Raw genomic sequence first — 56,089 nt, forward strand, 5'->3', positions numbered from 1 at the left:
GGAGCGTTGGCGCGGAGCTGGTCGCTGGATCCTGCGGCCATGACCCGTCCGGCCTTGAGCACCACCAGGTTATCGCAGAGCCGGTCCACCAAATCCAGCTGATGGCTGGAGAACAGTACCGGCACGCCCTCGCTGGTGCGCTCACGCAGCAGCTCCACCATTGAATCCACGGCGGCCGGATCCAGTCCGGAGAACGGCTCGTCCAGGATCAGCACGCTGGGGCGGTGCAGCAGCGCGGCGGCAATCTGCACGCGCTGCTGGTTGCCCAGGGACAGGGATTCCAGCTTGTCCTTGGAACGGCCCGCCAGGGTGAAGCGTTCCAGCAGGTCCATGGCCTCACGGCGGGCATCGCCCTGGCTCATCCGGTGGAGCTGGCCCAAGTAGATGAGCTGGTCCAGGATGGGCTGCTTGGGATAGAGGCCGCGTTCCTCCGGCATGTAACCGAAGCGGGAGCGGTCCGCGGCGGTGACGGGTGAGCCGTTGAGGAGCACCTGTCCTTCCGTTGCGGTCAAAACGCCCATGATCATGCGCATGGTGGTGGTCTTGCCGGCACCGTTGCCGCCCACAAACCCGGTCATCTGCCCGGCCGGGACATCGAAGGTGACATTGTCCACCGCCGTCTTGTCCCCGAACTTTCGGGTCAGGTTGGAAACCTGCAGCATGCTGGCTGCTCCTTTCCCGGCAGGGCCGGGGTATCTGAGGCGGATCTTCTCCTCTAAACCCTATCCGCGGGGGGAAAGCGGCGGATCGGCCGTGCGGGTGAGCCCGTAACGCATCAGGGGCAGCTGCGGCCGCCGGAATCCGCCGGGTTCTCCCCCGGAAGGATGAGGCCGCTCTCGTAGGCGAACACCACGGCCTGCACCCGGTCGCGGACCTGGATCTTGGCCAGCAAATTGGAAATGTGCGTCTTCACGGTGGCTTCGGCCAGGAACAGTTCACGGGCAATCTCGGCGTTGCTCCGGCCGGCGGCGATGTGGCTGAGGACCTCGCGCTCGCGGGCGGTCAGCGTGCCGAGGAGGTTCTGCTGGGCCGGTGCCGGTGCAGGAACGCGCGCTGCGCCGGCTCCCTCCGCAGACTCGGCGTCCAGCGATTGTGCGAAGCGCTCGATAACACGGATGGTGACTTCCGGTGCCAGCAGGGCGTGGCCGGACGCGACCGCGTGCACGGCCGCAACGAGGTCATCGGGGTCGGCGTTTTTGAGCAGGAAGCCGCTGGCGCCGGCCCGGATGGCATCGAAGAGGTAGTCGTCGCGTTCAAAAGTGGTGACGATGATGACCTTGGCGGTCCCGGCCCGCACCACTTGGGCCGTTGCCCCAATCCCGTCCAGCACCGGCATTTGAACGTCCATCAGGATGACGTCCACGGGATGAGCGGCGGCGAACTCCACCGCTTCGGCGCCGTTGGCCGCCTGGCCGACCACTTCGATCTCTTCCTCGACGGAGAGCATCATGGCAAAGCCTGCCCGTACCAGGGACTGGTCATCGGCGAGCAGTACGCGAATTGGTTTCATTGCATCCTTCGTGTCGGCAGCCCGTTGCCGCCCCCGGCGTTGAGCTTATCGAAAACCGCTCGGCCCGCTCCAAGCCTCAGCGCTGCGTGAAGCGCACGCGCACCCGCCAGCCGTCTCCGGAACGGGGACCAATCTCCGCTGTTCCTCCGTGCAGGGCCGCCCGCTCCCGGATTCCCCGCAACCCGAATCCGGACCCGGGACGCCCGCCCGGGCGGGGAGCGCCGTCGTCCACTGTTTCCACCTCGACCCAGCGAACCCCGTCGGTGAGCCCGGTGCGCAGTGCGACGACGGCGGACGCGGCAGTGGAGTGCCGCCGCGTGTTGGCGAGGGATTCCTGAACGGTGCGGTAGATGGACAGGGCCAGGGGACCGGGGACGGTGCCAAGTGCACCCGGAACATCCTCAACCCGGGTAAAGGACACCCGCAAACCGTTTGCCTGATGTTCTGCCACCAGTTCGTCCAGCTCCGCCAAACCCGGTTCGGGCCTGCGCTGGTTTCCGGTCGGGGCCGCCTCGTCGCTTGCGCGCAGCACGCCGAGCAGTGACCGCATTTCCTCCACCGCCTCCCGGCTGGAGTCTTCTATGGTCTGCAGGGCTCCGGCCGCGGTTTCGGGTTTTTTCTCCATCACGCGCCGGGCGGCTCCCGCATGGACTCCGATCACGGCGATATGGTGCGCAACGACGTCGTGCAGTTCCCGGGCTATCCGCAGCCGCTCATTCACCACTGCCTGGTGGGCAAGGTCCTCGGACTGGCGGCGGAGTTTCTCGGCCTGGGCGGCGAGCTGCTCACGCTGATGCGCGCTGCGCCACGAGGTCAGGCCAAAAAGGATAGCGCCGCCAAAGTACGCGGCATTGATCAGAAAACTGTAGAAGGCGTAGGAAACCAGCGGAGGCAAAAGGCCGCGGTGCGTGTCATCTTCTTCCCGAAACACGTCAATGATGGAGTCGTAGGCGTTGGAAACGGTGAAGGAAAGAACCAGCCACAGCGCCATCGCTGCGATCACCGCCGCCAGCGCAAGGCGCAGCAGCCGGCGGTCACGTGCCCAGGCCACGCCCGTATAAATTGAGGCGAAATACGCGGCCTGAAAGGTGAGCTGACTGGCGAGAACCGGCATGTACATGGCCAGGCCAAGGAAAAGCGCGGAGGACACCAGCAGCACCGTGACGGGGAAACGCCGTCGGACGGCCAGCGGCGCAACCATGAGTGCCAGCACCAGATGCTGCAGCCACAGCGGCCTGTCCTCCCCGCCCATGACGCCGAAACCACGGCTGATTTCCAGCGTGAGCGCAGCGATAAGGAGCACGACGGCGGTGCCCAGTACGTCGCGCCGCAGCTGTTCGCGGGTAGGTGCGGGACGTTCCCAGTCGTCGTCGTTCTTTTTCCGCAGCCGGTCCCGGATCCAGCCGGTGCCCTGGACCGGGGCTGCCTCGGCCATGGTGGCGCTCTCACTCATGGAAGCCAGTCTAGGGGCGGCCCCGTTGTGCCTTCTCCGCGGCGTAATCGTAGTACGAACTGTGCAGGCCATAGCCGGGGTCCAGCCTTGAGCGGATCATCTGATGATCTGCGGGGTTTTCCGTGCAGGACCCGGTGATCAGCACTTCCACGGACCTGCTCCCGCCGAGTTCAGCGTGGTCGTAACGGGCGGTGAGCTCCAGCTCCCCGTGATGGTAGAGCATGACCTGGACGTCACCGTTGGTGTCCGGGGAATTGCGCCACTCGTTGTCGTGGATCCACTGCTGTGCTTCGAGGCGGCTTTTCCACGCGTCCATGGTTGCCTGGGCAGTCTCATGATCCGGAACGCTGCCCGTCATCCACGCCAGGGGGCGGGTTTCGGTGTTCCAGTTGTCATCCTCAATGGGGTCAAGGCAGGACTCTTCCCGAAACTCCCGGACCTCAAGCGGGGAATCCCCGCCTCCCAGGGCCAGGAGTTCGGGCAGGATCAGTTCCATCTCCGGCAGCAGTTCAGCGGCGGGGCTGGCATCAGTGCCGGGACCGGCAGCGGCGGGCCCCATTCCGGTGTTTGAGATCCAGGTGCAGCCTCCCATCCCGGCAACCAATAGTGCCGCCGCTGCGAGCGGCAGCAGCGCGGAAGCCTTTTTCTGCATTTATCGCTCCGTACTCTGCACTGGCACTGACGGCATTCTGCGGCCCGCGTATTCCTGCGGCGAAATCTGCAACGGACTGTACGACCACACGCCTCCCTCGTCTATGTAGGTTTCATCGGGAACGTACAGGTAGACATTTTTGCCCTGCACCACTGCTTTCATGTTGTGGACGGAGGTCGAATCGGGGGAAAAATACTGGTCATGGCCGGAGACCAGCGGACCGCCCCGGTCATGGTTGATGAATCCGGATTCAAGCCGGGTGACGCCCATTTGTTTCGGATCTCCGCCCTGCGAGATGCCGCCAAGGAACTGTGCAGCCAAGATGGGATCATCCCGGGCCTGGATCCAATACCGGTTCGCCTCCATGTTTTGGGTGTCCGCCACGCTGTTCACGCGGTGTCCCACACCGGAAGGAGCGAGATAAATGATGTTGGTGGAATTCAGTCCTTCACGTTCAGCGGTCCCCACCAGCGCTGCTCCGGCGCTGTACCCGATGTACGTACTCCTTGTTCCGGGCGGCAGCTCCAAGTCCAGGGCGGCATCGAAGCCCGCGAGCAGGGGCCCTCCCGTTTCGTTGTATCTGCTGGAAGCGTTGTCCTGGATTTTGTTGGGCAAATCAGTTCCCTGCCAATAAAAGGAGAGGTTGGCACTACTTTCCCCCGTAACCCTGTCCAGCCGGACAGAATACTCATCCACGGCCGACAGATTGCTGGTGGTCCCCGGAACCAGGACGGTGCTGGATTCGGTGCCGGCTGAAGGCGTCCCCTTCATGGTGACGATTCGGCCGTCCCCTTCCAGGCTCACCATCACCACCTGGCGTTCATTCTCAATCACGTTGTCCAACCCTGTTTTCTTGCTGTCCAGTTCGGCCCAGACAGTGTGCAGCGTTGTGTAGAGTGCTTGTTCGCCCGGGGCCGGCCCGAATCTGTCCGCACGGGGCTCTCCTCCCATGGCGGCAATTTGCCGGGTGACGAGCTCCCGCTGGCCGGCAACCGTGACGATGTTGGCCAGGGCGCGCTGGGCCATCGGGATGCCGTTCATGTTTCCGAATTCCGCCGGATACAGCAGAAGCAGCCGTTTTTGCTCGCGGGCGGTGAGGTTCAGCCAGGTCTTCCGGATCACTGCAATTCCTTCGGGAGCCAGCACCGCAGCCAGAGTGCCGCGCGGGCGCTGGTAACCGCCGCCGCTGATGTTGCCGAAGGTGCGTTCGGGGTCCCGGCCGTGGTGCGGCATCCTATTTTCCGCGAGCATCAGTGCAGCTTCCGGGTTGGCCGCCGCCCACTTCCGGAGTTCAGCGGGGCTGAGATCCATGATGGAGGCCACCACTGATTCGGGGTCCATGGCTCCGAAGCCATTCAGGGCACCGGTCGGATGCTGCCAGCTGACAGGGGAAGGCGCGGCGCCGCCCGCTGCAGCGGTTGCGGGCAGGCCCTCTCCGGTTCCGCCTGAAATGCGTGCCAGCTCTGCTGCGGTTTCGGCCACCAGGACAGTCCACCTGTCCCGCAGGACTCGGGCCCGCTCGTTGAAGAGGGAGATGGCCCGGTCCCATGAATACTGGTCCTCCGAAGGCGAGTCCTCCGCGGCAACGGCTTTCAGAAGCCCGGAGCGTTCCATTGCCAGCTCGTGTGCGTCCCGCTGCAGAGGCTTTCCCGACTCGGCGAAGTCCTGCAGCACAGTGCAGGCTGCGGACAGCGCCACTGCCCAATTCACCAGGGGATCCCGCAGGTCCTTCAGCGCGGCGTAAACCCTTCCCTGGGTGGAAGGTTCGCTGTAAACCTGCTGCAGCTCATCCCAAGCTGAGGACGCGGCGTCGAACATGCCCACTGCCGACGAGCCGCGAGCCTGCATATCTTCCACGGCGGCCGTCAGGTCCGCCCAGGGAACATCAATTACAGGGATGCCTTCGAGGGAGGCCATCGATCTATACCTTCACCTTGCTGCCGTTCATCAATCCACTTCTCAGGGGCATACCCTACGGCGGACTCTTCCTTCTGCGGCAGCGTATTTTCGCGGTTGTGGAAAACTTCCGCCTGCCAATTCGGCACTGTGTTGCCCTCCGGCGTCGTTCATGAGCGCTGCTTCGGCTGTGCTGGCGGGCAAGGGATGATTTACTGCCTAATAGCTCAGATGCCGAAAAGGCAATCCTGCAACGGCGCGGACGACGGGACCATAAGCATGTTTGTTGAAGAAGCAAAGGCAATCCTTCCGGAACTGGTGGCGCTCCGGCGCGACCTCCACCGGGATCCTGAAATCGGGCTCGACCTTCCCCGGACGCAGGAACGCATCCTCCACGCCCTTGAGGGGCTGGACCTGGAGATCACCCTGGGACTGAAGGCGTCATCGGTGGTGGCCGTGCTGAGGGGAGCCGAGCCCGGGCCGGCAGTGCTGCTGCGCGGGGACATGGATGCGCTTCCGGTGACGGAGTTGACGGACCTGGAGTACGCGTCAGTCAACGGAAACATGCATGCCTGCGGCCACGACCTGCATGTGGCCGGCCTGGTGGGCGCCGCAAAACTGCTCTGCGCGCAGCAGCAGGACCTGGCGGGCAGCGTCATTTTCATGTTCCAGCCGGGCGAGGAGGGACACAACGGAGCCAGCCTCATGATTGACGAGGGAGTGCTCGACGCCGTGGGGGAGCGTCCGGTGGCGGCCTACGGCATCCATGTCCGGCCCGGGCCGCTGGGAGTGTTCCGCACCAAGCCGGGCACGCTGATGGCCGGAGCCAACGAGCTGCGCATTACCGTCAAGGGCTCCGGGGGCCACAGCTCGCAGCCGCAGACCGCCGTCGACCCCGTCCCTGCCCTGACCGAGATTGCCTCTGCACTGCAGACCATGTCCACCCGCCGCTTTTCCGTTTTTGACCCGATTGTCCTGACTGTCACCCAGCTTGAGGCGGGCGAGGCGATCAACGTCATTCCCGACACGGCCAAGCTTGGGGCATCGGTACGCACCCTGTCGGAGGAGTCCCTGGACCGGGTCATCCTGGAATCGAAGGCGCTCGCAGAAGGTATTGCCGCGGCCCACGGCTGCAGCGCCGACGTCGAATTCACCGTCCGCTATCCCGTTACCCGCAATGACGCGGGCCGCACCGCAGAGGCCATGGCTGATCTGCGCGGCGTCTTTGGCGAGGATCGCGTGTTGGAATCACGGGACCCGCTGATGGGATCGGAGGATTTCTCCCTGGTCTTGGACGAGATCCCCGGGACCTTCCTGTTCCTGGGGGCCACGCCGCCGTCGGTGGACCCCGCCGCAGTGGCCTGGAACCACTCGGCACGCGTGCTTTTTGATGATTCGGTGCTCGGAGACCAGGCCGCAGCGCTTGCACAGCTGGCTTACAACCGGCTGACATAGGCTGGGGGCATGACTTCGGTTCCTGCATCCTTTGCCTCACGCCTCGCTGCTCTGGCCACCCGTCCTGCCCCGCCGTCCTCCAAGCCCCGGCGTATCGGCGCCGTTGCTCTGGGAGCGTTCCTCGCTTTTGCCGGAACCTCCCATCTGACCTTCGCCAGGTCGGAGTTTCAGGCCCAGGTCCCGGAGTGGGTTCCGGTGGGGGAGGACGCCGTCGTGCTGGCTTCCGGCGTTGTGGAAATCAGCCTTGGCGCCGCCCTGATTCTGCTCCGCAAGCGGAGGGTTCCGGTGGGACTTGTTGCTGCGGCGTTTTTCATTGGGATTTTCCCCGGCAATATTTCCCAGTACGTCACGCATACCGACGCTTTCGGGTTGGACTCGGACGGCAAGCGGTTGGGCAGGCTGTTCTTCCAGCCGCTGCTGGTGATTTGGGCCCTGTGGGCTACCGGAGCATGGAAGGCTCTGCGGGCCGGGGCGAAATAGCGGTAGCGGGCGTCATTCTCCGGCCGGTCTGGGAAATCCCGGCCACTTTGGGAAATCCCGGCCGGTTTAAAGCGGGCGGAATTTCCCATAACCTTCGATTTTTCCCAAAGCGGAGGGAAAACCTGCGGGTCCAGGCTCCCGGTCAGCCGCAGGATGTCGGATGCCGTGGTGCCATGCCTGCCGTTCCACTGCGCCGCCCAGACCGGGCGATCGCAAGCCTCGCAGTGTCATCAATTTAGTGGTCCGCATCACTGGCCGGTACGTTTTAGGTCCGCATTGAACCAAAGGCGGAAGTCTCAAACGGCTCGACAGAAAGTGGCTCCGGCGTGGCAGTTGACCAGCTCAAAACCGAACCCTCATTGAAAAAAGTGCTCGGCAGGATGGACGTCCTGGCCCTCGGATTCGGTGCCATGATCGGGTTCGGCTGGGTTGTCCTCACCGGAGGATGGCTGGAATCAGCGGGCACCATGGGGGCTGTTACCGCCATGATCGCAGGTGGGGTCATCATGTCCGTCGTCGGACTCACCTATGCCGAACTGTGCGCGGCAATGCCGAAGGCGGGCGGGGAGCATAACTACATCATGCGCGCCATGGGCCCCCGTACCTCGTTCATTGGTTCTTGGGCGATTATCGGAGGCTATGTCACGATCGTGGCTTTTGAGGCCGTGGCGCTGCCGCGAACGGCGGAGTACATTTTCCCGAAGCTGAGCCAGATCCCGCTTTGGGAAGTTGCCGGGTTCCAGGTCCACCTGACGTGGGCTTTGGTCGGTGCCGTTGCCGCCGTGCTGATTACGTGGATCAACATCCGCGGCGTGAAGGAAGCCGGAATCGTGCAGACCTTCGTGGTGCTCTTCCTGCTTGCCATCGGCGTGGTCATGATCGCCGGATCCTTCACCGGCGGAGCCGTCTCCAATATGGAACCGTGGTTCCACGGCGGAATGAACGGGTTCTTTGCCGTCTTGGTGGTGGTGCCGTTCCTGTTCATTGGTTTTGACGTGATTCCCCAGTCCGCCGAGGAAGTGAACATTCCCGCCAAGCAGATCGGCAAGCTGGTGGTGGTGTCCGTTGTCCTGGCCACTATTTGGTACGTGATGGTGGTCCTGACCACCTCCTCCGCCATGCCCGCCTCGGAACTTGCCGGAGCCGACATCGCCACTGCAGACGCCGTCGGCGCCATGTTCGGCTCGGATGTCATGGCCAAGATCCTGATTGCCGGCGGCATCGCGGGCATTCTCACGTCATGGAACTCGCTGCTGATGGGCGCCTCGCGGCTTATGTACTCCCTGGCTCGTTCGGGCATGCTGCCGGCGTGGTTCGGCAAGCTGCACCCCAAGTACCACACACCGCACAACGCACTGTTGTTCATTGGCGCACTGAGTTTCCTGGCGCCCTTCGGCGGCGCGGAAATGCTCGGCTGGCTGGTGGATTCAGGAGCTCCGAGCATCGTCCTGGCGTACACCCTTGTGGCTGTTTCCTTCCTGATCCTGCGCCGGCGGGAACCCGGAATGGACCGGCCGCTCCGAATTGGCGGCCGGGGCAGGGGCGGCATGGTGATCGGTGTTGCTGCTGCGATCTTGGGATTGGCCCTGTTCAGCCTCTACATGCCGGGGATGCCCGCAAAGCTGGGGATGGAACCGTGGCTCTTGTTCGGGCTGTGGTGGATTGTTGGCCTGTTCTTCTTCCTGCGCGTTCCGGCCGGCATCAAGGCCGGGCCCGATGCCGAGGAGCACCTCCTCGCGAAACTGGGCCGCCGGTAGGAGCCGGGCGGGACAACTAAGTTACTGAGCAGTAATATAGCGTCCATGCACCTTCTTCTCCGCACCCTCCTGGTCCTCTTCCGCTCGCGACGGCGCCCGAAACTGGACTTTTTTGACTCGTCAACATTGCCGATGCGGGTGCTGCCCACTGACATCGACATTGCCATGCATGTGAACAACGGGATGTACTTTTCGCTGATGGACCTGGGCCGCTTCGACCTCATGATCCGCAGCGGATTCTGGGCCACCATGCGGCGCAGGGGCTGGAACCCCGTGGTGGCCAATGAGACGATCAGCTTCCGCAAATCACTGCAGCTGGGCCAGCGCTACACCATCGAAACCAAGATCATCGGCTTTGACGACCGCGCCAGTTACATTGAGCAGCGGATGGTGGCCGACGGCGAAATCTACGCCCGTGCCTATATCGCCGCGCGCTTCGTGTCCAAGACGGGTCCGGTGAGCAACGAGGAGATCTTCAAGGCGGCCGGTGTCCTGCCGCCGTCGGACCTTGAGCTGCCTGAATGGGTGCGGCAGTGGCGGGCCGACGGTGCGCTGCCCAGCACCCGCCGGCCCGCGCCCCACCTCTGGAACTGACGCGTCGGGCGCAGTAAAACGGGCAATACGCCTGCCGCCTGCCTGCCTCGCGGCGTAAGTTGTGGTTCATGACTCTCTCCGTCAATGTGTACCTGAGCTTGGATGGCGTGATGCAGGGGCCCGGGGCGGCCGACGAGGACCGTTCCGGGGGATTCGACCGAGGCGGCTGGCTGGCCCCGCAGCTGGAGGACCGTGAAGTAAGCCGAACCATCGGCAGCTGGGTCCGCAGGGCGGATTCGTTTCTGATGGGCCGGAACACTTATGACTTGATGCAGCCGTTCTGGGAGCCGGTGACTGACCCAGGCGATGATGTTGCCTTCGCCCTCAACCACCTTCCGAAGTATGTGGTCACGTCCACGGGGGTCGACTCGCCCTGGCACAACACGCGGGTAGTTTCAGGAGACCCGCTGGCGGCAATTGCCGCGCTCAAGGAGCACCGCGGCGACATGCAGGTCCACGGCAGCCACCGGCTGGTCCAGGCACTGCACAGTGCCGGATTGGTGGACGAATACCGGCTGCTCCTTTTACCGGTGGTGGTGGGAACCGGCAAGCGCCTCTTCAGCGAAGTATCCGCGCCCGTGGGCCTGCAGCTGCTCTCGGTGGAGACCCTGCCTGCAGGTGCCCTGAGCCTGCGGTTTCGGCGTGCCCCGTACGGCACCGCTGACATCGGCCGCAGGGAAGATTATTAAGCGGTCTCCCGCTCAGGGTTTGCGCGAAGAATTGTCTCTAGAGTCTCTGGACTGAGGGGGAGCGGGCCCCTAGGATGGAAATATTATCGCTTCACAGAATAGTTATTCCGCCCAGTGGAATAACCGGAGCGAGTTTCTGTCCAACCCAACGATGACGAGGACCCCTTGGCTGCCAAGCTCTCCCCCGGTGATGCTGCTCCCGCTTTTTCCCTTTCCGACGCCGAAGGCCGGCACATTTCACTTGCCGATTTTTCCGGCCGCGGCGTGGTGGTCTATTTCTATCCCAAGGCTGCCACTCCCGGCTGCACCACCGAAGCCTGCGATTTCCGGGACAACCTGTCCGCACTGCAGCGTGACGGTTATGACGTAGTGGGGGTTTCACCCGATCAGCCCGAGGCGCTGGCACGCTTCGCGGAGGATGAGCAGCTGACGTTTCCGCTGCTTTCGGATCCCGACTCAGCAGTGGCCAAAGCGTATGGGGCTTGGGGTGAGAAGGAATTCAACGGACAGTCCTCGGTGGGCCTTATCCGTTCCACTGTGGTCGTGGGCGCTGACGGTGCGGTGCGGTCCGCAGAGTACAACGTCAGCGCCCAGGGCCATGTGGCGAGACTGCGCAAAGAGCTCGCTGGTTCCTGACGGGGAGCTCTAGGCAGTACCCCGGCGGATGAGCTTGCCGGTGGGCGTGACGCCGTCCACCTCCGTGCCGCGCAGGTAGGTCCTGCGGACGACGCCGGCAAGCGGCTTGCCCTGGTAGGGGCTGATGGGGTTCTTGTGGTGAAGCTTCTCCACGTTCACCACATAGCTGTCATCAGCGGCAAATACCGCAAAGTCGGCATCAAAGCCCAAGGCCAGCTGGCCCTTCCGCGTCAGGCGGGCCAGCTCGGCCGGCCGCTTGGACATCCACGACACCACGGTCTCCAGCGCAATTCCGCGCCGGCGTGCCTCGGTCCAAATCAGTGACAGGCCCAGCTGCAGGGATGACACGCCTCCCCAGGCCACGCCGAAGTCGCCGTTCTCCAGATCCTTGAGATCCAACGTTGACGGCGAATGGTCTGACACGATGCAGTCGATGATGCCGTCTTCCAGGCCCTGCCACAGCAATTCCCGGTTGGAGGCCTCCCGAATGGGCGGGCAGCACTTGAACGCGGTGGCGCCGTTGGGGATTTCCTCGGACAGCAGAGTCAGGTAATGCGGGCAGGTTTCCACCGTGAGCTTCACGCCGTCCCGTTTGGCACTGGCAATCATGGGCAGCGCATCGGAGGAGGACAAGTGCAGGATGTGCGCCCGTGCTCCGGTCCAGCGGGCCCGTTCAATGACCTCGGCAATGGCGATGTTTTCGGCGCCCCGCGGCCTAGAGGCAAGGAAGCGGCCGTACTGGTCACCCTCGGCGGTCGGCGCTCGGTTGATGGACCGGGAGTCCTCCGCGTGGACAATCATCAGCGAGTCGAAGGTCTTGAGCTCGGCCATGTCCTTTTCCATCTCGTCCGCCTCAAGATGAGGGAACTCATCCACGCCGGAATGAAGCAGGAAACACTTGAAGCCAAAGACGCCTTCGTCGTGGAGGCCGCGCAGGTCATTGGTATTTCCCGGAATGGCTCCGCCCCAGAACCCGACGTCGATAAACGCCTGGTCCTTCGCGACGGCCCGTTTGACCTGCAGGGCTTCGGCGTTCACCGTAGCGGGAATGCTGTTCAGGGGCATGTCGATGATGGTGGTCACGCCTCCGGCAGCAGCTGCGCGGGTGGCCGAGGCGAAACCCTCCCACTCCGTGCGGCCGGGCTCGTTGACGTGGACGTGGGTGTCCACCAGCCCCGGAAGCAGCGTTTCGTCATCGGCCAGTTCAATGATCCGGGCGCCCTGCAGGTTGTTGCCCAGCGGCTCGATCGCCACGATCACGCCGTCGCGCACCCCTACCTCGCGCGGGGCGACGCCCGCAGTGGTCATGATATTCCGGCCCCTAAAAACCAGATCGAGCGATGCGGCGTCGGAAATGGGTGCCGGCCCGGTGGCGGTGGACGGGTGAGAGGTCATTCTGAGTACTCCTTTGTGCGGGCGCCAAGACGGTGCCATGCTTCGAAATAGGCTCCCAAAGACTGTCCCAGCTGTTCGAGCAGCGGGCCGGCCTTGGTCATGCAGATGGTGGTGTCGCGCTCGATTTCGGTGAGCGCGTAGGTTTGCAGGAAACCCGCGGCCTGCAGCTGCGGTGCCGTGAGAGTACTGCGGCCGCAGACGGCAATGACGGGGATTCCCGCGGCAGCGGCCTGCCTGGCCACTCCCAGGGGTGTTTTCCCGCCCAGGGTCTGCTCGTCCAAGCTTCCTTCGCCGGTGATAACCAGATCCGCTGACCTGATCTTCTCCGCCAGGCCGGCAAGCTCCAGGACGACGTCGACGCCCGGCCGCCGCTCCGCGCCCAGGACGGCCAGCGCGGCAAAGCCGACTCCCCCCGCTGCGCCGGCGCCCGGCGCATTTGCGGCCGTCCACACGTGGGGGCCAGCCGTCCGGGCGAGGACCTCCACATAGTGCTTCAGGGAGGCATCGAGCTCGGCCGCGACCGACGCCGAGGCGCCCTTCTGCGGAGCGAACACCGCAGCGGCTCCCCGCGTTCCGAGAAGTGGGTTGTCCACATCGCCGGCCAGGACAAAGCGGACCCCGGGCAGGCGCCGGTCAAGGCTGTCCAGGGTGACACGGGCCAGGGTGGCCAGCGGCAGGCCGCCGCGGGGCAGCGGTGCCCCGGCATCGTCAGTAAACACCGCGCCAAGGCCCTGGAGGAGGCCGGCTCCGCCGTCGGTGCAGGCGCTGCCTCCCACTCCAATGACAATTTCGGTACAGCCGGCATCCAGCGCCGCCCGGATGAGTTCCCCGGTGCCAAGGCTGGTGGCGCCTCCGGCGTCGAGCGTTCCCCCCGGCAGGACGTCCAGGCCGGAGGCCGCGGCCATTTCCACCACCGCCCGGTGCCCCTGCCGGGCAAAGGCGGAGGCGAGGGGTTCCCCGGTGGGGCCGGAGACGGTCACGGCAACGCGTTCGTAGCCTGCGCCGACGGCGGCATCCAGGGTGCCTTCGCCGCCGTCGGCCACGGGAACCGAAACGATATCCGCGCCGGGAAGGGCAACGCGGATCCCGCGGCCCAGGTGCGTGGCCACCTGGGCCGCCGAAAGCGAGCCCTTGAATTTGTCCGGGGCAATAACAATGCGCATGACGGCCGGCTTGCCGGTGCTAGGCAATGGCGGCAATTGCCGTGGGCGCGTCGGCCGCGCTGATGGCGAGATCTTCGAATTCGTTAATCGCATCGATGCCGGCACCCCCCATGGCAATGTTGGTGACCTTTTCCAGGATGATCTCCACGACCACCGGAACCGAGTATTCGGCCATCAGTGCGCGGGCCTTTTCAAAGGCTGCTTGCAGGTCATCGGCCTCGCGCACCCGGATAGCCTTGCAGCCCAGGCCCTCGGCCACCTTGAGGTGGTCCACGCCGTAGCCTTCCAATTCAGGCGAATTGACGTTCTCGAAGGCGAGAGAGACGTGGTAATCCATTTCGAAGTTGCGCTGGGCCTGACGGATGAGTCCCAGATAGGAGTTGTTGACCACTACGTGGATGTAGGGGAGCTTGAACTGCGCGCCCACCGCCAGCTCCTCGATCATGAACTGGAAGTCGTAGTCGCCGGACAGGGCCACCACGGGAACTGAACGGTCGGCCTGGACCACGCCCAGCGCCGCCGGCCCGGTCCAGCCCAGGGGCCCGGCCTGGCCGCAGTTGATCCAGTTGCGCGCCTGGTAGACGTGCAGGAACTGGGCGCCGGCAATCTGGGAGAGCCCGATGGTGGAAACGTACCGGGTGTCGCGGCTAAAGGCCTTGTTCATTTCTTCGTAGACGCGCTGCGGCTTCATGGGCACGGTGTCAAAGTGCGTCTTGCGCTGGAGGGTCGCTTTTCGCTGGATGCATGAGGCCACCCACTCGGAGCGGTCCGGCAGGGTTCCGGCGGCCTTGCGTTCGCGGGCCAGCTCGATCAGTCCGCGCAGGGCCGCACCGGCGTCGGACACAATCCCGAAGTCAGGAGCGAAGACGCGGCCAATTTGAGTGGGCTCAATGTCGATATGCACGAAGGTGCGGTCCTTGGTGTAGACCTCCAGGGCTCCGGTGTGGCGGTTGGCCCAGCGGTTGCCCACGCCAAGGACGAAATCCGATTCCAGCATCGTGGCGTTGCCGTAGCGGTGTGAGGTTTGCAGGCCCACCATGCCTGCCATCAGGCGGTGGTCATCCGGGATGGTGCCCCAGCCCATGAGGGTGGGGATCACGGGGATGTCCAGCAGCTCGGCCAGCTCGGTGAGCTCTGCGGCGGCGTCGGCGTTGACGATGCCGCCGCCGGCCACGATCAACGGCTTTTGCGCGGCGGTGAGCATATCCAGTGCCTTGGCCAGCTGCTTGCGCGTGGCAGCGGGCTTGGAAACCTGCAGCGGCTCGTAGGTGTCCGGATCAAAATCGATCACCGTCTGCTGCACGTCAATCGGCAGGTCCAGCAGCACCGGTCCGGGACGCCCGGAGCGCATTTCGTAAAAGGCTTTCTGGAAGGCACCGGGAACCTGGGCGGCTTCCAGGACGGTCATGGCCATCTTGGTGACGGGCTTGGCAATCGAGGCAATGTCGACTGCCTGGAAGTCTTCCTTGTGCAGCTTGGACACGGGGGCCTGTCCGGTGATGCAGAGAATCGGAATGGAGTCAGCCCAGGCGGAGTACAGGCCGGTAATCATGTCCGTGCCTGCGGGGCCGGAGGTGCCGATGCAGATGCCGATGTTTCCGGCCTTGGCCCGGGTGAACCCTTCAGCCATGTGCGTGGCGCCCTCGACGTGGCGGGCGAGGACATGGTGAATGCCGCCGTGGGCACGCATTGCGGAATAGAAGGGGTTGATTGCTGCTCCCGGCAGGCCGAACGCCTGGGTGGCGCCTTCCTTCTCCAGGATGAGTACTGCGGCGTCTACTGCGCGCATTTTGGGCATGAAAGTCTCCTGATGTGTCGGCGCTGACAAATGATGCGAAAAGAAAGCGAACCGCTGAACGGTTTAGTTGGCGGATCGTCCGGAGAGCTGCTCCACCAGGAGCAGAAGCGCGGAGTGGTCCAGAGAGCCGTGGCCGGATGCCCGGAGGGCCCCCATGAGCTGGGCGGTGAGCGCGCCAAGCGGGATAGCGACGCCGGCCTCGCGGGCGGCAGAGGTGACAATGCCCAGGTCCTTGTGGTGCAGGTCCACGCGGAAGCCGGGCTCGAAGCTGCGAGCTGCCATGTTGGCGGCCTTGCGGTCCAGGATGCGGTTGCCCGCCAGGCCGCCGGCAAGGACCTTGACGGCTGCGTCGGTGTCCACGCTGTGCGCTTCAAGGAATACCAAGGCCTCGGCCACCAGCTGGATGGTTCCGGCCACGATCAGCTGGTTGGCAGCCTTGACGGTTTGGCCTGAACCGGCGGGTCCCACATGGACAATGGTGGATCCAACGGACTCAAGGACGGGGCGTACAGCTTCAACGTCGTCCTTGCCGCCGCCAACCATGATGGAAAGCGTGCCTTCAACGGCGCCCTGCTCGCCGCCGGAAACGGGAGCGTCCACTGCATGGATTCCGGCTTCCTGTGCCTCGCCGGCCAGACGAACGGCCACATCGGGGCGGATGGTACTGGCATCAACCCAGTACGCTCCGGACTTGGCATTTGCGAGGATGCCGTCCTTGCCGAGGACGACCGCTTCCACGTCCGGTGAATCCGGAACCATGGTGATGATGACATCCGCGTCCTTGACTGCTTCAGCCACGCTGGCTGCGCCGTGGCCGCCCTCGGCAACCAGCTTGTCTACCTTGGCCGAGCTGCGGTTGTAGCCGGTCACGGTGTGGCCGGCCTTGACCAGGTTGACGGCCATCGGCAGGCCCATGATGCCCAGGCCGATGACGGCGACGTTGCTGGCTGCGGGTGCCGAGGACCCGGAGGATGCTGATTCTGAAGACATGAGAGGTTCCTTTCGGTCCGGCGTCACTGCCGGAAAAACTTTAGGTGGAAGAGTGCCGGCGCCGCCGGTGGCTTCAGCGGATGAGCCAGCTGAAGGCGCTGGCGGCGTCGTCCTTGTACTCCAGTCCGATGCTGCCCTGATAGCCGAGCCTGCGGCTGGCGGCGATCCAGTCACCCAGCGGAAGGTCTCCGGTGCCCGGCGCGCCCCGCCCCGGAGCGTCGGCGATCTGGATGTGTCCAAAGTCCGCAGCGTGCTCGGCGATAACGGCGTCCACGTTGTCGCCGTTGACCGAGAGGTGATAGAAATCGGCGAGCAGTTTTACGTTGAGGGTGCCCTCTGCGTGGACCTTGCCTATGATCTCGAGGGCGTCACGGGCCGTCTTGACGGGGTAGTGCTCTGCACCGCTGACGGGTTCCAGCAGAACGGTTCCCCCAATGGGGGCCACGGCCGCTGCGGCCAGCACCAGGTTCTCCACCCCCAGGGCGTCCTGTTCCTCAGGCGTGGAGTCGGGGGTGCGGTTGCCGTACAGGGCGTTGAATCCGGTGCAGCCCAGACGCCCGCCAATTCCGGCCACTACATCCAGATTGTCCCGGAATTCCCGGGCCCGGGCCGGCCAGGACACAAGTCCGCGGTCACCGCCGGGCATGTCACCGGCATTGAAATTCAGTCCCGTGAGCTGAACTCCGGCATCCGTAATGGCACGCTCGAAAGCTGTTACTTCTGCATCTGTTGGAACCGAGGCCGCGAACGGCCACCAGAATTCCACTTGGTCGAATCCTGCGGCCTTGGCAGCTGCGGGACGCTCAAGGAGCGGAAGCTCCGTCAGGAGGATGGAGCAGTTGACGGTGTAGGCCATGGTTTCTCCTTGCAGATTCCGGCGCTTCGCTGCGCCGGGATGAACTTACCTGTTTCACATCCACACATTCGATATACATTTCATATGGTGGAATTTAAGTTTTGGTTAGTGAAAAGCCTAAGAGTGATGAGGGCCACTGTCAACAGATGCCGGCACACACTTACGGCTCCGCCCCGGCGCCGGGACAGCGCGCCGGAGACGGAGCCGTAATCGATGGGCCCGTTGGCGGTGCCGGTCTGCATCGCGAAGCGGACCGGCACCCCACCGGCGGGCTAGAGGCGGATCTGGCGGTTGACGTCCTTGTACAGCAGGTAGCGGAAATTCGACGGCCCGCCGGCATAGCAGGCCTGCGGGCAGAAGGCACGCAGGGACATGTAGTCACCCTCCTGGACTTCCACCCAGTCCTCGTTCAGGCGGTAGACGGCCTTGCCTTCCAAGACGTAGAGCCCGTGCTCCATGACATGGGTTTCAGCGAACGGGATGGACGCGCCCGGCTCAAACGTGACCACATTGATGTGCATGTCATAGGCGAGGTCGTCCACGGGAAGCATGCGCGTGGTGCGCCATTTGTTGTCCGTTTCCGGCATTGCTCCCGGGGCAATGTCTTTCTCGTTGCCCACAACCACCTTGGGCGTGTGCCCGGCGAGCGGTTCGTAGGCCTTGCGGATCCACTGGAACTTCACCAGTTCACCGCCGTCGTTTGCTGCCTGCCAGTTGGATGCCGGCGGAAGGTAGGCAAAGCCGCCCGGCGTAAGCTCATGCCGCTCGCCTTCGATGGTCAGGCTCAATGCGCCCTCCAGCAGGAAGATGAAGGACTCCACGGTTTCCTGCGGCTCCGGCTTTTGCGCGCCGCCGCCGGGGGCAACCTCCATGAGGTACTGGGCAAACGTGGTGGCGCCGCCGGATACGGGCCGGTTCAGAACCCACGCCCGCGTCCCGTCCCATTCCGGCAGCACCGAGGTCACGATGTCCCGCATGACACCCCGGGGAATCACGGTGTAGGCCTCGGTGACTACGGCGCGGTCCGAGAGGAGGGCCGTCTGCGGGGGGAGGGTGGAGTCAGGGGCGTAGTAGCCGGTTTTATTCATGGGAGGATCCGCTTCTGTTGGAGACTTTGGGATGGGCAAGGAGGGTAAGTTCGGCAATGCTGACGCCGGCTTCCCCTGAAACTTCATCGCTGGTGAGGGCGCCGCAGGCCAAGCCGCGGTGGATGAACCGCGCCAGTGCACGGGCGGTTGCGGGCTCGTCCAAAATGGTGCTCTCGATTTTGTGCACATAGTTCTTCAGCCGCAGTGCCGCTGCGCTGAATCCGGAACGGTAGAAGTCGTAGGTGGCGAGGTAGCGTGTCACCAGCTGGGCAGGGTGCAGATCCCAGCCCTGGTAATATCCGGCAGCCAGGGAGCGGGCCACCAGGCGCGAATGCAGGGCCCAGGCGGAGGCAACGTTTTCCGGGGTGCCGATCGGCAGCACATTGGTGGAGCCGTCGGAGATCCGGACACCGGTGCCGGCAACTGCAACCTGCATCACCTGTTTGGCATAATCCGCTGCCGGATGCTCCATGGACTGATAGGCAGCGGAGATCTCCAATGAGGCGCTGTAGTCATAGGTGCCGTAATGAAGTGCGGATATGCGGCCCGAGGCGGCATGCAGCAACCGGGCCACGGGTACAGTGCCGTCTGCAGCCAGGATCAGCTGAGGGGTTTCCATCTGCACCTCAAAGCGCAGCCGTCCCGGCTGCAGTCCGTGGACTTCCTCAAGCCGGCCGCAGGCATAGTCCATGGCCTGGACCTGCGCCACTGTACTGACTTTGGGCAGTGTCAGGACCAGGCCATCGGGCAGCTCGCCGTGTTCCAGGAGCGAGGAAATGAACAGATCCAAAGTGCGCAGCCCGCGTTCACGGGTGGCTTCTTCGAAGCACTTGAAGCGGATGCCGATAAAGGGCGGAGCGGAGCCGGAGCGTACGGCGTCGCTGACCTCACGTCCCGCGGCCAGGGCGTGGGCGTCCTCTTCGGTGTCCGGCCGTGAACCGAACCCGTCCTCAAAATCCAGCCTGAGGTCCTCGATCGGCTCGGCTCCGAGCTTGCGCTCCACCAATCCGGCCAGGGTGGCCGGATTGGCGAAACCCAGCGCGGCGGCCACTGCTTCCAATCCGCCCTGGGCGTCGGCGGCTGCCAATGCGGTGGTGCCCCACTGCAGCGGCAGGCCGGCGTTGAAGGTATCTGCGGGGATATAAGCAGTGTGTACGGGCTGGCGGCTGCCATCGTCTCCGGGATAGGCCGAGGCGAGGAGGGCGTCGGTCGCGGCGAGGGACTCGGCTATCTTTCGTCGCTCGGATTCGCCCAGGGCCAGGGTGCGGACCGCCGCAGCCGCGGAATTGGCGGTGCTCATTTGGTTCCCTGTTCCTGGTTGCCGCGGGCTACGGTCTGTACCGCGGCCGCAACGTTGGCAGCGACCAGCGGATCAAAAACGCTGGGAACAATATAGGACGCCGTGAGCTCGTCGGGAGAGACCCGGTCAGCGATGGCCCGGGCAGCCGCTACCAGCATTTCGGTGGTGATGTCCGACGCTCCGGCGTCGAGCAGGCCGCGGAACAGCCCGGGGAAGGCCAGGACGTTGTTGATCTGGTTGGGGAAATCGCTGCGGCCGGTGGCCACGACGGCCGCGTGCCTGGCGGCGGCCGCAGGGTCCACCTCCGGGGTTGGATTGGCCATGGCGAAAACGACGGCGTTGGGCGCCATGGCGGCAATGTCCGCCTCGTCCAGGATGTTGGGGGCGCTGACGCCGATAAACACGTCGGCACCTTTGAGTGCATCCTTCAGGCTGCCCTCGAATCCTGAGGGATTGGTGTTTTCGGCAATCCAGCGGCGGTGTTCGTCGGAGTGGTCCTGGCGTGAGTGGATGGTTCCGCTGCGGCCTGCGGCCACGATGGAAGTGGCGCCCTGTGCCTTGAGGAGGGCAATGATGGCGGAGCCAGCGGCGCCTACGCCGGAGACGACGATGCGGACGTCTTCAATGTTCTTGCCGACGAGCCGCAGGGCGTTCGTCAGCGCAGCCAGTGTGACGATCGCGGTGCCGTGCTGGTCATCGTGGAATACCGGAATGTCCAGCTCTTCCCGGAGCCGGCGCTCGATCTCAAAGCAGCGGGGAGCGGCAATGTCTTCCAGATTCACTCCGCCATACCCCGGCGCCAGGGCCTTGACGATCCGAATAATCTCTTCTGTGTCCTGGGTGTCCAGCACTACGGGCCAGGCGTCGACGTCGGCGAACTGCTTGAACAGCGCCGCCTTGCCCTCCATGACAGGCAGCGAAGCGGCAGGTCCAATGTTGCCCAGACCCAAAACAGCGGATCCATCGCTGACCACGGCCACCGTGTTGCGTTTGATCGTGAGGCGCCGGGCTTCAGCCGGGTTTTCCGCTATTGCCATGCAGACGCGGGCAACGCCCGGGGTGTAGGCGCGGGACAAATCGTCACTGTTCCGCAGTGCAACCTTGGGGGCCACTGCGATCTTTCCGCCCAGGTGCATATCGAAGGTGCGGTCCCGGGCTTCGCGGACGGTTACGCCGGCCACCTGGTTCAGGGCTTTCTCTACCTGAATGGCATGCTCGGGATCGCTTGTATTGCAGGTGACATCTACAACCAGGCTGCGGTGGGATGATTCCACGACCTCAAGGGAGGTAAGAGTGGCGCCCGCCGAGCCGACGGCGGCTGCGAGGTCGCTGGCTGCGCTGGATCCGGCAGGGGCATCGGCCCGGTACGTGATCGAATTTCCGGGACTGGGATTCGCCATTGATTCCTCCTTGGAAGCGGCACGGGAAATGTGCTGCGGTAAGTAATTCCGTAATATGGATATTATTGTCTGCTTTATGGAAAAACAAGACCTTTGGTACGTCAGTCTTCGCCGTGTCCGCCGGGACGCTGGTGCGTTTCAGGGCTGGCCGATACTGTGTGGAGCACAAGGGAATGTTTCCGCCATGCGATAAACTTTCTACGAAATGCATCGGGGAAGGATCACTCATGGCCGAAAAAACCGCTGGTTCCGGCGTGCAGTCTGTGGAACGTGTTTTTGGACTGCTCGAGCTCATCGCGGATGCCGGCGGAGCCGTAACGCTGAGTGAGCTCTCCGCCTCCACCGAGCTTCCACTTCCCACTATTCATCGGCTGCTGCGCACGCTGGTGGCCCTGGGCTATGCCCGGCAGCTGCCCAACCGCCGCTATGCATTGGGTCCGCGCCTGATCCGCCTGGGTGAGGGTGCCAACAAACAGCTTGGTTCGCTGGCCCTTCCGCAGCTCAAGAAGCTGGTGGATGAACTCGGCGAGACCTCCAATATGGCGGTGCTGGACTCGGACATGGTGGTGTACATCGCCCAGGTTCCCTCCCAGCACTCCATGCGGATGTTTACCGAAGTGGGGCGCCGGGCACATACCCACGCCACAGGCGTGGGGAAGGCAATCCTGGCCCAGCTGCCGGATGAAAAAGTCCGGCAGATCGTCGCACGCAGCGGAATGCCGGTGCCCACCGAAAAGAGCATCAGCACCGTTGATGATCTGCTGGCCGAACTGGCACAGATCCGGGAACGCGGGTACTCGATCGATGAGCAGGAGCAGGAGATTGGCGTGCGCTGCTTCGCGATTGCCGTTCCTGACGCGCCCACTCCCACAGCCATTTCCGTTTCAGGTCCGATCTCCCGGGTGGACGAGAGCTTTGCAACCCGGGCCGTTCCCCTGCTGCGCTCCGCTGCGGATGCCATTTCCGCGGAGTTCAGCGGTCTTTAGCGGCTGCACTGCGCGGAACGCCGGCCCCAGCCTCAGTGGTTAGGGGCCAGCCGGTGACCTTCTTGGGGCGTGGCGGGGCATAGGTGCGGACCTTGGACGTGGAGAGGCCCAGCCGGACCAGCCCCTCGGCAATAACGACGGCGGCGGACACGCCGTCCACTACCGGAACGCCGGTGGCCAAGCGGATTTCGGCATCGAGACCGGACATGCCGCCGCAGCCCAGGACTATTACCTCGGCATGGTCTTCGGCCACGGCCCGCTCTGCCTGCGCGACGATGCTTGCCACAGCGCGTTCGGGCTCCTCCTCCAATTCCAGCACGGCCATGCCGGAGGCCCGGACGGAGGCGCAGCGGGCCTCAAGGCCGGCGAGCTTCAGCCGGTCCTCAATCAGGGGTACGGCGCGGTCAAGTGTGGTGACCACTGAGTACTTGTGGCCCAGGAACATGGCCGTGCTGGCGGCTGCCTCGGTAATGTCCACCACCGGCACGTCCAGGAGCTCCTGAAGCCCTTCACGGCCATGTTCGCCGTAACCCGCCTGGATGACCGCGTCGAAGGGCTCGGTGTAGGACAGGACTCGGTCCATCACCGCAACGGCGGCCAGGAAGCTCTCGAAGTTCCCTTCCACCGATTCGGCGCCGAACCGCGGGGTGAGGGCAATGATCTCGGTGCCGGCGGACGCTGCGGCCGTGGCTTGGGCGGCTATGGTGTCGGTCATGGAGGCGGTGGTGTTGACGTTGACAATCAGAATGCGCATGGGGGTGCCTTTCGGGGATAGCGGAGAGTCTTAGTGCTGGCTGGCGACGGCGATGGATTCGCCGGACACATCGGAGTAGGTCGCCTGCCGGTCGGCAAGGAGCCAGTACACGGATGCGGCAAGGGCAGCGCCGATGAACCAGGTGAACGACGCCGCCGGAGCCAGGGCGGGAACAAACGCAACCAGGAGCGAAGCCGCGGCCGCGGGGACCAGAGCTGCGAGTGCTTTCGGGTTTACGCCTGACCGGTAGAAATAGGTGCCGGCGGCGTTCTCGGTGTACAGGTCGGGAACATTGATCTGTGCCCGGCGAAGCAGCCAGTAGTCGGCCATGATGAGTCCGAAGAGCGGGCCGAGCAGTGCGCCGAGACCGCCCAGGAAGTACACGATCACGGCAGGGCTGTTGTAGAGGTTCCAGGGCAGGATGACCAGTCCGATCACTGCGCTGACCATGGCAGCGCGGCGGAAGTCCAGTTTTCGCGGAAAGAGATTGGTGAGGGCGTAGACGGGGGCAACAAAGTTGGCCATGAGGTTGACCGCGACCGTCAGGATCAGCAAGGCGAAGCAGGCCAGGACCAGGAGCAGTGTGTTGGGGATGGCGGACACGATTTCCGAGGGGGATTCAATGATGGTGCCGTCGATCTTGAACTGCGCTCCGGCCAGAACCACGACGATGACGCCGAACGCAAGCATGTTGACCGGCAGGCCCCAGAAGTTCCCCAGCGTGATGGAACGCCGGGACACGGAGGAACGGGTGAAGTCGCAGAAGTTCAAGACAAAGGTTCCGTAGATGGCCACCCACAGGGCGCCTCCGCCGAGAATGGTCCGCCACATTTCGCCGCCCTCGAGTCCGCGGTCCGTCGCGAGGGCGATGGAGCCGCCGGCCTGGAAGAACATCCACACCGCCAGGGCAACCATGGTGGCCAGGATTACCGGCCCGGCGAAGGCTTCATAGCGGCGGATCATGTCCATGCCAAAGCTGACGATTGTCAGCTGTACTACCCAGAGGACCAGGAAAGCGATCCAGCCGAGCGTGGAGAGGCCAAGGAAGGAATTGTTGTCCAGCGGCTGCAGCGAGGGAGCCAGGGCAATAAGCATCACCCGGAAAACCACTGATGCCAGGAACGTCTGGACGCCGAACCAAACAATCGCCACGCCTCCGCGCAGCAGGGCACCAATCTGGGCACCGTGAATTCCCAGGCTGATGCGGCACATCACCGGAAAGGGGACGCCGGTCTTAAAGCCCATGTAGCCGGAGAGATTCAGCAGCAGGAACAGCAGCACGGCGCCGATGCCGAGCGCCAGAAGAATCTGCCAGCCGCCCAGGCCAAGGGCAAAGAGGCCAACGGCAAATGCATAATTACCCAGGCTGTGAACGTCATTGGCCCAAAGCGTGAAGATGCTGTAGCCGGTCCATCTCCTGCCTTCACGGCTGGTGGGGGCCAAATCCGTGTTGTAGAGGCGGCTGCTGAGGTCCGGCGGCAGAGTGGTTAAGGGAGCAGCGGGACTGATTTTGGGGTTCGTCATTGAAACCTCGTCAGATTTTGGGTGCGCAAAAACACCGAAGGGGAATGGTGTGGGGAGGCGGCTGTGCGCGATGACAGCGGCAGGGGTTCAAGCGCGGGCCAGCTGTGCGGCTAATTGGATCCCGGCTGGCAGCACGGGAAAGGAAGCGGGACGGCTGCTAGGCGCCGATGGCCTCGGGGGGCCAGGACGCCCTGTCGCCCCGGCGGCGTTCCTCGCTGCGGGAGGAGAAGCTCTCAGTCATAGCGGTGGACCTATCGGGCGAATGCGGAACAGGACTTATGCGGCGGAGAAATGTATCCCTGCGGGGAGATGCCCCGAAAGCCGCTTCATGCTGAGCACACTGTAATACGGATCACACTATTCCACCATAGAAACAACAAATTTCATCTGACGAGATATTTTGGCTCGGTCTGCCCGGCACGATCCCTGCTGGAACTCCCGAAGGCCCCGTCATCGAAAGAAGACGGGGCCTCAGGGAGTCCCGGATCCTAGTGCGGCGGGAGGTTGTTGTTCGCTGTGGAGGCGGGGCCGTGGGCGGCGGGCAGGATAGGTACTTCCTGACCGTCGCGGTTGATCAGTTTCCCGCCCTGGAAATAGTCCCCGTCTTCCAGGCCGGATAGTTCGTCCTCCCTCACCATGCGGGGCGGGCCTGCTGCAAAGACAGAGGAGTCTTTACGGTTGCCTGCCTTGAGCTCGTTGAACAACAGGTTGAGCAGGACGGCCATGACCGCTGCCGAGCTGATGCCGGAGTGGAAAATGGTGCCGAACCAGGCAGGGAAGTTGTCGTAGAAGGCCGGCGCGGCAATGGGAATCATGCCAAAGCCAACGGAGGTCGCCACGATGATCAGGTTCATGTTGTCCTTGTAATCCACCTTGGCCAGCGTGCGGATGCCGGAGGCGGCAACCGTGCCGAAGAGGACCACGCCGGCGCCGCCCAGGACGGGCGTCGGAATGGCGGTGACCACGCGGCCCAGGACGGGCAGCAAACCCAGGATGACCAGGATGAGCCCGCCCGCGCTAACCACGAAGCGGCTCTTGATGCCCGTAATGGCCACCAGGCCCACGTTCTGGGCAAAGGCGCTCTGCGTAAAGGTGTTGAAGACCGGTGCAACCGCGCTGGAGAGCATGTCCGCACGCAGACCGTTGGCGATGCGCTTGGAATCGACCTTGGTGCCGGCGATTTCGCCTACCGCCAAGATGTCTGCGGTGGTTTCCGTCAGGATCACCAGAACCACGATAGTCATGGAAATGATGGCGGCCAGCTCGAAGGTCGGCAGGCCGAAGGCGAAGGGTGCCGGGAAGGCAACCACCGGTCCCTCGCCGACCCCGGAGAAATCGGTCTTGCCCAGGACCAGTGCCAGAAGGGTGCCCAGGACAATGGCCAGCAGGATGGAAAGCCGGGAAATTGCGGCGTTGCCGACCTTGCTCAGCAGCAGGACGATCGCGAGAGTGGCGGCGGCCAGGCCGATGTTGGAGGTGCTGCCGTAATCCGGAGCCTTGGCGTTGCCGCCCATGGCCCAGTTTGCGGCCACCGGCATCAGTGTCAGCCCGATGGTCGTGATGACGATTCCGGTCACCACCGGTGGGAAGAAGCGGATGATCTTGGCGAAGAACGGAGCTATGCAGAGGCCGATCAGTGCCGCCGCAAGAACGGCACCAAAGGCAGCCCGGATTCCACCGTCACCGTTCACAATGGCTACGAGGGTGGCTACGGAGGCGAATGAGGTGCCTTGAACCAGGGGCAGCTGTGCGCCCAGAAAAGGCACGCCCATGGTCTGCAGGATAGTGGCTGCACCGCCGATGAACAGACAGGCAGCCACAAGCAGGCCGATTTCGCTCTGCTCCAGTCCGGCGGCCGTGCCGATAATCAGTGGCGGAGCAATGATTCCGCCGTACATCGTCAAAACGTGCTGCAGTCCGTAAGCGAACGTGCGGCCCAGCGGAAGGCGTTCATCCTCGGGGCGCGGCGGCCCGGCGGAAGCAGAAATGGGTGAGGGTTTGGTGGCGCGGTGAGATTTCATAGCAGACTCCCTTGTCGGCTTCATGAGCTCGTGCGAATCAGGATGCGGGTCGGAAGTGACCGGTGAAGAAAAGTGGGGCAGCGGCGCCGGCGGCTGCAGAGAGGAGTCCGAATCGGCGGCGCCGCTGCGGCTTGGGGCTAGCAGAACCCGGGGATGCTCTCCCAGACGGCGTGATCGGCAGTGGTGCCTTCGCGCTGAATGGTGGCCTCGATCAGGCCGTACGGGCGGTCTGCTGCAAAGTAAACCTGGTTGGGGTTATCAAGACCGAAAGGTGCCAGATCAACCAGGAAGTGATGTTTGTTCGGCAGGGACATCTTGATTTCCGCTATGTCCGGGTAAGCCTCAAGCACCAGCTTGCCCATTTCGAACATGGTCTGCTGCAGGGCAAGGGAATGGGTGCCGGCGAAGCCCTTGAGCAGGAGCGAGCGTACGCCGTCGTACGTCTCGTTGAAGTCCGCGGGCACCGTATTGTCCGCGAAGCGCCAGCGGGCAGTGACATCGGTGGCCAGGATACGGTCGGTGGTTTCCCCCAGCGTGGTGTACTTGTCCCGCGGAAACCCGTGGAACTCGGAACCTGTTGACTTGAGTACGGTCAGGCCCTGAAGTCCGCTCACCAGATAGCGCTTGTTGCCGTCGGCGATCAGGACGGCCGTGCGGGTTTCACTCTTGTCCTTGGAAAAAGCGTGGTCGTGATCGTGGATCCGGTTCCAGGAATACTGCTCTGCTTCCCACCGGCCTCCCGTGACCCAGTCAAAACCGGACACGAAGTGGTCGGCGAGACGCAGGAGGAAGGCTTCGGGGGAGCCGACGCCGTCACGTGCAAAGGCGTACACCGTGTTCTTCTGGGTGTCGGTGGCTACCACGTTGCCGTTGTTGCCCTCGGTGTGCGCTGCCTCGAAATCGCCGCGCAGCTGCGAGGAAACATTGAGGTCTTCGATCTCGTGGCGGTCCGTATCCCTGCTGATCTTAACCAGCCGGACTTCGGCCTTGCCGTACTGGTTCTTGCCCAGGATGATGCGGCCTGCGGCGTCGTTGCCGGTGGCGGATTCTGTGGCGGTGCTTGAAACAGTCACTGTCTAGCTCCCTCGATAGGTTGAAAAGGCAAACGGGCTGAGAAGAAGTGGTACGTGGTAGTGCTCGGCGGGGTTGTCCATGGTGAAGGTCAGGGAAACCGTGGGGTAGAAAGTGGCGGTCCCGGTGGCGGCGAAGTACTCCCCGGTGGCAAATTCGATCCGGTAGACGCCTATGGGCAATTCCTCGGGGCCGAGGTCCCTGATCCGGCCATCGGTGTTGGTGACGCCTTTGGCCAGCACCTCCACGCCGCCGTCGTCGGCAACGGCGTAAAGCACTGCGCCGACGCCGGCCGCGGGACGGCCCGTGACCTGATCCAGAATGTGGGTGGTGATCTGACTGACCGTCATGGGGTAAGCATTCCTTTCAGCCGGAGAACCGCTATTTCGCGCAGCTCTCCGGCGATGATGGGCAGTTCCTGCTGCGGTGAGTGGGTGAGGCGTCGTTCCAGCGCGGCAAGGATGTCCTCGGCGCTGCGGCCCGCTGCGCGGATCAGGAAGACCCGGCCAAATTTCTGGTCATAGGCGGCGTTGCGGGCAGCGAGCAGCTCGCTGGTTTCCGGTACGACGGCGACGCCGGACTGTTCGCGGTGGGAGAGCCGGGCTTCGATTCCGCTGCCGGCAGCCCGTTCGCCGATCCTGGGGTGGTGGGCCAGGGCGGCATCAATTTCCTCTGCCGTCCAGTCAGGAGCGGCCGTGGCGGCGAATGCCGTCAACTCCGCCGCCGAAGTGAAGGGGCGGGCATCGACAATTTCCCGGACCCAGCGGTCAATGTCCAGGCAGGGTCGAAGCGCCGCAGCTGCTGCTGCAGGGGAGGAGTCGTTAAAGGTACGCAGGTCCATAGGGTGTCAGCTTTCGTAGTGCATCCGATGCAGCGCTGAACACCCTTGACCATCGACGGATCGACTTGATTCGATGTTTCTGCAATACGGAAATTAGATTTCGAATTAGTGTAACGCCGGTCACATGTGGGCTGTCAAGGACTTTGTGGAACTGATTTTGATGGCAGGAGCATCTTGACCCCTGCTGCTCCACGGCCTAGCGTATTCCATATACCAACAGAGATATTTCGCATCGTGAAACATAGACGCAAAGAGTAGTGCGCCCGAAGAGTCTCCGGGGCGTCTGCCTGATGAAGCATCCGCCACAGGATTGAATCCACCGCAGGATTGAAAGGTCGACCATGAAGACACCGCCGTCGAGGATGCCGCCCCCATCGTCCAACGCAGCCGCTCAGGAACATGTCTATGAAACCGGCGGCTCCGATCCGGATTTCTTCTTTCCGCCGCGGAGGGAGAGCCGCAGCATGGTGCAGCGCGTACGTGGCCTGCCGGTACTGCGCGCCCTGTTTATGAAAGACGGCCCGCACCGGCCGGCCTAAAGCCGGCCGGAAGGATTCAGAGGCTTCTGCCGCGGCTGCAGGGCCCGCAGCCAGCAGGGGGATCACCGTGATGCGGTGGTCCCCCTGCTGTGTTCAGGGTCTGCCGTGTCAGGCGTCGCCGCCGGCATTGCCGGAGGTTCCGGCGTTGACGTTGAGCAGGTCGTACTTCTTGATCGCTTCGGTCGGTGCGTTGACATCCACGTCGCCGCGGCTGGCGAGCATTTCCAAGGCCCGAACGACCATGGAATGTGAATCGTTCTTGAAGTACCGGCGGGCTGCGGCACGGGTGTCGGAGAACCCGAAGCCATCTGCCCCCAGGGTCGCGAACTCCCGGGGCAGGAACTGGCGGATCTGGTCCGGCACTGCCTTCATATAGTCCGTGACGGCCACAATCGGGCCTTCGGTGCCGGCCAGCTGCTGCGCCACGAAGGGCACCTGCCGTTCGCCGTCCGGGTTCAGGAAAGCTTCTTCCTCGGCAGCCAGGCCGTCGCGCCGCAGCTCGATCCACGAGGTTACCGACCAGACATCCGCTGAGACCCCCCAGTCCTCTGCCAGCAGTTTCTGCGCTTCCAGGGCCCACGGTACGGCAACGCCGGATGCCAGAAGCTGGCTCTTCGGCCCCGCCACTGCCGATTCAGACACCCGGTAAATCCCCCGGACCACACCCTCCACGTCCAGGTTCTCCGGCTCGGCCGGCTGGAGGATCGGTTCGTTGTAGACCGTGAGGTAATACATCCGGTTCGGATCCTTCGAATCCGGACCATACATCTCTTCAAGGCCGTGGCGCATGATGTGCCCGATCTCGTACCCGTAGGCCGGGTCGTAGGTCTTCACCGCGGGGTTGGTGGAGGCCAGGATCGGGGAGTGCCCGTCGGCGTGCTGCAGGCCCTCTCCGGTCAGCGTGGTCCGGCCCGCCGTGGCCCCAATAATAAAACCCCGGGTCAGCTGGTCGGCAGCGGCCCAGAAGGAGTCGCCCGTACGCTGGAATCCGAACATCGAGTAGAACACGTAGATAGGAACCAGGGGCTCGCCATGGGTGGCGTACGCGGTGCCGGCAGCGGTAAACGCTGCCACCGCGCCGGCCTCGTTGATGCCGGGGTGGATCAACTTTCCGGTTGGTGATTCCTTGTAGGCCAGGACCAGGTCCCGGTCCACGGACAGGTAGTTCTGCGTGTCCGGGCTGTAGATCTTCGCTGTCGGGAAGAAGGCATCCATGCCGAAGGTCCGCGACTCATCCGGGACGATGGGGACCAGGCGGTCTCCGAAGTCCTTATCCCGCATCAGGTCCTTGAGCAGCCGAACGAACGCCATAGTAGTAGCTGCCATCTGCTTCCCGGAGCCCTTTTTGGCCACGGCATAGGAAGCCGCGGGCGGCAGTTTCACGGGTGCGTGCTTGATGCGGCGTTCGGGAACATTGCCGCCGAGTTCGCGGCGGCGTTCGAGCATGTACTTGATCTCCGGAGCGTCGGTGCCCGGGTGGTAGTACGGCGGCTGGTATGGGTCGGCTTCGAGCTGCTCGTCGCTGATCGGGATCCGCAGGTGGTCGCGGAAGGCCTTGAGGTCATCCAGGGTCAGCTTCTTCATCTGGTGGGTCGCGTTGCGTCCCTCGAAGTGCGTGCCCAGCCCGTAGCCCTTGACCGTGTGGGCCAGGATGACAGTGGGCTTGCCCTTGAATTCCGTGGCGGCCTTGTACGCAGCGTAGACCTTGCGGTAGTCGTGTCCGCCGCGCTTGAGCTGCCAGATTTCCTCGTCGGTGAGGCTCGCGACCAGTTCCTTGGTCTCGGGGCTCTTGCCGAAGAAGTGATCGCGGACAAAGCCGCCGTTCTCGGCCTTGTAGGTCTGGTAGTCACCGTCGGGGGTGGAGTTCATGATGTCCACCAGCGCCCCGTTCTTGTCCTTTTCCAGCAGCGAGTCCCATTCACGGCCCCACAGAACCTTGATCACGTTCCAGCCGGCACCGCGGAAGAAGGCTTCCAGTTCCTGCATGATCTTGCCGTTGCCGCGCACCGGTCCGTCCAGGCGCTGCAGGTTGCAGTTCACCACGAACGTGAGGTTGTCGAGCTTGTCGTTGGCTGCGAGCTGGAGCAGGCCGCGTGATTCGGGCTCGTCCATTTCGCCGTCGCCCAGGAAAGCCCAGACATGCTGGTCGGAGGTGTCCTTGATGCCGCGGTTCTGCAGGTAGCGGTTGGACTGCGCCTGGTAGATCGCGTTCATCGGACCGATGCCCATGGACACGGTGGGGAATTCCCAGAAGTCCGGCATGGAACGCGGGTGCGGGTACGAGGACAGGGCGTGTCCTTCGCGGGATTTCTCCTGCCGGAAGCCGTCCATGTCCTCTTCGGACAGCCGGCCTTCCAGGAAAGCGCGTGCGTACATGCCGGGGGAGGCGTGACCCTGGAAGTAAATCTGGTCTCCGCCGCCGGGATGGTCCTTGCCCCGGAAGAAGTGGTTCATGCCCACTTCGTACAGGGTGGCGGCACCGGCATAGGTGGAGATGTGTCCGCCGACGCCGATGCCCGGGCGCTGGGCGCGGTGCACCATAATGGCCGCGTTCCAGCGCAGCCAGGCGCGGTAGCGGCGTTCAACTTCTTCATCGCCCGGGAACTCGGGTTCCTGGTCCACCGGGATGGTGTTGACATAGTCGGTAGTGGTGACCATGGGCACGCCCACGGACTGCGCACCGGCGCGCTGGAGCAGCGAACGCATAATGTACTGGGCTCTTTCGGTGCCCTGGGAACGGATCAGTTCATCCAGTGACTGCATCCATTCCGCGGTCTCCTCGGGGTCACGGTCCGGGAGCTGGTTGGTTAACCCGCTCAGGATGTCCGTTGTGTCTTCGCTCATGTGTTTCCTCTCCAATGAGGATCAAGAATCCCGTTAAAAAGCACGTATGAATAATTACCGCCATGACGGTCCTAATTTCATCAGGCGAAATAATTATTTCAAACACGATAGCAGTCCGTGGCGTTGGGAATGGTGGGTGCGGCCATCTTTTATGGCAGGGGAACGCGCTGAGAGGGCGGAGCCGTTGTGGCTCCGCCCTCTCAGTCGAAATTAATGAGGAACTTCCGGTGCTGTTACTCCTAGTGCTGGTTCCTGCGCCGGCGGCCGGAGGCCAGCATGACCAGGGGAATCATCAGCAGGAGCAGCGGAAGAAGCAGCGCCAGAACCTTCGGGGAAGTGATGATTTCGCCCGGAGTCATTGCCGTAGTGCTGGCCCGCATGGTGTCAGCGCCCTCGGAGATCTCACCGTTTCCGTCGGCCAGAGTGGCACTGCCCTCGGCAACCTTGGTATTGCCGTCCGCCAGTGTCTCGGTACCGGCCTTCAGCGTGCCGGTACCTTCGGCGAGAGTCTTGGCGCCGTCGTCGAGCTTGACGGTGCCGTCCGCCAGCGAACCGCTGCCGGAGACCAGCTTGCTGGTGCCCTCGGACAGGGTGGTGGCGCCGTCGGCCAGTTTGTCATTGCCTTCCGAGAGCGTCACCGCTCCGGTCTGCAGCGTGACCAAGCCAGCGGAGAGGGTCTGCGCGCCGGTGGCCAGTTTGCCCGCTCCCGTGACCAGCTCCGGCGTTTTCACTGCCAGTTCGGATGCACCGGCATTGAGCCTGCCGGCGCCTTCAACAATGGCGCCGTTTCCGGCGGCCAGGGCTCCGGCACCGTTGCGGAGCGTGCCCAGGCCGGTGGAGAGTTCACCGGTTCCTGCGTAGAGAGTCGCTGCCCCCGTGGACAGGGTTTCGGCGCCGGTTGCCAGCTGTCCCGCGCCCGTTTCCAAAGCTGCAGTTCCGTCGGCAAGTGCAGCGGCGCCGGCATTCAGTTTCCCTGCACCGTCAGCAATGGAAGCATTTCCGAGGGCGAGGCTGCCTGCACCGGTGCGCAAGACGTTGAGGCCGGCGGAAAGGGTGGTCGCTCCGGTGGAGAGATCGGTTGCGCCAACGTTCAACTTTCCGGCGCCTGCGGCCAGCTCACCCGCACCCGCAGAAAGCAGCGGTGTTCCGGCAGCAAGTGTTTCAGCACCGGTCCCGAGCTGTTCGGCACCTGCAACCAGTTTCCCGTTGCCGTCTGCGAGGTCAGCGGATCCCGTTTCCAAGGCCGCGGAACCGGCACTCAGCTGCGTGATACCGGCTTCAAGCGAGCCGGCTCCGTCAACAATCTGCTTCGCTCCGCCCTGCAGCTGCAGGGAACCGGCGGCAAGCGCTGCCGCACCGTCAGCCACACCCCTGGCTCCGTTGCGCAAACCGGGTTCCTCGGCAGTTCCCTGACCGTCGAAACCGGCTTTGATGGTGAGGATGCCGCTGTTGAGCGTCTCGGCTCCGGCAGCTACCTGCATTCCGCCGTCTCTGACTGCGGGAACTCCGGCGGCCAGCGCCGCGGCACCGGCACCGGCGTCGACAGCGCCGGAGCGAACCTTCTCCAGGCCGTCTTGAAGCTGGGTGGTGTAGCCGTTGCTGAAGTTGGTGGCACCGGCAGCGATGCCGTCCACGCCGGCTTTGGTGCCCTGCGCCTGTGCTGTGAGGGCGGCAAGCCGGTCAGCCAGCTCGGCGGCAGTCAGCGAGGGAGCCTCCTGCTGCAGATTCTGCAGCTGATCCACCATGTTTGCTGCAGCGGCGGATGCTGTCGCCGCACCGCCGGCAACAGCATCCGCGCTGGTTGCCAGTACGGCTGCGCCGCCGTTGACGAGAGGAATTCCGGTTTGGAGCGCTGCTGCCCCGTCGCGCAGCAGCGGTCCGCCGTCGTCCAGGGCGTTGATGCCGTTGGACAGGCCGCGAGCCCCCGACGCCAAATTGGCTGAGCCGGCTGCAGCATTGTTGACGCCGTCGCTGAGTGCGGATGCCCCGGCATTTACCCGGTTGGCTCCGGCCAGCAGCGCCTCGGTGCCAGCCACCGCAGAACCGGTTCCTTCGTACAGGGTCACCGCGCCTACCTGGAGGTCGCCGGCACCCTTTGCCAGCTTCGAAACGCCGGCGTTGAGCTCAACAGCACCGGCGGAAACCTGATCTGCTCCGTCCTTGGCAGCCTGCATGCCTGCGCTCAGGTCCTTGGTGCCTGCCGCCAGCTTTTGGGCTCCGGCGTCTGCATCCTTGATACCGGCCTGCAGCTTGGTGCTGCCACCCTTCAGCGTCGATGCGCCGTCAGCGAGGTCACCTGCACCGGCGGAAACCTTATCCGCTCCGTCTTTGGCATCTCCTGCCCCGGCGTGCAGCTTGTCGGCGCCATCCTACGCGGCCTTGGCGCCCGCACTGAGATCCCGAGCTCCGCCGGCCACCTGTCCCGCTCCGTCGTTGGCTGCCTTGGCGCCGTCGCGGAGCTTGAAACCGCCGTCGTTCAGGGCCTTGGCGCCTCCCACAATCTGTCCGGCGCCGTTGCGAAGTGCCAGCCCGCCGTCGTTGAGCTTGACGGCACCGGCGTTCAGCGCGCCGGCTCCTTCAGCGGCAGTGAGTGCACCCTGGTTCAGTTCACCGGAGCCGTCAGCAAGCTGCTGTGCACCGTTGGAAGCACGTACCGCCCCGTCCTGCAGCTGGATCCCGCCGCTGGCGAGCTTGTCCGCGCCCGCGGTAGCCGTTCCGGCACCGTCGGCAATCTTGGACGCGCCCTCCGCTGCCGAGACAGCACCGGTCTGAAGCTTCACCGCGCCCTCATCAAGGGCAACGGCACCGTCCTTCAGCGAAGCAGCGCCGGTCTTGGCGCCGGCGATGCCCTTGGCCAGGGTCTTGGCGCCGTCGTCGACCTTTTTGGTTCCGGCCGCTACCTCCTCCGCGCCTTCCTGGGCCTTCGCCGCCCCGTCCCGAAGGGCCCCGGCGCCGGTGGAAGCCCGCACTGCACCGTCGCTGAGCTCGGTGGCGCCGGCGGCAACCTTGCTGGAGAACAAGACAAAAAAGGCCAGCAGCAGGATGAGGAACAACGCCAGCAGCGCGGTTAAGAGTTTATGCGGCCGGGAGCCGGCCCTTTCGGACAGAGAACTCGTCATTGAAATTCCTTTGTGTCATAAGCCGGTCCGATATTCGGACGGTAAGCAAGAGGGCGGGTGGGCTCTCGCATTTGGTGGTGCCGGACCGGAAGCGCCTGCGCTGTGACGACGCAATCCTCCGACACAAATGTGATGTCGGTTACATCTAACTTACTGTTCGGTAACAAAGCAAGGGATTCGGGTGAAAAAGTTACCGGCCGGTAGGTTGGCGCCGGCGGCAGATTACTTGGGCAGCAGTTCCGGCGTGTCCGCGTCCCGTCCGGCCGGCAATGGTGAATGCTGGCAGGCACTGCAGTAACTGCGCGTTTCGCCATTACAAGGGAGTTCTGGATGAGCTGGCTTGCCCGTGAAAACACCATTGCCCCGCCGGGATTTAACCGGTGGCTGATTCCGCCCGCGGCACTGGCTGTTCATTTGTGTATCGGTCAGGTGTACGCCACGAGCGTTTACAAAAACGCATTGGTGGAGCATTTTGACGCCAGCCTCACCCAGATCGGCATCATCTTTTCGGTCGCAATTGTGATGCTGGGCCTGTCCGCGGCAGTCATGGGTACATGGGTGGACCGCAACGGACCGCGTAAGGCAATGTTCGTGTCCGCGGTTTTCTGGTCCGGCGGTTTTCTGGTGGGAGCGCTGGGAATTTTCACGCATCAGCTGTGGCTGCTTTACCTCGGCTACGGTGTCATCGGCGGAATCGGCCTCGGCATCGGATACATTTCGCCCGTCTCCACGCTGATCAAGTGGTTCCCGGACCGCCCGGGCCTCGCCACGGGCATGGCGATTATGGGATTCGGCGGAGGCGCCCTGATTGCCAGCCCGCTGTCTTCCGCGCTGCTGACCTTCTACGACCCGAACTTCGGAACGCCCGGAGCCAACGCCGGTGACGCCGTCGGCAAACTCTTCCTCACCTTCGCTGTCATCTATCTCATCTATATGCTCTACGGGGCACTGACCATCCGGGTGCCGGCGGACGGATGGCGGCCCGAGGGATTCGACCCGCAGGCCGTGGCATCCAAGGCTTTGGTCACTACGGCTCATGTGTCCGCAGCAAACGCGATCAAGACCCGTCAGTTCTGGCTGGTCTGGATTGTCCTGTTCTGCAACGTCACCGCCGGAATCGGCATCCTCGAACAGGCCGCCCCCATGATCCAGGACTTCTTCCGCCAGCCCGACGGCGTCTCCCTGGTGAGTGCCGCCGTCGCGGGCGGTTTTGTGGGGCTGCTGTCAATCGGAAACATGGGCGGGCGTTTTGTCTGGTCGGCAACTTCGGATGCCATCGGGCGCAAGCGCATTTACATGGTGTATCTGGGCGTGGGAGCGGTGCTCTACCTGGTGCTCTCGCTCTTCGGCAACTCATCCACCATCCTGTACGTCCTGCTGGCCTTCGTGATCATCTCCTTCTACGGCGGCGGCTTCGCCACCGTTCCGGCATACCTCCGGGACCTGTTCGGGACGTTCCAGGTGGGCGCAATCCATGGCCGGCTGCTGACGGCATGGTCCGCGGCGGGCATCGCCGGCCCGCTGATCGTTAACTCATTCCTGGATGCCCGGGGGACGCCGGGAGAGCTGGACGCAGGCGCCTACCAGCCGGCACTGCTGACGATGGTTGGGCTGCTGGTCATTGGATTCATTGCCAACCTGATGGTTCGTCCGGTGGACGCCAGGCATCATGAGCCGGAGCGCCATCCTGAGACCACTGAATTGGAAGAGGATTACAAATGAGTAAGACAGGTATCCGCATTGCCGTGAGCTGGCTGCTGGTGGGGGTGCCGCTGGCTTACGGGGTTTTTCAGACGCTCTCCCGCGCCGCTGCCCTCTTTAACTGACCAACCCGTTTAACTGACCAACCCGCTCGCCAGCCGTCCAAGGCAGCAGGGGGTGTCCGGCAGCGGGGTGAAGATGTCACTATTTAGGATCCAATCATCCAGCCGCCCTGGCCTTTCCCAGCACTGGTTCCAGCGCGGAGCTTAGGAGCTTGCCATGAAGGCCCTTCAGTACCGCACCATTGGTTCCCCGCCCGAAGTAGTCGAGATTGAAACCCCGGAGCCCGGTCCGGGACAGGTCCGCATCAAGGTGACTGCGGCCGGTGTGTGCCACTCGGATGATTTCCTGATGAGCCTGCCGGAGGACCAGTACGTCTACGGCCGGCCGCAAACCCTGGGGCACGAGGGAGCCGGCCTGGTGGACAAGCTGGGCGCCGGCGTTGAGCATCTGGAGCTGGGCACCTCCGTTGCGGTCTACGGCCCGTGGGGCTGCGGGCGCTGCTACGAGTGCTCCAAGGGCAGCGAGAACTATTGCACCAATGCTGCGAAGTTTGGCATCATGCCTCCCGGCCTGGGGGCTCCGGGAGCCATGGCCGAATACATGATCGTGGATGACCCCCGGCATCTGGTGCCGCTGGGAGACCTGGACCCCGTGCAGAACGTATCTCTGACGGATGCGGGGCTGACGCCGTATCACGCGATCAAGGGTTCACTGCCTAAACTGCATGCCGGTGCCACCTGCGTGGTGATCGGAGTCGGCGGTTTGGGGCATGTGGCGGTGCAGCTGCTGAGGGCGATGACTCCGGCCACAGTGGTGGCGCTGGACATCAGCGAAGACAAACTGAATCTCGCCTCCGAGGTGGGAGCCCAGTACGCGTTCCCCTCGGAGCAGGGGACCGTGGCGCTGGTGCGGGACCTCACCCACGGGGAAGGCGCGAACGTGGTGTTCGACTTTGTAGCCAACCAGGCCACCATGGATTTGGGCCAGGCCATGGTGCGGGCACAGGGGGACCAGGTTTTGGTGGGAGTGGGCGCAGGAGCGCTCCCGGTGGGCCTCATGGCCGGGGCCTGGGAGGCTTCCATCCGTTCACCGTATTGGGGAAGCCGGCCGGAATTAATTGAGGTCCTGGACCTGGCGCGGTCCAGCGGCATCAACGTGCACACGGAGGTCTACTCGCTCGATGACGGCCCCAAGGCGTACGAGCGGCTGAAGAACAACCAAATCATCGGCCGCGCTGTCATCGTTCCGTAAAGCCCCGGGCCTGGGCCAGCAGCAGCGGAACGCCTGCCTCGAGCGACGGCGCAAACCGGGTGTCGCCGGGCCGCTCTCCCTTGAGCCACCTGGTGTAGATGGCTTCGCAGAAAATGGAAGCCTTCCACAGGGCCAGGGCCTGGTACCAGGGCAGTGCGTCCAGGGACAGATCAGTCTGCTCCTGGTAACGGGCAATAAGGTCCGCCCGCCGCAGGTATCCCGGATTCCGGGTGACGGGAGTCAGCTCCAGCGGGCTGGGCGGACTGCCGGGTTCCGAATAGGTGGCGGTGAGGTAGCCGAGGTCCGCCAAAGGATCGCCGATGGCCGCCATCTCCCAATCGAGGACGGCGGCGACCCGTGCCGGGGCTGAAGCCTGGAACATCAGGTTCCCGGGACGGTAGTCGCCGTGCAGCACTGATGCCTGCTGGCTGGCGGGCAGGTTGTCGGCCAGCCAGTTGCCGAGCAGGGACACATCGGGCAGCGACCGGGTGGTGTTGATCTCCCAGAGGGCGGAAAAGCGCTCCACCTGCCGGCGCAGATATCCGTCGGCCCGCCCGAAGGACGCCAGGTCGCCGGTGGTGACGTCCACCTGGTGCAGCTGCACCAGGGTGTCGACGACGGCGTTGCTGGTGGCCCGCCGCTGATCGGGGGAGTCCAGCGCGGGAGGAGTACTGCCGGTAATGACCAGTCCTTCCAGAAACGTCATCACGTAGAAGGGCACGCCCAGGACAGATTCGTCAGCGCAGACAGCGAGGACTGCGGGCACGGGAATGCCGCGGTCCTGCAGGAGCTGCTGGATGCGTGCTTCACGGATCATGTCATGGGTTGAGCGGGGCAGGGGCGGCCGCGGACCCCGGCGAAGCACGAAGACCTCGCCTCCGCGCTCCAGGCGGTACGTGACGTTGGACTGTCCGTCACCGATCTGTGCCCAGGACAAGTGACCGGAGCCGAGATTGTGCTCATCCAGGAACGCCGTGACGGCGTCCACGATCAGCAGCGGAGGTGAGGCCAGTGCTGCGGCATCCGCCGCGGTGGCGACTACTTCCCGGCCGTCGGGGACGGTTTGCAGGGAAACTGCTGCAACTGACATCAGGCCTCCGCACCGGTGAAGGACTGATCGGCATCGACGGTCGCCAGGAGCGGCGCGCCTGCTTCGACTTCGCGCCGCCGCCCTGCGGAGGCACGGCGGGCGATGGCCCACTTGTGCGTCTCATTGGAGCCGTCATAGATCCGGAAGGCCCGCACCTCGTTGAGGTAGGACGCCAGCGGCAGGCTGTTGGTGACGCCGTCGCCCCCGCACAGCTGCAGCGAGCGGTCGATCACCCGGTACACCGCTTCGGACGTGTGGGCCTTGGCCACCGAGGACAGGGCCGAACCGGCCTTGGCATCGGTTTCCAGCAGTGCGGCGGTTTTGGTGATGATCGCGTCGGACGTTTCCAGATCCATCACATTCAGGGCCAGCATGTCCTGGGCAATGCCGAGCTCATGCATGGCGGAGCCGAAGATCTCACGCGTGTTGGTCCGGTCCAGGGCAATGTCCATGGCCCGCCGCGCCAGCCCCAGCCACCGCATGCAGTGGGTCAGCCGGGCCGGGCCCAGACGCACCTGGGCGTAACGGAAGCCCTGCCCGGGGGAGCCCAAAACGGCAGTATCCGGAACGAAGACGTCCTCGAAATGTACGTGGGGATGTCCGCCGCCGATGGCCCGGTCCATGGTGGAGATCTGCTCGCCGATCCGCACGCCGGGGGTTTCCATGTCCACCAGCAGCATGGTGGCTCCGGCCGGAGCGGCCGCCGGGGAGGAGGAGCCCGCTCCGGCGCCGTCGACGGCGGCAGTGCGCACCATCGCGATGCAGAATGCCGCATTGTTGGCACCGCTGGTGAAGCGCTTGTGGCCGTTGATGACCCAGCCGCCGTCCACCTTTGCCGCAGAACTCATCAGCGCGGCGGGATCCGATCCTGCACCGGGATGGGGTTCGGTCATGCCGAAGCAGGAGCGGGCGGCGCCGGAAACCAGGGGCCGGAGGTACTGCTCCTTCTGTTCCGGTGTGCCGATCAGCTCGAGCATGTGCATGTTGCCTTCATCCGGTGCCTGACAGTTGAGCACCGTGGGGCCAATCAGCGAGTAACCGGCCTCCTGGAAGATGGGGGACCACGAGGCCAGCGGCACTCCCTGCCCGCCGTATTCCCGGGAGACGTGCGGGGCGAATACTCCGGCGTCCTTGGCTGCCGCCTGCAGCCGGGTCCGCTCGGATTCCGCCAGGCGCTCGCCGGGGGCAGGCTCGGCCGGTATGACTACGGAACGAATGAAGTCGCGGGTGCGCAGGCGAAGATCTTCGATCTCGGGGGACAGCAGGGGGGAAAGCGGAGTCATGGGGGGTGCTTCCTTTGGGTACTTAGGCGTTGCCGCCGGCAGCCAGGAGGCCGCCGTCGAGATTGAGGATCTGTCCGGTGATCCAGGCTGCGTCGTCGGAAGCCAGAAAGGCGGCCGCAGCGGCGACGTCGTCGGGGGTTCCCAGCCGGCCCAGCGGATAGGCAGCGGCAACTTGCTCTTCGCGTCCCTCGTAGAGCGCCCGGGCAAACTGAGTCTTGACCACTGCGGGCGCCAGGGCATTGACCCGGATAGCCGGACCGAGCTCCACTGCCAGGGACCGGGTGAGCTGCTCAATGGCAGCCTTGCTGATTCCGTAAAAGCTGATGCCGGGTGACGGCGTCTGGGCGCTTACCGAGGAGAGATTGATGACAGATCCGCCCCGCACGGCAAAATCCAGTTTCTCGTGGTGGTACGCGGCCTGCACCCAGCCGAGCGTGCCGTAGAGGTTGACCTCCATGATTTTGCGCGCAGCATCCGGCTCCAGGTCCATCAGCGGGCCGTAGACCGGATTGATGCCGGCATTGTTGACCAGGATGTCCAGCCGGCCGAAATTTGCCGCGACGGTGTCCAGCACCTCGGCGCGGTGTTCGGCGTCGTCGGATTTGCCGGCAAGAGCCAGGACAGAGTCTTCCGGGAACAATGCCGCTGCCTCCGCGAGCGGGCCGGGCTTGCGCGCGGTAATGCAGACACGGGCACCTTCCGCAACGAACCGCTGGGCAACTGCCAGGCCTATGCCCCTGCTGGCCCCTGTGACAACGGCCGTCTTACCTTCCAGCCGGCGGGCGGGGACGGTGTTTTCTGGCATGGAACTCCTCCGGGTGCTGCGGGGCGCCATACCGACCAACCGACCGGTATGGGGCGCGGATACGGCCAGTCTTTAGCAGCAGCTCCCGCGTGTCAAGGGTTCCAGCGCCGGCAGCCGGTGTGCCGGCAGCCGGTGTACCGGCGGCGCGCAGTCCGGGGAAGCGCAGCGTTCGGCAAACGCAGCGTTCAGCGGTACCGGCGATGGAGGTTCTCACCGGCCTCCGGCGGGTTGGCCCATTCGGAGATCCACGGCCCGGTGCCCTCGGACTGGTCCAGTACTCCGTTTTCCAGCCGGGTGTAGCGTCCCGCCAGGACGCCTTTGGCGAGCTGGCGGTCTTCGGCATCCGAATTGCGCCACAGGTCATCAAAGAGCGTGTCCGTCCGGACCCGCGACTGGGCACAGAAGGCCGCGGCCAGCTCATAGGCTTCTGCGCCCCCAGCGGGGTCCTTCAGCCGCATGGTTTCCGCCCGCATGCAGACTGCAGACACGGCAAAGAGCTCAGCGCCAATGTCCACGATCCGGCCCAGGAACACCTGGTGGTGCTCCAGCCCCGCCTGCCAGCGGGCCATCCCGTAAAACGTGGAACGGGCAAGACGCCGGGATGCGCGGTCAGCGTAGCGCAGGTGTGCGGCCAGGGGGCCAAACTCGGCGTAGGCCGTCGGCACGGAGCCCCGGCCGGCTGCAAGGGTGGGAAGCCAGCGGCCGTAGAACCGGCTGGCCTTCACGGCCGCCCGGGCCTTGCTGCCCAGCGGTGCGTCGGCTACGGCCAGATCACCCGCGGCCTTCAAATGGGCATCCACCGCTTCCCGGGCGATCAAAAGGTGCATGATTTCCGTGCTGCCCTCAAAAACCCGGTTAATCCGCAGGTCCCGCAGCTGCTGCTCGGCGGCCACCGCACGCTCGCCGCGTGCGGCCAGGGAAGCAGCCGTTTCGAATCCCCGCCCGCCGCGGACCTGCACCAGCTCGTCACCAATCCGGTAGGCCATCTCCGACGCCCACAGCTTGGCCAGTGCCGCCTCGATCCGGATGTCCTTGGTCCCGGCGTCGGCCATGGAAGCTGACAGTTCAAAGACGCTCTCCAAGGCAAAGGCGGTTCCGGCAATGAAAGCAACTTTCTTCGCCACTGCCTCGTGCCGGCCGATCGGCTGGCCCCACTGCTCACGTGTGCCGGTCCAGCCCCGGGCAATTTTCAACGACCATTTCCCGGCTCCGGCACACAGTGCGGGAATGGACAGGCGGCCGGTGTTGAGCGTGGTGAGGGCGATCTTCAGGCCCTGGCCTTCCCTGCCAAGCCGGTTGGCGGCAGGCACCCGCACTCCGCGCAGCCGCGTCACGCCGTTTTCAATGCCCCGAAGGCCCATGAAGTTGTTCCGGTTTTCCACGGTGATTCCCGGCGTATCCATTTCCACCACAAAGGCGCTGATACCGCCTTTTTCCGTTCCATGCGGCGGCACGGCTGCCATGACCACCACCAGCTCCGCTATAACCCCGTTGGTGGTCCACAGCTTCACCCCGTTCAGGACGTATTCACTGCCGTCTTCGGAGGGTACCGCGGTGGCACGCATCCGTGCGGGGTCGGAGCCGACGTCGGGTTCTGTCAGCAGGAAGGCGGAGATGGCTCCGGACGCGCAGCGGGGCAGATATTCTTCCTTCTGCGCCTCCGTCCCAAACACCTTGACCGGTTCCGGTACACCGATGGACAGGTGGGCGGACACCAGCGCGCCCAGGCTGGGATGCACGGATCCGAGCAGCATCAGGGCGCGTCCGTAGGCAAGAAGGGACAGTCCCAGTCCGGAATACCGGCGGGGAATCTTCATGCCAAAGACTCCCAAATCCGTCAGGCCCCGCAGGTAGTCGTCCGGGATGATGCCGGTAGTCTCGATCACCTGTCCGTCCAGCGTGGAACAAAAGGCGGCCAGCCGGTCAAGGAAATCGCGCTCCCGGATCGCTTCTTCCGGGTCGGGGAGCTGGGGACGGATGAGGTCCAGGTTATAGCTGCCCATGTAGATGCCCTTGGCGAAACTGGGGCGCCGGTCCTCGGCGATCCGCGATTCCTCCGCCAGCGCCCTGGCATCCCGGGCGGTCACCACTCGCTCCCTGACTGTTTTAACGCCGTCGGTCGAGGTGCTGCGGGCGTCCTGCAGGTCCTTCGTGCTCATGGCACTTCCCCTTTGCTCGGGCTGCTCCAGGCAGCCCCCGTTGGCCGTGCGGCTCAGCCTACGCGCGGTGGCCAGAAGCAGAAAGAGTGTTCGGAAGTATGCCCGTCCAACCGGTCTGGAAGCAAGAATCTTGACAAGACCCCCCTGTATGGGGATGGAATGGTAAGCACACTGATTATTTTCATGCTAACTGGAGACACGTACAGGGAACACGTACAGGGAAGCAGGCAAATGCAGAACGAGGGGGAATGGGAAGCCGTCCGGCTGCTCTCCACGGCAGCGCGTTTGGTGCGGCGGGAAGTGGACAACCGGTTGAGGGATGTGGGCCTGACACAGGAGCGGGTCACAGTCCTGAGGGTCTTGAAAACGGACGGGCCCATGAAGCGCGCCGAGCTGGCCCGGCGGCTTCGGGTGACTGCCCAAACGCTCGGAACGTCGCTGGTCACCATGGCCCGCCAGGGGCTGGTGCGTGAATTGCCTCCTGCCGCTGAGGGTGCCCCGCGCAGGGTGGTGGACATTTCCGACCTTGGCCGCCAAATGCTGGTGCGGGCCGATGACATTGAAGCGGCAGGATTCAGCGCCGATATCCGCCCCGAGCTTCGCAGCGAACTTATTACCCTGATCCGGGAACTGGAAGTCCACCGCGGCGCCGGCGCCTCCGCCCCGTTATAGGCCGCCGTCTCGCTGCAGGCTTGTGCGCGGTGCCGGCCGCGCCGGGTAACGTGATTGATGTACAAGGAAACGTCGTCACGGCCCCAGGCCGGAAGAGGGTTGAAAATGACTGCTGCCATTCGGGTTGCCGCCGCCGATGAGATCGAAGAAGGTACGGCGGTAAAGGTCGACGCCGAGGCTGCCGGAACAGCCGACGACATTGCGGTGTTCCACAGCGACAACGGCAACTTCTACGCACTCAATGACACCTGCACCCATGAGGAAGCGTCGCTGTCCGAGGGCTGGATCGAAGACAACGAAGTGGAGTGCCCCATTCATTCGGCACGCTTCTGCCTGCGCACCGGTGAGGCACTCTGCCTGCCCGCCCTGGTGAATGCAAAGGCCCATCGCGTGGAAGTGCGCGACGGCGAGGTCTACCTGTACCCGGGGGAAGCCCCGGCATAACAACCGGACGGACTCCCATTACGCAAGACTGACGTTGCGTAATTACCCTGAGGATAGGTTAGCCTTACTTTGTCCGGATTTTCCGGGCAGCGTCTCGTAAGAATCCACACCCTTAGTCAAGGAGCCCCCATGGCCCTGTCCCGGATGCGCCGCGCTGCGGCCGTTGCCGCCGTCGCCGTCTTGTCCCTTTCCGCCTGCTCGACCGGCTCTACCAGCGGATCGAGTGACAGCGGCAGCTCTGCAGAAGCGGCAGCCGATTCGTTTCCGGTCACCATTGAGCACGCCTTCGGTGAAACCACCATTGAATCCGCTCCCGAGCGTGTAGCCACGGTGGCCTGGGCCAATGCGGAGACCGCTCTGGCCCTGGATGTTGTTCCGGTGGGCATGCCCACCATCGTGTACGGCGGCAACGAGCAGGGAACCACCCCGTGGATCGATGAAGCGCTGGAAGAACTTGATGCGCCGATCGGGTCCGAAAACGCTCCGGTCCAGTACTCCGAAGCAGACGGTATTGCCTTTGACGATGTGGCAGCCACCAACCCTGATGTCATCCTTGCCGCGTACTCCGGGCTGACGCAGGAAGACTACGACAAGCTTTCCAAGATTGCTCCCGTGGTTGCTTACCCCGATGCTCCCTGGGGCACTTCCTGGCAGGATACCGCCACGATGATCGGTACCGCGCTGGGCGTCAGTGACAAGGCGGAGAAGCTGGTGGCTGACACTGAACAGTCCATCAAGGACGCCGGTGCTAAGTATCCGGAGCTTGCCGGCAAGTCCTTCATCTACGGCAACCTCGCCAAGGGAGCCTCCTCGGTCTACACCTCCCTGGACAACCGCCCCAAGTTCCTGACCGAGCTGGGCATGGTCCAGGCCCCCGTAGTGGATGAGAACGCTCCCGCAGATGCCTTCTACTTCCCGTGGGCCGATGAAGATGCGAACCAGCTGGATTCCGACATCTTCGTGACCTGGGTTGCTGACGACGCAGCCGCTGCCTCGCTCGCTGCGGATCCGCTGCTCGGCCAGATCCCCGCCGTAAAGAACGGCGCCCTGGTTGCCGATTCCGACGCCGAGCGCGTCTTCTCGGTCTCCGCGATCAACGTCCTGAGCGTGCCGTACGCCCTGGACAACGTGGTTCCGATGGTCGCAAAGGCGGCCGCTGCGGCCGACGCCGCCAAGTAGGTCCGCCGTTCGCCCCCTTGGGCGGGCGAGGCTGATTCGAGAGGGCATCCCTGAATTGAGGGATGCCCTCTTGCGTTGTTGAGGCATTGCCGATCTCACGGAAATCATCCGGCTGCCGATTGGACAGGACCCCCGGGGGAGCTGTCACGATCGAAAGTATGCAAGATGTTCTTACCGCTGTGTCCGGGTTCAAACCCCTGTTAGGTGTTCTCATAGCCGTGGCTGCGGCCCTGCTGCTGGCCCGGATGGTGAGGGAATCCACCGCAAGGATATTCCGGCGCGTTCCGAGGATCCGCGAGGTAACCGCGCTCGGACGCAACCCGCTGCGGCTGACGCTGTCCCTGATGGGCATCCGGATTGCCATGGGCATCACGATGCGCGGCTCCGAGTGGTTCCAATCGATTAACTACGGACTGACCCTGGCGCTTATTGCATCCCTTGCCTGGCTCGCCGTGGTGATCCTGCTCATCATTGAGGCGATGCTCCTCACCAAGTACAAGACGGACACCAAGGACAACCGCCGGATGCGCCGGCTCAAGACGCAGGTGATACTGGGCCGGCGGGTCGGGGTGGCCGTCATCATCACGGTTGCCGTGGCCTGCGTGCTGCTCACCATTCCGGAGGTCCGGGCCCTCGGTGCCGGTATCCTCGCCTCGGCCGGTTTGATCTCCATCGTTGCCGGTCTGGCGGTGCAGAGCACCCTGACCAATGTTTTTGCCGGCATGCAGCTGGCCTTCACCGACGCCATCCGCGTGGACGACGTTGTTGTCGTGGAAACCCAGTGGGGAACCATCGAGGAAATCACCATGACCTATGTGGTGGTGCACCTCTGGGATGACCGGCGGCTGATCCTGCCCTCCACCTACTTCACCACCACCCCGTTCGAGAACTGGACCCGCAAGCAGTCCGCCATCCTGGGCACCGTGGAACTGGACCTGGACTGGGGCGCCCCGGTGGGAGACCTGCGCGCCCACCTCAAGGAAACTCTGGCCGGCACCGAGCTCTGGGACGGCCGCACCGGCGTCCTGCAGATCACCGATGCGGTCAACAGCCTGGTGCGCGTGCGCATCCTCGTCAGTGCCGCGGACAGCGGCGCACTGTTCGACCTGCGCTGCCTGGTCCGCGAGGCGATGGTGACCTATCTGCAGGAATGGCACCCCGGAGCCCTGCCCCGGCAGCGCTGGGCCCAGGTCCAGGAAGACGGGCCGAAGGTCCACAGCGGCCCGCGGTCCATCCCCGGCGGCGGAGATCCGCAGGACACGAGCACGTCCCAGTTCTTCACCGGCTCCCTTGAAGCAGTGGACCGGCGCCACTCCTTCACCGGACCGGGACAGCAGGTTTTTGACGAGCGTGAGGAATCAACCTCAGAGGAGTAGCACGGGGTTCAAGGCTGCCGTTCAGCTTCCCGCCGTTGACAACCCGGGTGCCGTCTGGCTGGCTTGGGGCAGGCGACCCGCGGCCGGCGGGCACTGAAGAGGGGTGCAGCAATGGCTGATGAATTTGTGGTCCACGAACTCCAGGGCTCCACGGTATGGGCCAAGGACGGTGAGCGGCTGGGGCTTGTTGGCGAGGTGCACCTGGACCGCGCCACCGGTGCCCCCGAGTGGATTACGGTGGCGCTCGGGCTCTTTGAAACGCGTCAGCACTTTGTTCCGCTGGCCGGTGCCCGGCGCGATGACGAAGACATCTACGTGAACTACACCCGGCAGGCCGTGGACGACTCGCCGCAGGTGGACCCCGACAGCGCCCTCAGCCCGGAGGAAGAGACGCTGCTGGCCGACTATTACCGGAAGTTCTCACTTTAGGCCGCAGCAACCGGATCCATACAGGGAGGTCCTTTGGGAGTAAGCACACTTACCAATAGGATGAAGGCCAGTAGTCCAATGGATCCAGGAGGCCGTCATGGCACAGCAGGACAATCGGGAAGGGGCCCAAACGGCTCCCAGCCCGGACGACGCGAGTAAACCGGACAGCCCGGCAGAGGTCACCAAGCCCAGCTGGAAGTACATTGCACGGAAGACGCTCCGCGAGTTCAGCAAGGATCAGTGCACCGACCTCGCTGCGGCACTGACATATTACACGGTCCTGGCACTCTTCCCGGCACTGCTGGCACTGGTGTCGATTCTTGGACTGGTGGGGCAGGCTGAGAGCACCACCAACGCCATGCTGGATCTCCTTAAGGAATTCGCCCCCGGCAGCGCCGTGGAGGTCCTGGAAGGCCCGATCGAACAGCTGACTTCCTCGAGCAGCGCCGGACTCGCGCTGATCGTCGGTATTGTCGGCGCCCTTTGGTCCGCCTCCGGCTACGTCAAAGCCTTTGGCCGGTCCATGAACCGCATCTATGAGGTGGAGGAGGGTCGGCCGGCCTGGAAGCTGCTGCCGACCCAGCTCCTGGTTACCCTCATCCTCATCCTGCTGGTTGCCGCCCTGCTGATGATGCTGGTGCTCAGCGGTCCGGTTGCCGAGACACTGGGCAACTTCATCGGGCTCGGCTCCGAGGCCGTCACGGTCTGGAACATCGCCAAATGGCCCGTGATGCTGATCTTCGCCGTTTTGCTCGTGGCCATTCTGTACTACGCCACCCCCAACGTGAAGCAGCCCAAATTCCGCTGGATGAGCATGGGTGCTTTCATTGCACTGATCGTGCTGGGGATCGTCACGCTGGGCTTTAGCTTCTATGTGGCAAACTTCGGCAACTACAACGCCACGTACGGTGCCATTGGCGGCGTGATCGTGCTTCTGCTGTGGCTCTGGCTGGCTAACGTATCCCTGCTGTTCGGCGCCGAGTTTGACGCCGAGGTGGAGCGTGGACGCGAACTGCAGGCCGGGATCCAGGCCGAGGAGTCCGTCCAGCTGCCCCCGCGCGACACGCGCCAGATCGACAAGCGCCAGGAACAGATGGAAAAAGACATTGAGCAGGGCCGCGAGCTGCGCCAGCAGCACGCGGGCAAGGACTACGACGACGACCTGCGCTAGCTGACAGCACGGACGTCCTGCGGGTCAGGCGATTCAAAAGAGGCCGGCCCCGAGCACGAACGCTCGGGGCCGGCCTCTTTTGATGTGTCAGGGCTAGTGCTGCTTGGCCTTAACCACCCGGCGCACGAAGTACAGGATCACACCGACGGCGAGCAGGATTCCGGCCCGCAGCCACACCGCCCCGGACTGCTGGGCCAGCAGCAGGATGCAGGACGCAATGGCCAGATAGGGCAGTACCAGGGGAGTGCGGAAGTGCTGATGGTCCACCGCATCCCTGCGCAGGACAATCACAGAGATGTTGGTGCTCAGAAAGACAAAGAGCAGGAGCAGCACCACGGTTTCAGCCAGCGAGGCCAGCTCACCGGTCATCGTCAGGACCATGGCGACGGCCGTGGTGGCGCTGATGGCCACCCACGGCGTCTTGCGGTTCGGCAGGACCTTGGCGAAGACCCCGGGGAAGAGGCCCTGTTCCGCCATTCCGTAGGTCAGCCGGCTGGACATGATCATGGTGAGCAGGGCACCGTTTGCAACGGCCACCAGCGCAATCAGGCTGAACAGCCAGTCCGGTACGCCGTATCCGGTGGCGCTGACCACGTCCAGCAGCGGTCCGCTGGAATTGGCCAGGTCTTCAGTGGGCAGGGCGGAGGCAGCCGCCAGGCCGATCAGCACGTACACCACCCCGGCCGTCAGCATCGCACCGAAGAGTGCCCTCGGATAGATGCGGCTGACGTCGCGGACTTCTTCGGCAACGTTGGCGGACACTTCAAAGCCCACGAAGGAGTAGTACGCGATCACCGAGGCGCCCAGGACGGCCGTTGCCGGGTTGACGCCGTCGGGGAATTGCGTGATTTGCTCGGTGTAACCGTCTCCGCGGCCCACCATGAACGCCACCAGCACAATCACGAGGATCAGGCCGGAGAGCTCGATAACGGTCATCACCACATTGCTGCGCACGGACTCGGAGATTCCCCGTGCGTTGAGCAGGGCGATGAGGAGCAGAAAGACAATTGCCGCGGGCACCGGAGGCACGTCCAGGAACGGCGACAGATAGTCGCCGCTAAAGGCCAGGGACAGCCCGGCGGCGCTGGTGACACCGGCGGCCAGCATGCAGTACCCCACCAGGAAGGAGACGGCGGGGCGCTTGAAGGCGCGTTCAGCAAAAACCGCCGCTCCGCCGGCCTTGGGGTACTTGGTGACCAGTTCCGCGTAGGAGGAAGCAGTTAGCAGTGCCAGCAACAGGGCCACTGCAAGCGGCACCCACACGGCACCGCCGACTTCGCCGGATACCTCGCCCACCAGGGCGTAGATGCCTGCTCCCAGAACATCCCCCAGGATGAAGAGGTACAGCATGGGCCCGGTGATCCCCTGCTTGAGTTTGGAGCCGGATGCGGCCTGTGTGCTGTTGTTCATGGGAGCAACTTTAGGACAAAAGTAAGGTTGCTGACCATTTCCAAAATCTGTTGTACAAAAGAATCATGACTGTTGCTTCTGCGGCCCGCGCCGCCAGCCATGACGTGGTGATTATTGGCGGCGGAATCGCCGGCCTGACGGCGGCCACCGTGCTTGGACGCGCCCGCCGCCGGGTGGCGGTGATTGACGCCGGCTATCCCCGTAATTCTCCCGCCGGCCATGTTCACGGCTTTCCCTCCCGCGACGGCGTTGATCCGGAGCATCTGCTGGAGCTTTGCCGCTCCGACCTGGAACGGTATGACGTGGAGGTGCTGTCCGGGCGGGCCAAGCAGCTGGAGCCGGACCGGTCGGTGAAGCTGGCAGACGGAAGGGTGCTGCGGGGCCGGCACGTGGTCATTGCCACCGGGCTGAGGGATGTCCTGCCGGAAGTCTCCGGGGCGCGGGAGCGCTGGGGCAAGGACCTGCTGCAGTGCCCCTACTGCCACGGCTGGGAGGTGGCGGACCGTCCGCTGGTTGTCCTGGGTTCAAGTCCGTCCGCTGTGCAGCAGGCATTCCTTGTCCGCAGCTTTTCGTCGGAGGTGACGCTGATTGTCCAGGAGGGACTGGACCTGACCTCGGAGGATGCCCGGTCCCTGGCGGCCATGGGCGTGCAGATCGTGGAGGGTGCCGCGGTGAACCTGCTGGTGCATGACGATGCCCTGACGGGCGTGAAACTGGCAGACGGGCGGCAGCTGGACTGCCGGGCCGTGTTCTGTGAACCCGGCGCCTCAGTGGACCCGTTGCCGTGGTCCGTTCCCGGGTGCCGCCGTGATGCCGACGGCTGCCTGGAAACCGACGCCGCCGGACGGACCGGTGCCTACGGCGTCTGGGCCGTTGGCAACGTCACCGATCCGTCCAGCCAGGTGGTGGCTGCTGCCGGGGACGCTTACCGCCTTGCGGTGAGCCTGAATGCGGAGCTGCTGGAAGAGGACGTCCGGGCTGCGCTCAGCGCCGGGGAGCGAGAAGGGGCGAGCCTTTAACTCCCTCGCCCCGGGTCAGTCCGTCCAGAACAAACTTCAGCGATTCAATGGAGGTGCGGCGCGGATTCCAGCCCAAAACCTCCCGCGCCCGCGAGGTGTCCATGATCGGGGCGCCGGCCGCCATGTCGATCCAGCCCGGATCGGTGCGCTGCAGGTGCGCGGCCCAGGTCAGGCCGACGACGGCGCGCACCAGTTTTACCGGAATGTTCAGCAGGCGCCGCGCACCGAGGACCCCGGCGAGGATCTCCGGGGTAATCACCGGATCCGCGGCAATGTTGAAGGCGCCCTCGGCGCGCTGGTCCAGCACCCGCCAGTAGGCATCTGCCATGTCATCGGCGTGGACAATCTGGAAGGAAAACTCCTGCGGCAGGGGGATCAGCGGCAGGCTGAGCTTGTTCAGGATGAATTTGGGAACCAGCGGCCCCAGGAAGTAATTGCCGATTTCGTTTCCGGCGTCCGATGAGAAGATCAGGCCCGGGCGGAGGCGGGCCACGGGGATCTCGGGGTACTCACGCTCAAACGCGTCGAGCAGCGCTTCCTGTTCGCCCTTGTGCCGGCTGTAGTGCGAACTGGCGATACCCCGTGCAGGCCAGGACTCGTCGGTGAGCTTGTCCTTGGACGCAGGGGAGTAGGCCCCCACGGAGGAGGCGCAGACAAACTGGCGCACTCCGGCCGCAGCAGCTGCCGCCAGCGCGTTTTCGGTTCCGTGCACGTTGATGCGGTGCAGTTCCGCCTCGTCATGGTTGGGCTGGATGGCCCAGGCCAGATGGACGACGGCGTCGGCTCCCCTCAGCGCCTCTGTCAGCTTCTCCCGGCCCTCACCGGTGGCGATATCGATGCTGTGCCATTGGACGCCGTCGTACGGCGGGGCGCTGGTGTCTGGCACCCTGCGGGCAATACCCACAATTTCCAGGTCCCCTCCGCGTTCACCGCGGGCCTGTGCCAGCCGGCGCAGCAGGGCTGTGCCAACATTTCCGGTTGCTCCGATAACAGCTACTCGCATGTGGCTCAATTCCTCCGGCTTATGGTGATGGGACAGGGCTGGCGCTGACCACGACTCTACCGGTGGGGCGGCAGTACAGGGAATGCAGGACCGATTGGTGCCGTTAGGGTTGAGTACCAGAACGAAGTACGTACCAGAACGGGAAATCCCATGGCTGACAGCACTGCAACAGACCAGGACAACGGCTCGGAGTTCAGCACGCGCGGAGCGTATGTCACCGGCGGAACGGAATACACCCGGGACACCAACTACATCGAAACGCGGATCACGCGCGACGGGCGCGACGGTTATCCGGTGGAAGCCGGGCGGTACCGGCTGATCGCCGCCCGGGCCTGCCCCTGGGCCAACCGGACCATCATCGTGCGCCGGCTCCTCGGCCTGGAGGATGCCATCTCGCTGGGAACCCCCGGGCCCACCCACGATGCCCGCAGCTGGACCTTCGACCTGGATCCGGACGGCAGGGATCCCGTGCTGGGTATTGAGCGCCTGCAGGAAGCGTTTTTCCGGCGCACGCCCGGCTACAGCCGCGGGATCACCGTTCCGGCGATCGTGGACATTCCCAGCGGAGCCGTGGTGACCAACAATTTCCCGCAGATTACCGAGGACTTCTCCACCGAGTGGAAAGACTTCCACCGCGACGGCGCACCGAACCTGCTGCCGGCCGAGCACATGGAGGAGATGCGCGCCGTCAACAAGCGCGTCTTCACCGAGATCAACAACGGCGTTTACCGCTGCGGCTTCGCCGGATCCCAGGAAGCTTACAACGCCGCCTACGACCGCCTGTGGGCGGCCATGGACTGGCTGGAGGACAGGCTCTCCCGCCAGCGCTACCTCATTGGGGACACGATCACCGAGGCCGATGTCCGGCTCTTCACCACTTTGGTGCGGTTCGACGCGGTTTATCACGGCCACTTCAAGTGCAACCGGAACAAGCTCACGGAAATGCCGAACCTCTGGGGCTACGCCCGGGATCTTTTCCAGACGCCGGGCTTCGGGGACACCGTGGATTTTGAGCAGATCAAAGCCCACTATTACATCGTCCACGAGGACATCAACCCCACCGGGATCGTGCCCAAGGGCCCGGATCTGTCCGGCTGGCTGACCGAACATCACCGCGAGCAGCTCGGCGGCCGGCCGTTCGGCGACGGAACGCCTCCGGGGCCGGTCCGCGAGGGCGAAGAGGTCGCTCCGGGACACGGAGCACTCTGAGCCCGGCCCGTCCTGCGGCTATTACTTCGGCCGGACGCTAATAGGGCACAGAAATGTTTCTTAAGCGCCTCGACGGTAGGTTAGCCTTACTTAAGATCATTCCGTCTTAAGGAGGTGCCGCCGTGGGCGTGAACATCAGCTCCCCCGCTCCGGCACCGCAGGATTTTCGGTCCGGGGCATCGGCGCGGACCGTGCCGTCCCCTTCAGGGCCTGCCCGGAACGGCCGCCGGCTGGCCCTGCTGGCGGCCTTCATCGGCCTGCTGGCACTGGCTTGCCTGGCATCGGTGACCTTCGGAGCCCGCGCACTGCCCTTTGGAACCGTCATTGACGCCTTGACCGCCAACGACCCGGCGAACGGCGACCACGCGGTGGTCCTGTCACGGATTCCCCGTACCGTGCTCGGTCTGCTGGCCGGAGGAGCGCTGGGCCTCGCGGGTGCCGCCATGCAGGGCGTGGCACGAAATCCGCTGGCGGACCCGGGAATTCTTGGTGTCAATGCCGGAGCAGCGTTCTTTGTGGTCCTCGGCATCTACGGCTTCGGTGTTTCCACCTTCCTCGGATACGTCTGGTTCGCGCTGGCGGGGGCGGCACTGGCCGCCGTCCTGGTCTATACCGTGGCGAGCCTGGGCCGCGAGGGCGCCACTCCGGTGAAACTTGCCCTGGCCGGCGCCGCACTGTCCGCCGGACTCGGTTCGCTGATGAGCGCAGTGCTGGTCTCCAGCCAGCAGACACTGGACATCTTCCGGTTCTGGCAGGCGGGCAGCCTCTCCGGCCGGGGCTGGGACGTCATCACCGCCGTCGTTCCCTTCCTGGCCCTGGGCGCCGTCATTACGCTGTGTGCCGGCCGGGCACTGAACGGATTGTCCCTGGGGGATGACCTGGCCCGCGGACTGGGGCAGCGGGTGGGCCTCAGCCGCGCAGTCACTGCGCTGGGAGTGGTGCTGTTGTGCGGCGCCGCCACGGCTGCCGTCGGACCCATTGGTTTTGTCGGGCTGGTTATCCCGCACATGGTCCGCGCTTTGACCGGCCCGGACTACCGGTGGATCCTTCCTTTCTCCCTCGTCCTGGCACCGGTGCTGCTGCTGGTGGCGGACATCATTGGACGCCTGGTGCTGCCCCCCGGTGAAGTTCCCGTGGGGGTCATGACCGCAATCATCGGCGCCCCGGTCTTTATCTGGCTGGTCCGCAGCCGGAAGCAGGCCCAGCTGTGAGCGCGCTGCTGGAGCAGGCGGGAACACCGGCGGAATCCGGTGGCAGGCGTACGGATGCCGGCCCCGGAGCGGCCCTGGTCCGGGCAGCCCGCCGCAGGTCCCTTCGCCGCGGCCGGACCATAACCGCGGTCCTGGCCGCCGCCGTCGTCATCCTTTTTGCCGTGAGCATCCTGCTGGGAACCTACACCGTCACCATCCCGGATTTCTTCCGGATCCTTGGCGGGGAGAAGATTCCCGGCGCCACGTTCATCGTGATGGAGAGCAAACTCCCGCGGGCCGTCATCGGCCTCATGGTGGGCGCCGCGTTCGGGATTTCCGGCAGCATCTTCCAGACCATGCTGCGCAACCCGCTCGCCAGCCCGGACATTATCGGCATCAGCTACGGTGCCAGTGCCAGTGCAGTAACGGCCATCGTGGTTTTCGGTGCCGCCGGGAGCACGGTGTCACTGGCTGCCCTGTGCGGGGCGCTGGTGGTGGCACTGGCCATCTACCTGCTCTCCCGCCGGGGCGCTGCAGCCGGTTACCGGCTGATCCTGGTGGGCATCGGGTTCGCGGCCGTCATGCAGTCCATCGTGACCTTCCTGATGACGCGCACCGACGTCCGGACTGCGTCGCAGGCGCTGGTCTGGCTGAACGGTTCCCTGAATTCCAGCAGCTGGGAACGCGCTGTTCCCCTGGCTGCGGCACTGCTCGTCCTGCTCCCTGCCGCTGCCGTCCTGGCGCGGCAGCTGCGCGGACTTGAACTGGGTGATGACACAGCCGCAGGCCTTGGCGTGCGGGTGGAAGCGTCACGGCTGGGACTGCTGGCCGCCGGCGTGGCACTGGCCGCCGTGGCCACCGCCGCTGCCGGGCCGGTCTCCTTCATCGCGTTCCTCTCCGGGCCCATTGCGCGCCGGCTGCTGGGCGGGCGCAACTCCCTCGCCGTATCAGCCCTGGTGGGAGCGGTGATCGTTCTCGCGGCCGATTTTGCCGGAGCCAATTTGGTACCCGGAATATCACTGCCCGTGGGCGTAGTGACCGGTGCCCTCGGCGCCCCGTTCCTGCTGTGGCTCCTGGTCACCGCCAACCGTGTAGGCCGAGGAGGCTGAGATGGGCGAAAAACCCAACGACAACACCCTGAGTGCCCGGGACCTGGTGCTTTCCTACGGCGAGCGCGTGGTGGTGGACGGCTTGTCCGTCACTCTGCCCGCCGGCCGGATCACGATCATCGTCGGGGCCAATGCCTGCGGAAAATCCACTCTGCTGCGCGGCATGTCACGCCTGCTCAAGCCGGCAGGCGGCGTCGTACTGCTGGGGGACCGCGACATCCATGCCCGGCCCGCCCGGGAGGTGGCCCGCACGCTTGGCCTGCTGCCCCAGACGCCCACCGCACCGGACGGCATCACCGTGGCGGACCTGGTTGGGCGGGGCCGCTATCCGCATCAGGGGTGGTTCCGCCAGTGGACGCCCGACGACGACGCCGCCGTCGCCGCCGCGCTGGAAGCAACCGGGACCCTGGACCTGGCTGAACGGAACGTGGACGAGCTTTCCGGCGGCCAGCGCCAGCGGGTGTGGATTGCCATGGCCCTGGCCCAGGAGACAGAGATACTGCTGCTGGATGAGCCCACCACCTTCTTGGACGTCACTCACCAGATTGAGGTGCTGGATCTGGTCACCGACCTCAACAGCCGGGCGGGCACCACCGTGGCAATCGTCCTGCATGACCTGAATCTTGCTGCCCGGTACGCCGATCACCTGATCGCCATGAAGTCCGGTGCCATTGCTGCCCAGGGTGCGCCGGCGGACATCCTGACCGAGGACCTG

The 56,089-nt window shown here is 64.4% G+C and carries 49 protein-coding genes and 1 pseudogene (2 of these 50 running past the window's edge); 21 read left to right on the forward strand and 29 right to left on the reverse strand.

Going from position 1 to position 56,089, the window contains the following annotated elements; all coding sequences use genetic code 11:
- The 5 genes from ACIQXM_RS09455 to ACIQXM_RS09475 all read right to left on the reverse strand — a co-directional run.
- A protein-coding gene (locus tag ACIQXM_RS09455) for an ABC transporter ATP-binding protein (RefSeq protein WP_400930751.1) crosses the window boundary here: on the reverse strand, window positions 1-662 show its 5' portion. The gene continues 220 nt to the left of window position 1, outside the view; the window shows 662 of its 882 coding nt (coding positions 1-662); its start codon is at window positions 660-662; its stop codon lies beyond the left edge, outside the window.
- Window positions 663-775: 113 nt separating this feature from the next.
- The gene (locus tag ACIQXM_RS09460; protein WP_400930753.1) at window positions 776-1,510 is read right to left on the reverse strand and encodes a response regulator; all 735 of its coding nucleotides are present in this window, start codon (window positions 1,508-1,510) and stop codon (window positions 776-778) included.
- A gap of 76 nt (window positions 1,511-1,586) precedes the next feature.
- A complete protein-coding gene (locus tag ACIQXM_RS09465) occupies window positions 1,587-2,963 on the reverse strand; it encodes a sensor histidine kinase (RefSeq protein WP_400930755.1) in 1,377 nt (458 codons plus the stop codon).
- Window positions 2,964-2,973: 10 nt separating this feature from the next.
- The gene (locus tag ACIQXM_RS09470; protein ID WP_400930756.1) at window positions 2,974-3,615 is read right to left on the reverse strand and encodes a hypothetical protein; all 642 of its coding nucleotides are present in this window, start codon (window positions 3,613-3,615) and stop codon (window positions 2,974-2,976) included.
- The gene (locus ACIQXM_RS09475) at window positions 3,616-5,532 is read right to left on the reverse strand and encodes a hypothetical protein (RefSeq protein WP_400930758.1); all 1,917 of its coding nucleotides are present in this window, start codon (window positions 5,530-5,532) and stop codon (window positions 3,616-3,618) included. It abuts the gene before it with no gap.
- A 258-nt stretch (window positions 5,533-5,790) separates the two neighbouring features.
- Between ACIQXM_RS09475 and ACIQXM_RS09480 the strand changes: the two genes are divergently transcribed.
- The 6 genes from ACIQXM_RS09480 (at window position 5,791) to bcp (ending at window position 11,122) form a co-directional block, all read left to right on the forward strand.
- Window positions 5,791-6,966: a M20 family metallopeptidase gene (locus ACIQXM_RS09480; RefSeq protein WP_400930760.1), complete on the forward strand. Its 1,176-nt coding sequence runs from the start codon at window positions 5,791-5,793 to the stop codon at window positions 6,964-6,966.
- Between the two features lie 9 nt (window positions 6,967-6,975).
- Window positions 6,976-7,446: a hypothetical protein gene (locus ACIQXM_RS09485; protein WP_400930762.1), complete on the forward strand. Its 471-nt coding sequence runs from the start codon at window positions 6,976-6,978 to the stop codon at window positions 7,444-7,446.
- Between the two features lie 380 nt (window positions 7,447-7,826).
- Window positions 7,827-9,203 (forward strand): APC family permease, encoded by a 1,377-nt coding sequence (locus ACIQXM_RS09490; RefSeq protein ID WP_400930940.1) that lies wholly within the window; start codon window positions 7,827-7,829, stop codon window positions 9,201-9,203.
- Window positions 9,204-9,248: 45 nt separating this feature from the next.
- Complete coding sequence (locus tag ACIQXM_RS09495; RefSeq protein ID WP_400930764.1) at window positions 9,249-9,797, forward strand: acyl-CoA thioesterase; 549 nt, start codon at window positions 9,249-9,251, stop codon at window positions 9,795-9,797.
- A gap of 68 nt (window positions 9,798-9,865) precedes the next feature.
- Complete coding sequence (locus tag ACIQXM_RS09500; RefSeq protein ID WP_400930766.1) at window positions 9,866-10,486, forward strand: dihydrofolate reductase family protein; 621 nt, start codon at window positions 9,866-9,868, stop codon at window positions 10,484-10,486.
- Window positions 10,487-10,651: 165 nt separating this feature from the next.
- The gene (bcp, locus tag ACIQXM_RS09505; RefSeq protein ID WP_400930768.1) at window positions 10,652-11,122 is read left to right on the forward strand and encodes a thioredoxin-dependent thiol peroxidase; all 471 of its coding nucleotides are present in this window, start codon (window positions 10,652-10,654) and stop codon (window positions 11,120-11,122) included.
- 9 nt (window positions 11,123-11,131) lie between these two features.
- On the opposite strand, the gene allB is transcribed toward bcp, so the two are convergent.
- The 8 genes from allB to ACIQXM_RS09545 all read right to left on the reverse strand — a co-directional run bounded on the left by allB (window position 11,132) and on the right by ACIQXM_RS09545 (window position 21,112).
- Window positions 11,132-12,517: an allantoinase AllB gene (allB, locus tag ACIQXM_RS09510; RefSeq protein WP_400930770.1), complete on the reverse strand. Its 1,386-nt coding sequence runs from the start codon at window positions 12,515-12,517 to the stop codon at window positions 11,132-11,134.
- Window positions 12,514-13,680: a glycerate kinase gene (locus ACIQXM_RS09515; protein ID WP_400930772.1), complete on the reverse strand. Its 1,167-nt coding sequence runs from the start codon at window positions 13,678-13,680 to the stop codon at window positions 12,514-12,516. Before ACIQXM_RS09515 ends, allB begins: the two co-directional genes overlap by 4 nt.
- Before the next feature lie 19 nt (window positions 13,681-13,699).
- Window positions 13,700-15,478, reverse strand: coding sequence for a glyoxylate carboligase (gcl, locus tag ACIQXM_RS09520; protein ID WP_400930774.1), 1,779 nt, complete (start codon window positions 15,476-15,478; stop codon window positions 13,700-13,702).
- Between the two features lie 63 nt (window positions 15,479-15,541).
- Complete coding sequence (locus ACIQXM_RS09525; protein ID WP_400930776.1) at window positions 15,542-16,468, reverse strand: 2-hydroxy-3-oxopropionate reductase; 927 nt, start codon at window positions 16,466-16,468, stop codon at window positions 15,542-15,544.
- Between the two features lie 73 nt (window positions 16,469-16,541).
- Window positions 16,542-17,324 (reverse strand): hydroxypyruvate isomerase family protein, encoded by a 783-nt coding sequence (locus tag ACIQXM_RS09530; RefSeq protein ID WP_400930778.1) that lies wholly within the window; start codon window positions 17,322-17,324, stop codon window positions 16,542-16,544.
- 272 nt (window positions 17,325-17,596) lie between these two features.
- Window positions 17,597-18,412, reverse strand: coding sequence for a bifunctional allantoicase/(S)-ureidoglycine aminohydrolase (locus ACIQXM_RS09535; protein WP_400930780.1), 816 nt, complete (start codon window positions 18,410-18,412; stop codon window positions 17,597-17,599).
- Window positions 18,405-19,712 (reverse strand): DUF6986 family protein, encoded by a 1,308-nt coding sequence (locus ACIQXM_RS09540; RefSeq protein ID WP_400930782.1) that lies wholly within the window; start codon window positions 19,710-19,712, stop codon window positions 18,405-18,407. Before ACIQXM_RS09540 ends, ACIQXM_RS09535 begins: the two co-directional genes overlap by 8 nt.
- Entirely contained in the window at window positions 19,709-21,112 is a 1,404-nt protein-coding gene (locus ACIQXM_RS09545; RefSeq protein ID WP_400930784.1) for an NADP-dependent malic enzyme, read from the reverse strand. Before ACIQXM_RS09545 ends, ACIQXM_RS09540 begins: the two co-directional genes overlap by 4 nt.
- A 227-nt stretch (window positions 21,113-21,339) precedes the next feature.
- Here ACIQXM_RS09545 and ACIQXM_RS09550 point away from each other — a divergent pair, with 227 nt between their 5' ends.
- Window positions 21,340-22,098 (forward strand): IclR family transcriptional regulator, encoded by a 759-nt coding sequence (locus ACIQXM_RS09550; RefSeq protein WP_400930786.1) that lies wholly within the window; start codon window positions 21,340-21,342, stop codon window positions 22,096-22,098.
- Here ACIQXM_RS09550 and ACIQXM_RS09555 read toward each other — a convergent pair.
- From ACIQXM_RS09555 to uraD, 6 genes are all read right to left on the reverse strand, one after another.
- Window positions 22,085-22,852 (reverse strand): aspartate/glutamate racemase family protein, encoded by a 768-nt coding sequence (locus ACIQXM_RS09555; RefSeq protein ID WP_400930788.1) that lies wholly within the window; start codon window positions 22,850-22,852, stop codon window positions 22,085-22,087. The genes ACIQXM_RS09550 and ACIQXM_RS09555 overlap by 14 nt on opposite strands.
- A 30-nt stretch (window positions 22,853-22,882) precedes the next feature.
- Window positions 22,883-24,376, reverse strand: a complete 1,494-nt coding sequence (locus ACIQXM_RS09560; protein WP_400930790.1) for an NCS1 family nucleobase:cation symporter-1 — start codon at window positions 24,374-24,376, stop codon at window positions 22,883-22,885.
- Between the two features lie 488 nt (window positions 24,377-24,864).
- Window positions 24,865-26,397 carry a nucleobase:cation symporter-2 family protein gene (locus ACIQXM_RS09565; protein WP_400930792.1) on the reverse strand — a complete coding sequence of 511 codons (1,533 nt, stop codon included), beginning with the start codon at window positions 26,395-26,397 and terminating at the stop codon, window positions 24,865-24,867.
- Between the two features lie 137 nt (window positions 26,398-26,534).
- A complete protein-coding gene (pucL, locus tag ACIQXM_RS09570) occupies window positions 26,535-27,470 on the reverse strand; it encodes a factor-independent urate hydroxylase (protein ID WP_400930794.1) in 936 nt (311 codons plus the stop codon).
- Window positions 27,471-27,473: 3 nt separating this feature from the next.
- Window positions 27,474-27,818: a hydroxyisourate hydrolase gene (gene uraH, locus ACIQXM_RS09575; RefSeq protein WP_400930796.1), complete on the reverse strand. Its 345-nt coding sequence runs from the start codon at window positions 27,816-27,818 to the stop codon at window positions 27,474-27,476.
- Entirely contained in the window at window positions 27,815-28,309 is a 495-nt protein-coding gene (uraD, locus tag ACIQXM_RS09580) for a 2-oxo-4-hydroxy-4-carboxy-5-ureidoimidazoline decarboxylase (protein WP_400930798.1), read from the reverse strand. Before uraD ends, uraH begins: the two co-directional genes overlap by 4 nt.
- A gap of 341 nt (window positions 28,310-28,650) precedes the next feature.
- On the opposite strand from uraD, the gene ACIQXM_RS09585 reads away from it, so the two are divergent.
- A complete protein-coding gene (locus tag ACIQXM_RS09585) occupies window positions 28,651-28,848 on the forward strand; it encodes a hypothetical protein (protein ID WP_400930800.1) in 198 nt (65 codons plus the stop codon).
- A gap of 108 nt (window positions 28,849-28,956) precedes the next feature.
- Here ACIQXM_RS09585 and aceE read toward each other — a convergent pair whose 3' ends face one another.
- From aceE to ACIQXM_RS09605, 4 genes and pseudogenes are all read right to left on the reverse strand, one after another.
- On the reverse strand, window positions 28,957-31,692 hold the full coding sequence (gene aceE / locus ACIQXM_RS09590; protein ID WP_400930802.1) for a pyruvate dehydrogenase (acetyl-transferring), homodimeric type: 2,736 nt from the start codon (window positions 31,690-31,692) through the stop codon (window positions 28,957-28,959).
- A gap of 239 nt (window positions 31,693-31,931) precedes the next feature.
- Window positions 31,932-33,866: a hypothetical protein gene (locus ACIQXM_RS09595; RefSeq protein ID WP_400930804.1), complete on the reverse strand. Its 1,935-nt coding sequence runs from the start codon at window positions 33,864-33,866 to the stop codon at window positions 31,932-31,934.
- 75 nt (window positions 33,867-33,941) lie between these two features.
- Window positions 33,942-34,046 (reverse strand): annotated as a pseudogene (locus ACIQXM_RS09600) (hypothetical protein); the annotation flags it as partial.
- Between the two features lie 15 nt (window positions 34,047-34,061).
- A complete protein-coding gene (locus ACIQXM_RS09605; RefSeq protein ID WP_400930806.1) occupies window positions 34,062-34,811 on the reverse strand; it encodes a hypothetical protein in 750 nt (249 codons plus the stop codon).
- Between the two features lie 330 nt (window positions 34,812-35,141).
- Here ACIQXM_RS09605 and ACIQXM_RS09610 point away from each other — a divergent pair, with 330 nt between their 5' ends.
- The gene (locus tag ACIQXM_RS09610) at window positions 35,142-36,533 is read left to right on the forward strand and encodes an OFA family MFS transporter (RefSeq protein ID WP_400930808.1); all 1,392 of its coding nucleotides are present in this window, start codon (window positions 35,142-35,144) and stop codon (window positions 36,531-36,533) included.
- Window positions 36,534-36,791: 258 nt separating this feature from the next.
- On the forward strand, window positions 36,792-37,826 hold the full coding sequence (locus tag ACIQXM_RS09615) for an NAD(P)-dependent alcohol dehydrogenase (protein WP_400930810.1): 1,035 nt from the start codon (window positions 36,792-36,794) through the stop codon (window positions 37,824-37,826).
- Here ACIQXM_RS09615 and ACIQXM_RS09620 read toward each other — a convergent pair.
- From ACIQXM_RS09620 to ACIQXM_RS09635, 4 genes are all read right to left on the reverse strand, one after another.
- On the reverse strand, window positions 37,813-38,916 hold the full coding sequence (locus ACIQXM_RS09620; RefSeq protein WP_400930812.1) for a phosphotransferase family protein: 1,104 nt from the start codon (window positions 38,914-38,916) through the stop codon (window positions 37,813-37,815). The genes ACIQXM_RS09615 and ACIQXM_RS09620 overlap by 14 nt on opposite strands.
- Window positions 38,916-40,199, reverse strand: coding sequence for an acyl-CoA dehydrogenase family protein (locus ACIQXM_RS09625; RefSeq protein WP_400930814.1), 1,284 nt, complete (start codon window positions 40,197-40,199; stop codon window positions 38,916-38,918). The genes ACIQXM_RS09620 and ACIQXM_RS09625 overlap by 1 nt, the downstream gene beginning before the upstream one ends.
- Before the next feature lie 22 nt (window positions 40,200-40,221).
- Window positions 40,222-41,004, reverse strand: coding sequence for an SDR family oxidoreductase (locus ACIQXM_RS09630; RefSeq protein WP_400930816.1), 783 nt, complete (start codon window positions 41,002-41,004; stop codon window positions 40,222-40,224).
- A 185-nt stretch (window positions 41,005-41,189) separates the two neighbouring features.
- On the reverse strand, window positions 41,190-43,163 hold the full coding sequence (locus tag ACIQXM_RS09635) for an acyl-CoA dehydrogenase family protein (protein WP_400930818.1): 1,974 nt from the start codon (window positions 43,161-43,163) through the stop codon (window positions 41,190-41,192).
- A 231-nt stretch (window positions 43,164-43,394) separates the two neighbouring features.
- Here ACIQXM_RS09635 and ACIQXM_RS09640 point away from each other — a divergent pair, with 231 nt between their 5' ends.
- The 6 genes from ACIQXM_RS09640 (at window position 43,395) to ACIQXM_RS09665 (ending at window position 48,434) form a co-directional block, all read left to right on the forward strand.
- Entirely contained in the window at window positions 43,395-43,835 is a 441-nt protein-coding gene (locus ACIQXM_RS09640) for a MarR family winged helix-turn-helix transcriptional regulator (RefSeq protein ID WP_400930820.1), read from the forward strand.
- A 105-nt stretch (window positions 43,836-43,940) separates the two neighbouring features.
- Window positions 43,941-44,279: a bifunctional 3-phenylpropionate/cinnamic acid dioxygenase ferredoxin subunit gene (locus ACIQXM_RS09645; protein ID WP_400930822.1), complete on the forward strand. Its 339-nt coding sequence runs from the start codon at window positions 43,941-43,943 to the stop codon at window positions 44,277-44,279.
- A 129-nt stretch (window positions 44,280-44,408) separates the two neighbouring features.
- On the forward strand, window positions 44,409-45,458 hold the full coding sequence (locus ACIQXM_RS09650) for an ABC transporter substrate-binding protein (RefSeq protein ID WP_400930824.1): 1,050 nt from the start codon (window positions 44,409-44,411) through the stop codon (window positions 45,456-45,458).
- A 218-nt stretch (window positions 45,459-45,676) separates the two neighbouring features.
- On the forward strand, window positions 45,677-46,834 hold the full coding sequence (locus ACIQXM_RS09655) for a mechanosensitive ion channel family protein (RefSeq protein WP_400930826.1): 1,158 nt from the start codon (window positions 45,677-45,679) through the stop codon (window positions 46,832-46,834).
- 111 nt (window positions 46,835-46,945) lie between these two features.
- Complete coding sequence (locus tag ACIQXM_RS09660) at window positions 46,946-47,263, forward strand: PRC-barrel domain-containing protein (protein WP_400930828.1); 318 nt, start codon at window positions 46,946-46,948, stop codon at window positions 47,261-47,263.
- Window positions 47,264-47,360: 97 nt separating this feature from the next.
- Window positions 47,361-48,434 (forward strand): YihY/virulence factor BrkB family protein, encoded by a 1,074-nt coding sequence (locus ACIQXM_RS09665; RefSeq protein ID WP_400930830.1) that lies wholly within the window; start codon window positions 47,361-47,363, stop codon window positions 48,432-48,434.
- A gap of 93 nt (window positions 48,435-48,527) precedes the next feature.
- Here ACIQXM_RS09665 and ACIQXM_RS09670 read toward each other — a convergent pair whose 3' ends face one another.
- Complete coding sequence (locus tag ACIQXM_RS09670; RefSeq protein ID WP_400930832.1) at window positions 48,528-49,844, reverse strand: APC family permease; 1,317 nt, start codon at window positions 49,842-49,844, stop codon at window positions 48,528-48,530.
- A 65-nt stretch (window positions 49,845-49,909) separates the two neighbouring features.
- On the opposite strand from ACIQXM_RS09670, the gene ACIQXM_RS09675 reads away from it, so the two are divergent.
- Window positions 49,910-50,863, forward strand: a complete 954-nt coding sequence (locus ACIQXM_RS09675) for an NAD(P)/FAD-dependent oxidoreductase (RefSeq protein WP_400930834.1) — start codon at window positions 49,910-49,912, stop codon at window positions 50,861-50,863.
- Here ACIQXM_RS09675 and ACIQXM_RS09680 read toward each other — a convergent pair.
- Window positions 50,829-51,866, reverse strand: coding sequence for an NAD-dependent epimerase/dehydratase family protein (locus tag ACIQXM_RS09680; RefSeq protein ID WP_400930836.1), 1,038 nt, complete (start codon window positions 51,864-51,866; stop codon window positions 50,829-50,831). The genes ACIQXM_RS09675 and ACIQXM_RS09680 overlap by 35 nt on opposite strands.
- Before the next feature lie 150 nt (window positions 51,867-52,016).
- Between ACIQXM_RS09680 and ACIQXM_RS09685 the strand changes: the two genes are divergently transcribed.
- From ACIQXM_RS09685 to ACIQXM_RS09700, 4 genes are all read left to right on the forward strand, one after another.
- Window positions 52,017-53,075 carry a glutathione S-transferase family protein gene (locus ACIQXM_RS09685; protein ID WP_400930838.1) on the forward strand — a complete coding sequence of 353 codons (1,059 nt, stop codon included), beginning with the start codon at window positions 52,017-52,019 and terminating at the stop codon, window positions 53,073-53,075.
- 122 nt (window positions 53,076-53,197) lie between these two features.
- On the forward strand, window positions 53,198-54,286 hold the full coding sequence (locus tag ACIQXM_RS09690; protein WP_400930840.1) for a FecCD family ABC transporter permease: 1,089 nt from the start codon (window positions 53,198-53,200) through the stop codon (window positions 54,284-54,286).
- 74 nt (window positions 54,287-54,360) lie between these two features.
- Window positions 54,361-55,374: a FecCD family ABC transporter permease gene (locus ACIQXM_RS09695; protein ID WP_400930942.1), complete on the forward strand. Its 1,014-nt coding sequence runs from the start codon at window positions 54,361-54,363 to the stop codon at window positions 55,372-55,374.
- A 1-nt stretch (window position 55,375) separates the two neighbouring features.
- Window positions 55,376-56,089, forward strand: the 5' portion of a protein-coding gene (locus tag ACIQXM_RS09700; protein ID WP_400930842.1) for an ABC transporter ATP-binding protein. 198 nt of this gene lie beyond the right edge of the window; only the first 714 of its 912 coding nucleotides appear in the window; the start codon lies at window positions 55,376-55,378; its stop codon lies off the right edge, out of view.

The organism is Arthrobacter sp. NPDC097144 (assembly GCF_044762205.1).
Classification (GTDB): domain Bacteria; phylum Actinomycetota; class Actinomycetes; order Actinomycetales; family Micrococcaceae; genus Arthrobacter_B.

What these genes read in the sequence shown, in the direction of transcription:
- aceE (WP_400930802.1), bottom strand. Translation starts at nt 31,692, where the DNA reads ATGAGCGAAGACACAACGGACATCCTGAGCGGGTTAACCAACCAGCTC.
- allB (WP_400930770.1), bottom strand. Translation starts at nt 12,517, where the DNA reads ATGACCTCTCACCCGTCCACCGCCACCGGGCCGGCACCCATTTCCGAC.
- ACIQXM_RS09675 (WP_400930834.1), top strand. Translation starts at nt 49,910, where the DNA reads ATGACTGTTGCTTCTGCGGCCCGCGCCGCCAGCCATGACGTGGTGATT.
- ACIQXM_RS09665 (WP_400930830.1), top strand. Translation starts at nt 47,361, where the DNA reads ATGGCACAGCAGGACAATCGGGAAGGGGCCCAAACGGCTCCCAGCCCG.
- ACIQXM_RS09555 (WP_400930788.1), bottom strand. Translation starts at nt 22,852, where the DNA reads ATGCGCATTCTGATTGTCAACGTCAACACCACCGCCTCCATGACCGAC.
- ACIQXM_RS09525 (WP_400930776.1), bottom strand. Translation starts at nt 16,468, where the DNA reads ATGTCTTCAGAATCAGCATCCTCCGGGTCCTCGGCACCCGCAGCCAGC.
- ACIQXM_RS09645 (WP_400930822.1), top strand. Translation starts at nt 43,941, where the DNA reads ATGACTGCTGCCATTCGGGTTGCCGCCGCCGATGAGATCGAAGAAGGT.
- ACIQXM_RS09540 (WP_400930782.1), bottom strand. Translation starts at nt 19,712, where the DNA reads ATGAGCACCGCCAATTCCGCGGCTGCGGCGGTCCGCACCCTGGCCCTG.
- ACIQXM_RS09595 (WP_400930804.1), bottom strand. Translation starts at nt 33,866, where the DNA reads ATGCAGGCTGCCAAGGACGGAGCAGATCAGGTTTCCGCCGGTGCTGTT.
- gcl (WP_400930774.1), bottom strand. Translation starts at nt 15,478, where the DNA reads ATGCCCAAAATGCGCGCAGTAGACGCCGCAGTACTCATCCTGGAGAAG.
- uraH (WP_400930796.1), bottom strand. Translation starts at nt 27,818, where the DNA reads ATGACGGTCAGTCAGATCACCACCCACATTCTGGATCAGGTCACGGGC.
- ACIQXM_RS09545 (WP_400930784.1), bottom strand. Translation starts at nt 21,112, where the DNA reads ATGGCGAATCCCAGTCCCGGAAATTCGATCACGTACCGGGCCGATGCC.
- ACIQXM_RS09495 (WP_400930764.1), top strand. Translation starts at nt 9,249, where the DNA reads ATGCACCTTCTTCTCCGCACCCTCCTGGTCCTCTTCCGCTCGCGACGG.
- ACIQXM_RS09615 (WP_400930810.1), top strand. Translation starts at nt 36,792, where the DNA reads ATGAAGGCCCTTCAGTACCGCACCATTGGTTCCCCGCCCGAAGTAGTC.
- ACIQXM_RS09680 (WP_400930836.1), bottom strand. Translation starts at nt 51,866, where the DNA reads ATGCGAGTAGCTGTTATCGGAGCAACCGGAAATGTTGGCACAGCCCTG.
- ACIQXM_RS09515 (WP_400930772.1), bottom strand. Translation starts at nt 13,680, where the DNA reads ATGCGCATTGTTATTGCCCCGGACAAATTCAAGGGCTCGCTTTCGGCG.
- ACIQXM_RS09605 (WP_400930806.1), bottom strand. Translation starts at nt 34,811, where the DNA reads ATGACGAGTTCTCTGTCCGAAAGGGCCGGCTCCCGGCCGCATAAACTC.
- ACIQXM_RS09660 (WP_400930828.1), top strand. Translation starts at nt 46,946, where the DNA reads ATGGCTGATGAATTTGTGGTCCACGAACTCCAGGGCTCCACGGTATGG.
- ACIQXM_RS09530 (WP_400930778.1), bottom strand. Translation starts at nt 17,324, where the DNA reads ATGGCCTACACCGTCAACTGCTCCATCCTCCTGACGGAGCTTCCGCTC.
- ACIQXM_RS09485 (WP_400930762.1), top strand. Translation starts at nt 6,976, where the DNA reads ATGACTTCGGTTCCTGCATCCTTTGCCTCACGCCTCGCTGCTCTGGCC.
- ACIQXM_RS09535 (WP_400930780.1), bottom strand. Translation starts at nt 18,412, where the DNA reads ATGAATAAAACCGGCTACTACGCCCCTGACTCCACCCTCCCCCCGCAG.
- ACIQXM_RS09500 (WP_400930766.1), top strand. Translation starts at nt 9,866, where the DNA reads ATGACTCTCTCCGTCAATGTGTACCTGAGCTTGGATGGCGTGATGCAG.
- ACIQXM_RS09670 (WP_400930832.1), bottom strand. Translation starts at nt 49,844, where the DNA reads ATGAACAACAGCACACAGGCCGCATCCGGCTCCAAACTCAAGCAGGGG.
- ACIQXM_RS09490 (WP_400930940.1), top strand. Translation starts at nt 7,827, where the DNA reads ATGGACGTCCTGGCCCTCGGATTCGGTGCCATGATCGGGTTCGGCTGG.
- ACIQXM_RS09560 (WP_400930790.1), bottom strand. Translation starts at nt 24,376, where the DNA reads ATGACGAACCCCAAAATCAGTCCCGCTGCTCCCTTAACCACTCTGCCG.
- ACIQXM_RS09685 (WP_400930838.1), top strand. Translation starts at nt 52,017, where the DNA reads ATGGCTGACAGCACTGCAACAGACCAGGACAACGGCTCGGAGTTCAGC.
- ACIQXM_RS09640 (WP_400930820.1), top strand. Translation starts at nt 43,395, where the DNA reads ATGCAGAACGAGGGGGAATGGGAAGCCGTCCGGCTGCTCTCCACGGCA.
- ACIQXM_RS09475 (WP_400930758.1), bottom strand. Translation starts at nt 5,532, where the DNA reads ATGGCCTCCCTCGAAGGCATCCCTGTAATTGATGTTCCCTGGGCGGAC.
- ACIQXM_RS09650 (WP_400930824.1), top strand. Translation starts at nt 44,409, where the DNA reads ATGGCCCTGTCCCGGATGCGCCGCGCTGCGGCCGTTGCCGCCGTCGCC.
- uraD (WP_400930798.1), bottom strand. Translation starts at nt 28,309, where the DNA reads ATGGACCTGCGTACCTTTAACGACTCCTCCCCTGCAGCAGCAGCTGCG.
- ACIQXM_RS09480 (WP_400930760.1), top strand. Translation starts at nt 5,791, where the DNA reads ATGTTTGTTGAAGAAGCAAAGGCAATCCTTCCGGAACTGGTGGCGCTC.
- ACIQXM_RS09585 (WP_400930800.1), top strand. Translation starts at nt 28,651, where the DNA reads ATGAAGACACCGCCGTCGAGGATGCCGCCCCCATCGTCCAACGCAGCC.
- ACIQXM_RS09630 (WP_400930816.1), bottom strand. Translation starts at nt 41,004, where the DNA reads ATGCCAGAAAACACCGTCCCCGCCCGCCGGCTGGAAGGTAAGACGGCC.
- ACIQXM_RS09465 (WP_400930755.1), bottom strand. Translation starts at nt 2,963, where the DNA reads ATGAGTGAGAGCGCCACCATGGCCGAGGCAGCCCCGGTCCAGGGCACC.
- ACIQXM_RS09565 (WP_400930792.1), bottom strand. Translation starts at nt 26,397, where the DNA reads ATGAAATCTCACCGCGCCACCAAACCCTCACCCATTTCTGCTTCCGCC.
- ACIQXM_RS09625 (WP_400930814.1), bottom strand. Translation starts at nt 40,199, where the DNA reads ATGACTCCGCTTTCCCCCCTGCTGTCCCCCGAGATCGAAGATCTTCGC.
- ACIQXM_RS09470 (WP_400930756.1), bottom strand. Translation starts at nt 3,615, where the DNA reads ATGCAGAAAAAGGCTTCCGCGCTGCTGCCGCTCGCAGCGGCGGCACTA.
- ACIQXM_RS09620 (WP_400930812.1), bottom strand. Translation starts at nt 38,916, where the DNA reads ATGTCAGTTGCAGCAGTTTCCCTGCAAACCGTCCCCGACGGCCGGGAA.
- ACIQXM_RS09550 (WP_400930786.1), top strand. Translation starts at nt 21,340, where the DNA reads ATGGCCGAAAAAACCGCTGGTTCCGGCGTGCAGTCTGTGGAACGTGTT.
- ACIQXM_RS09460 (WP_400930753.1), bottom strand. Translation starts at nt 1,510, where the DNA reads ATGAAACCAATTCGCGTACTGCTCGCCGATGACCAGTCCCTGGTACGG.
- ACIQXM_RS09610 (WP_400930808.1), top strand. Translation starts at nt 35,142, where the DNA reads ATGAGCTGGCTTGCCCGTGAAAACACCATTGCCCCGCCGGGATTTAAC.
- ACIQXM_RS09635 (WP_400930818.1), bottom strand. Translation starts at nt 43,163, where the DNA reads ATGAGCACGAAGGACCTGCAGGACGCCCGCAGCACCTCGACCGACGGC.